A 56,192-nucleotide genomic window follows, 5' to 3' on the forward strand; every position below is an offset into this window, starting at 1 on the left:
GACAGGGTGTGCGGCTTCTCGGCGATCTTTTCCTTGCAGACCGCAACCAGGTCCTCGGCGCCGCAGATCATGCAGGACGTGGTGCCGCAGATCTGAACATTGGCAACAGAACCGGTCGGTTGCATCTGGAACATGAAGTAGAAGGAACAAACCTCCAGCACCCGGATATAGGCCATGCCAAGCATGTCGGCGATGTGCTCAATCGCGGGTTTGGTGACCCAGCCTTCCTGCTCCTGCGCACGCCACAAAAGCGGAATGACCGCGGAGGCCTGGCGGCCCTCAGGGTATTTAGTGATTTGCGCCTCAGCCCAGGCCTGGTTGGCCGGGGTGAAGGCAAAGCTGTCGGGTTGTTCAGAGTGCAAACGACGGAGCATTACTTCACCTTCACCCAAGTGCATTCAGAGTTGCTTTTGTACATCAGAGCACGTTTCTGGCGGCCGCTGCCCAAGGTAAAGAGCGGCTCGAAACCGTCCAATTCAACCTTGTCTTTACGCTTACAACCTTGACGCGCCGTTTTCTGCAGGCCCTCAAACGTCGAAAAAATGACCGAATGGGAGGCCGCATCCACGGAATTTTTGGGCGGCGATTGCAGCAATCTGACAAGATTGGCATTTTTTGCGCTGCGCAGGTCGGAGCATGCATCCTGCTTGATCAAGCAGTGTTTGCCCGCTGCAGCAGCCGAGCCTGCCGCAAAAACGAGACCAAGTGCGCAAACGGAGAGAATTGTCTTCAACGGTCAATCTCCCCGAACACGACGTCCATGGTGCCGATGATGGCGGCGACGTCGGCCAGCTGGTGGCCCTTGGCAACGTGGTCCATCGCCTGCAGGTGCAGGAAGCCCGGCGCGCGGATCTTGGAGCGGTAGGGTTTGTTGGACCCGTCTGCCACCAGATAGACGCCGAACTCACCCTTGGGCGCCTCGACGGCGGCGTAAACCTCGCCAGCAGGGACGTGGAAGCCTTCGGTGTAAAGCTTGAAATGGTGGATCAGGCTTTCCATCGAGGTCTTCATGTCGCCGCGCTTGGGCGGGGTCAGCTTGCCGCGGGCCAGCACGTCGCCGGTGGCTTCGCGCAGCTTGTGGATCGACTGGCGGATGATCGACAGCGACTGGCGCATCTCTTCCATGCGGCAGAGGTAGCGGTCATAGCAGTCGCCGTTCTTGCCAACCGGGATCTGGAAGTCGAATTCATCGTAGCATTCATAGGGCTGCGCGCGGCGCAGGTCCCAGGCGAGGCCGGAGCCGCGCACCATGACGCCCGAGAAGCCGTATTTCTGAATGTCGTCCTCGGTCACCACACCGATGTCGCAGTTGCGCTGCTTGAAGATGCGGTTTTCGGTCAGAAGGCCGTCGATATCGTCGAGAACGCGGGGGAATTCGATCGCCCATTCCTCGATATCGTCGATCAGCTGGTCCGGCAGGTCCTGATGCACGCCGCCAGGGCGGAAGTAGGCCGCGTGCAGGCGTGCGCCGCAGGCCCGCTCGTAGAAAATCATCAGCTTTTCGCGCTCTTCAAAGCCCCAGAGCGGCGGGGTCAGCGCGCCGACGTCCATCGCCTGCGTGGTGACGTTCAGCAAGTGGTTCAGGATGCGGCCGATTTCCGAATAGAGCACCCGGATCAGCTGGCCGCGGCGCGGCACCTCGGTGCCGGTCAGCTTTTCGATGGCCAGGCACCAGGCGTGTTCCTGGTTCATCGGCGCCACGTAATCGAGGCGGTCGAAATACGGAAGGTTCTGCAGGTAGGTGCGGCTTTCCATCAGCTTTTCGGTGCCGCGGTGCAACAGGCCGATATGCGGGTCGCAGCGCTCGACGATCTCGCCGTCAAGCTCCAGCACCAGACGCAGAACGCCGTGTGCCGCAGGGTGCTGCGGGCCGAAGTTGATGTTGAAGTTGCGGATCTTCTGCTCGCCGTTCAGCGCGTCAACGCTGCCGTCGTCAAATTTGGAGCCGTCCATCATTTTGAACCTCCATGCGCCTTTTGGCGCGCCGGCACGCGGATACGCACACCTTCAGATTTCTTGAAAAAGGGCACAGCCGCGCCCAGCAGCGCCGCGCAGCCCGCCAGCAAAGCACCCGCTTCGGCCAGAGGTTCAAACCACATCAGCTTGCCTCCTCTTTCTTCTCGTCGCCCGGCAGGATGTATTCGGCACCTTCCCAGGGGCTCATGAAGTCGAATTGGCGGTATTCCTGCACCAGTTTCACCGGTTCATAGACCACGCGCTTCTGCGCCTCGTCATAGCGGACCTCGGTATAGCCGGTGGTCGGGAAGTCCTTGCGCAGCGGATAGCCGCGGAAGCCGTAGTCGGTGAGGATCCGGCGCAAGTCCGGATGGCCTGTGAACAGGATGCCGAACATGTCGTAGACTTCGCGTTCGAACCAGTTGGCCGAGGGGTGCACAGCGACAATCGAGGGCACCATCTCATCCTCGCGGATCGAGGCGCGCAGGCGGATCCGCTGGTTCCGGTACATCGACAGGAAATGGTAGACCACGTCGAACCGTTTGCCGCGCTCGGGGTAGTCGACCGCGGTGATGTCGACCAGGGTCGAAAACTTGCAGTTCGGGTCGGCCTTCAGGAACTCCGCCAGGCCGGCGATATTCGCAGGGGCGACATCGATGTTGAGTTCGTCAAAGGCAACATCCCAGGCCACCACGCAATCGGGACGCTTGGCTTCGATTTGGGCGCCGAGTTCTTTCAGTGCTTCGCTCATCTCTCTCCCGCCCCTCTTAGCGCACCAAAGTGCCGGTGCGGCGGATTTTGCGCTGCAGCTGCATCAGGCCGTACAGCAGCGCCTCCGCGGTCGGCGGGCAGCCGGGCACGTAGACGTCAACCGGCACAACCCGGTCGCAGCCGCGCACCACGGAATAGCTGTAGTGATAATAGCCGCCGCCGTTGGCGCAGGAACCCATCGAGATCACGTAGCGCGGCTCGGGCATCTGGTCATAGACCTTGCGCAGAGCTGGTGCCATCTTGTTGGTGAGCGTGCCCGCAACGATCATCACATCCGACTGGCGCGGCGAGGCGCGCGGGGCGATGCCGAAACGTTCAGCGTCATAGCGCGGCATCGAGGTGTGCATCATCTCAACCGCGCAGCATGCCAGGCCAAAAGTCATCCAGTGCAGTGAGCCGGTGCGGGCCCAGTTAATGATGTCTTCGGCCGAAGTCAGCAGGAAACCTTTATCCTGCAGCTCAGCATTGAGGGCCTGGGTGACAACTTCCTTGTCCACACCGGCAGTGTTGGGTCCGGTCATCACTGCCATTCCAGCGCCCCTTTCTTCCACTCATAGGCGAATCCGATGGTCAGCACGCCGAGGAAAACCATCATCGACCAGAAGCCGGTGTCGCTGATGTCCTTGAAACCGACGGCCCAGGGAAACAGGAAGGCGATTTCCAAGTCAAAAATGATGAAGAGAATCGACACCAGGTAGAACCGGACATCGAATTTCATACGGGCGTCATCGAAGGCGTTGAAACCGCATTCATAGGCGCTGACCTTTTCCGGGTCCGGGTTGCGGACCGCCAGCACAACGGCTGCCAGGATCAGGACGGTCCCCAAACCTGCCGCGACGGCCAGAAAGACCAGGATCGGCAGGTATTCCCTCAACATCTCTTCCAAGAGCAGCTCCTTTCCCCGGCGGTTCCCCGCGCGACGTCAATTGGCGTGTTGATTTGTCCCGTGCATACCCCCCCGCCCCCACAGCGTCAACTAAGGCAAGGTTAATCAACAAGGGTTTGTGACAGTAAAAAGCACAGCCGCAACATGCATGTAATTCCCTAGCAAATTCATAAGAAAAGCGGCCGCACCGCAAAGTGCAGCCGCCGTCGAAAGGCGAGTCAAAAATGCCGGTTTTCAGCCTTGCCAAACGGGTTTGCGTTTTTCGAAGAACGCGCTGATCCCCTCTTGCGCCTCTTCGCCCTCCCAGCGCTCCACAAGCGCCTTGATTGTATGGTCAATCACTGTGCCGTCCAGGCGCGGCCCCAGATCGCGCGCCAGCTTCTTGGCTGCCGCGACCGCGCCGGGCGCACAGGCTAAGTAAGGCGCGACTTCTGCCTCTACCGCATCTGCAAGCTGATCCGCCGGCACTGTTTTCGCCAGCAAGCCCAGTTCCACTGCCTCTGCCGCGTCGAACAGCCGGGCGGACATAAACACCCTTCGCGCCTTGGCCTCGCCCATCCGGGCAATCACATAGGGGCCGATGGTGGCGGGAATCAGCCCCAGCCTGGTCTCCGTCAGTCCCATCTTCAGATGATCGGCGCCGATCGCCACGTCGCACACAGACGCCATACCAACTCCGCCGCCAAAGGCGTTGCCCTGCAACGCCCCGATCAGCGGTTTCGGCAGTGTGTTGAGCGCCATCAGCATCTCGGCCAGAACCCGCGCCTCACGGGCCCGGGTTTCTGCATCCGCATCCATCTGCGCCCGCATCCAGCCCAGATCGCCGCCCGCGCAGAAGCTCTTGCCCGCGCCATTGAGCACCACCACCCGGACGGAGCTGTCACCGGCCAGCTGCCCGGCCGCTTGCGTCAGCTCCTGCAGCATCTGGCCCGACATCGCGTTGTGCTTCTCCGGGCGGTTCAGGGTCAGGGTGCAAACGCCACGGGCATCGGTTTCCAGCGTGATTGTCTCAAACATCCTATTTCTCCGATTAACTCATACTACGCATGGCGCGGGCCATCGCGGCAGCCTGCTCCAGCATCTCCAGGTCCAAGCCCGTCTCATAGCCTAGCCCGGTCAGGCGCTTGTGAACCGCCTCGGTTGCCACATTGCCTGCCGCCCCGGGCGCATAGGGGCAGCCGCCGAGCCCGCCGGCAGCGGCATCAAACACCCGAACGCCCTGCGCCAGCGAGGCCTCGATATTATCCAGCGCCCGGCCTGCGGTGTCATGAAAGTGGCCCGCCAGGCTGGCCGCCGGCACCCGCCCCGTGACTGCCTTCAGCATAGCTGTGACCGCCTCCGGTGTGCCCTGGCCGATAGTGTCGCCCAGCGAGACCTCATAGCAGCCCAAAGAAAACAACCGTTCTGCGACCTCTGCCACCTTCTCTGGTGCAGTCGGCCCGTCGTAGGGGCAATCCGTCACGCAAGACACATAGCCCCGCACCGGCAGCCCGATCTCTTTGGCGGCATCAAGAATGGGCAGGAAGCGGGCGATACTCTCCTCGATGCTGGCGTTGATATTGGCCCTGGAGAAACCTTCCGAAGCCGAGGCGAATACCGCGATCTCATCCGCCTTGGCGGCAACTGCATCCTCGTAGCCGCGCATATTGGGAGTCAGAGCCGCATAACGCACGCCAGGTGCGCGGGAAATGCCCGCCAGCACCTCGGCGCTGCCTGCCATCTGCGGCACCCATTTGGGCGAAACAAAGCTGGCCACCTCGATGCGCTTGAATCCGGCGCGGCTCAGGCAGTCGGTCAGCGCCACCTTTTCAGCAACCGGTATTTCGCGCTTTTCATTCTGCAGCCCGTCGCGCGGGCCAACCTCGAAGATTTCGGCAAATTCGCCCATGGAATGCCCTCCGGCTTCATCTTTCCAAAAATACTCAATCCGCAGCGGGGACGGCAGGCGAGCCGCCCCGGATCCGGGTCAGCCGCCTTCGTCTTCCAGCCGCACCAGCGCTGCGCCGGCCTCAACCTGGTCGCCAGCAGCGGCCAGGACCTCGGCCACCACGCCGTCGCGGGCCGCCAGAAGCGAATGCTCCATTTTCATCGCTTCCAGAATGGCGAGCCGGTCACCTTCTTTCACCGCCTGGCCGGCCTCTGCAAAGACCGCCTTGACCAGACCGGGCATCGGCGCCTCGATCACATTGCTGTCGCCGCCTGCAGCCGCATCACGGTCCAGCGGATCAATGGCTGTGAACTCCAGCCCATAAGCATCATGCACGGTGATCAATGGCCCCGACTGCGAAACAGCCGGCATCCGGCGCTCGTCAATGCGCCACTGGCCCTGGCTGCGCTCCGCCACGACGGTTTCGCCATCAACGGTCCAAAGCTGCCGGTCCGGCCCGTCCACCTGCACGTCAGCGGTGAACTCCTCGCCCGCATGGGAAAGAGTGACAGCCCGGTGCAAAGGCGCCCAGAGGGTGAAACCAGTGTCAGGCGCAGCCTCCACCAGATCCAGCGCCACCATGCCAGCCGCCGCCTTGTGGCGCAGCTCCACCACCGGCGCCGCGGTCAGCGCGTCCAGATCACGGGCAATCAGGCCGGTGTCCACCTCGCCGTTGGCAAAGCCCTCATGCGCAGCCAGCGCGCCAAGGAAGGCCAGGTTAGTGACGGTGCCGCCAACTTGCGTTTCCTCCAGCGCGCGTGCCAGCCGCGACAGCGCCACCTTGCGGGTAGAGCCATGCACGATCACCTTGGCGATCATCGGGTCGTACCAAGGGCTGATGGTATCCCCTGCCCGTACGCCGCTGTCGGCGCGGGCCTCTGCCGGGAAGGACAGATGCGTCAGCGTGCCGGTTGCAGGCAGGAAGCCTTTGGGCACGTCCTCCGCATAAAGCCGTGCCTCAAACGCGTGGCCGGTGATCGAGAGGTCTTCCTGTTTTGCCGGGAGCTTCTCGCCGGAAGCAACGCGCAGCTGCCAATCCACCAGGTCGACACCGGTGATCAGCTCCGTGACCGGGTGCTCGACCTGCAGGCGGGTGTTCATTTCCATGAACCAGAATCCGTCGGGGCGCAGCCCGCCGGAGCCATCGACGATGAATTCCACCGTGCCTGCGCCCTTGTAGCCGATGGCTTCGGCCGCGCGCACGCCGGCCTGCCCCATTGCCTCGCGCATCTCCGCAGTCATGCCCGGCGCCGGGGCCTCCTCGATCACCTTCTGATGGCGCCGCTGCAGGGAGCAGTCGCGCTCGAACAAATGCACCGCGGTTTCGCCGTCGCCAAAGACTTGAACTTCGATATGCCGCGGCTGCTGGATGTATTTCTCGATCAATACATCCGGGTTGCCAAAGGCCGTGGTCGCTTCTCCTTGCGCGCTTTGCAGCGCGTCAGAGAAATCCTCCGGCTGCTCTACCAGGCGCATCCCCTTGCCGCCGCCGCCCGCAACCGCCTTGATCAGCACCGGATAGCCGATTTCCTCTGCTTGCGCAGCCAGGAACGCCGCATCCTGATTGGCACCGTGATAGCCCGGCACCACCGGCACCCCGGCCTCTTCCATCAGCGCTTTGGCCGCATCTTTCAGACCCATCTTGCGGATCGCCCCGGCCGAGGGTCCAATAAAAGTGAGGCCTGCAGCTTCCACCGCTTCCACAAACTCTGGGTTCTCGGACAGGAAGCCATAGCCCGGGTGGATGGCCTGCGCACCGGTGGCCCGCGCGGCCCCGATGATACGCTCGCCCAGCAGATAAGACGCCGCCGGGGCCGCGCCGCCGATATGCACCGCTTCATCCGCCAGCGCCACATGCTTTGAGGCAGCATCGGCATCGGAGTAAACCGCGACGGTCCGCACCCCCATGGCACGGGCGGTTTCTATCACGCGGCAGGCGATCTCGCCGCGGTTGGCAATCAGGATTTTGTCAAACATGGGGTTGGTCCTTTGTCTGAAACACCGGACCGGGGGCGCTGCCCCCGGACCCCCGGGATATTTTGGGCAAGAGGAAGATCACATCCGGAACACGCCAAAGCGGGTGTCCTCGATCGGAGCATTCAGCGCGGCGCTGAGCGACAGCGCCAGCACGTCGCGGCTTTTGCGCGGGTCGATGATGCCGTCATCCCAAAGGCGCGCAGAGGCATAAAGCGGGTGGCTTTGCTCCTCGAACATATCGATGGTGGGCTGCTTGAAGGCCGCCTCCTCTTCAGCATTCCAGCTGCCGCCCTGGCGCTCGATGGCGTCGCGTTTGACGGTGGCCAGCACGCCCGCCGCCTGCTCGCCGCCCATCACCGAGATGCGGGAGTTGGGCCAGGTCCACAAAAACCTAGGCTGATAGGCACGGCCCGACATGCCATAGTTGCCCGCGCCAAAGGAGCCGCCGACCAGCATAGTGATCTTGGGGACATTGGTGGTCGCCACGGCGGTCACCATCTTGGCGCCGTGGCGGGCGATGCCCTCGTTTTCGTACTTCCGCCCTACCATGAAGCCGGTGATATTCTGCAAAAACACCAGCGGGATCTTGCGCTGCGAGCACAGTTCGACGAAATGCGCGCCCTTCTGGGCAGCCTCCGAGAACAGCACGCCATTGTTGGCAATGATGCCGATGGGGCAGCCCTTCAGATGCGCAAAACCGGTCACCAGGGTTTCGCCAAAGCGCGGCTTGAACTCGTCAAAGCGCGAGCCGTCCACCAGCCGCGCGATCACTTCGCGAATATCATAAGGCGTGCGCAGATCGCCCGGCACCACGCCGAGGATCTCCTCCGGGTCATAGGCGGGCTCTTCCGGAGTTGCCCAGTTCACCGTTTGCGGCCTGGTGATGTTCAGCGACTGCACCGCGCGCCGCGCCAACGCCAGCGCATGGGCGTCATCCTCCGCCAGGTAATCCGCCACGCCGGAAAGGCGGGTGTGCACGTCTCCGCCGCCCAGGTCCTCGGCGCTGACCACTTCACCCGTAGCGGCTTTCACCAGCGGCGGGCCGGCCAGGAAGATCGTGCCCTGCTCCTTCACGATGATAGTCACATCCGACATCGCAGGCACATAGGCGCCGCCCGCGGTGCAGGAGCCCATGACCACAGCAATCTGCGGGATGCCTTTGGCCGACATCCGCGCCTGGTTGTAGAAGATGCGCCCGAAGTGGTCGCGGTCCGGAAAGACCTCATCCTGGTTCGGCAGGTTGGCGCCGCCCGAGTCCACCAGATAGATGCAAGGAAGGCGGTTTTCCTCGGCAATTTCCTGCGCCCGCAGGTGTTTCTTCACGGTCATCGGGTAATAGGTTCCGCCCTTCACGGTGGCGTCGTTGCAGACCACCATGACCTCTTGCCCCTGCACCCGGCCGATGCCCGCAATAACACCCGCAGACGGCGCGGCGCCGTCATACATGGCGTGCGCCGCGGTGGCGCCGATTTCCAGGAACGGCGAGCCCGGATCCAAGAGGTTGGCCACCCGTCGGCGCGGCAGCATCTTGCCGCGGGACTCATGCCGGGCGCGGGATTTCTCTCCGCCGCCCATGCGCGCAGCCTCTGCCACCTCGCTGATCTGCGCCAGCGCCGCCAGGTGCGCCTCACGGTTCTGCTTGAAGCCGTCCGAGGAGGGCATCGCCTTGGATGTGAGTTTCATCTTAGCTGGTCACCTTCACTACTACACGTTGCGGTTTTTGAGAACTCTTCACGACACGTGGAAGAAAAACATCTAATTCCATCGAACCATTGAGCAATTGGAGGCGCATTTTTCGGATCAAATCCATTACATGCGCAACCTGCACAACGGCCTTCAAATCGGATCGAAAGTCCGTTTCCTCAAAGCCATGCTCCAGAAGCTTCTTCTCTTCCTGCTTGCGCCCTTTGGGCATGTGAATCCATTGAACTGCAGAAGTCATGGGCTGCATAATACTCTCATCACTTCCCAGGCGCGTAATTTTCCAAGCATCGCCAACGACAGGCTGAAGTGCCCTTCCATGTTTAAATGAGCTCACTACCTGTCTGTTGGCTAGTAAATTTGCTTCGGCCACAAAAAGCTCTCTGTATTCGCTCAATTCTGGAAACTGAGCCCCTAAAGCAATGTTCAAAGCGAACCATTCTTCGAAACCAGTCGGAAGCTTCTTACCTTTGAAAAAAGGCGTTTCCGGAACTTTTGCCAGCGCGAGTTGTTGAAACACAGTTTCTAGCTCGGCGGGATACAAATGAGACAGCGCCTTTGGCGTCGGCCCAGTTGGATGCCCAGAGCAAACTAGAACAACAAATGTCTCACTGTTCAGATACCTAAAATACCTCGCAGCTGCACTTCTTGTGGCCTCGAAACGTTCAACGTGATCTGTAAGATAATCCCGATACTCTGCGTCGTCGTCTTGCTCAAAGAGCTCATCCAAGAACTCTGTCCCCAATGGGGTTTGAAATTGAAGCAGTGCCCGCACAAAGAAGTAAGGATCAAAAAACTGAAGAAATCGCCGCTCTGCTTCGATTTCAAGCTCTGAGTATTGGTTAAAAAGTGTTGTCATCTCAATGAACCTCCCCCGCAGCCCGCGCCTTCAGCGACTTGCGGATCACCTTGCCGGTTACTGTCATCGGCAGCGCCTCCAGAAATTCCACTTCGCGCGGGTAGGAATAATGCGCAAGCCGCTCCTTGACGTAGTCCTGCAGCTCCGTCTCTGAGGCCGCGGCCTCCGGTTTCAGCACCACATATGCCTTGACGATCTCGGTCCTGAGCGGGTCCGGCTTACCAACCACGCCCACGGTTGCCACCGCCGGGTGGGTCAGCAGGCAATCCTCGATCTCCGCCGGGCCGATACGGTAGCCGCCCGAGGTGATGACATCATCTTCGCGGCCCACGAACCTCAGGTAATCGCCCTCCCAGATCCCCCGGTCACCGGTCACCAGCCAGTCGCCGCGGAACTTGGCGGCGGTTTCTTCGGGCCGGTTCCAATACTTCAGCAGCATCGAAGCCGAGCCGCGGCGTACAGCGACATCACCCTCGCCGTCCGCCGGATTGCCCGCCTCATCAATCACCGCCAGCTCATGCCCCGGCACCGCTTTGCCGATACAGCCCGGACGCGGCTCGAAATCCGCGGCGCAGGAGGAGGCCACCATATTGCATTCGGTCTGGCCATAGAACTCGTTGATGGTCACCCCCAGCTCCCGCCGGCCCCAGGCGAGCATCTCGGCGCCCAGGGGCTCGCCGCCAGAGGCAACAGAGCGCAAGGACCGAAGCCCCTGCCCCGCTGCCTTCAGCATCCTGAGCGCGGTTGGCGGGAAGAAGATATTGCGCACCCCGGCCTGATCGATCAGGTCGGCACAGGCTTCGGGCGTGAACTTGTCCAGCCGCGCGGCAACCACCGGCACGCCCAGCGCCAGGCCCGGCATCAGCACGTCGAACAGCCCGCCGATCCAGGCCCAGTCGGCCGGGGTCCACAAGACATCCCCCTCCTGGCCAAGATGGCCGTGGCTGATGGAGACTCCTGGCAAATGGCCGGTCAGCACCCGGTGGCCGTGCAGCGCGCCCTTGGGGCTGCCGGTGGTGCCGGAGGTATAGATCAGCACCGCAGGCGTCTCCGGCCCGGTTTCGGCAAAAGGCACCGGGCCGCCTTCGATCCCGGCACTGTCAGCCATAACGGCTTCGGCAAGATCGCCGAGCAGGTCCGCGCCTTCGGCATCCGTGAAGACAAAGCGCACGCCGGCATCACCGGCGCGGGAGGCCAAGGCATCGCGTTTGAACAGCTTGAACAGGGGCACTGAGATGCCGCCCGCCTTCCACACCGCCAGATGCGCTGCGGCGCACCAGGGCGACTGGCTGAGCAGCACGCCCACACGATCTCCCGGCTGGATCCGCTGCAGAAGATAGCGGGCTAGCCCGTCTGCCATCTCCGCCAGCGCGCCATAGGTGATGTCCCGCCGCTGGGATCCGGTCATGTCGATCAGGGCAAGCGCATCCGCTGGATGCGACAGACATTGCGCCGCCATGTTCAGCCGCTCTGGCAGGTCCCAGCTGCCATCGGCCAACAGCCCCGGAATGTTACGATTTTCATGCATGTTTAGCCATTCCTGAAACGCATATCAGCCATGCGCTTTTCCGCTGCATTTTCAATAGGTAGACGGCTGCGATCTTGATCCAGATCAGGGTTTCCGGACGCCTGCGAGTGCACCACTGCCGGGCAAACATAAGAAAAGGGACGCTCCCCATGAAACGCATGGTTTCCGCTCTGGCACTGACTTCGGCCCTCGCTGCCCTGGCCGCCCCCGCGCTGGCGCAGCAGCAAGGCGACTGGACTGTTGGCGTCGGCATCGCCAATGTGAACCCCAAGTCGGACAACGGCACCCTTGCCGGCGCCGCAGCGACGATCGATGACGGCACCGCGCTGTCGCTGACGCTTGAGTACTTCTTCCGCGACAACTGGGGGGTCGAGCTGCTGGCTGCTTCGCCGTTTTCCCACGACGTCAAACTGAACGGCGCTTTTGCCGCCAAGGCCAAGCAGCTGCCGCCGACCCTCTCGGTCAACTACCACTTCCCGACCCAGGGCAAGATCAAGCCGTTCCTTGGCCTTGGCCTGAACTACACCACTTTCTTCGAAGAAGAGACCGCGCTTGGCACCCTCGAGCTGGACGACAGCTTCGGCATCGCCGTTAACGCCGGCGCCGACTACCAGATCTCCGACCGCGGCGCGCTTCGTTTCAACGTCCGCTGGATGGACATCGACACCGACGCCACCCTGAACGGGGCCGGCATCGGCACTGCCGAGATCGATCCGGTTGTCGTGAACGTCGCTTACGTGCACCGCTTCTGATCCTTCTGTTCAAACACGCTGGCAGGCCGCTTGGTGCCTGCCGGCACATCCAATTCCGTTATTCGCCAAGCCAGGCGGATTCCAGGTAGAGCGCCTGCTCCCCTGTCAGCCGCATCAGGCAGCTCAGCACTGCCGGCCCGCCGCCGCTGCCGCCGCCCCACTGCGCCCTCTCGAACTCGCAGGTGGTATCACGGTAGGCAATCCAGGCCCGCTGCATCTGTTTCAACGCAGGTTCGGTTCTGGGCGCCGACGAACCCCATTCCGCCAAATCCGCGTCCGATGCCTTCGCCTTGGCCCGCAGAACCTTGTAGGCGGCATTCAGACGGGCATCCCAGTAATCGCGTTCCTGATCCAGGCAGTCCATCATCCCGATGGTAGTAGACCCGCCGGAAGTCGCGCCCATGCACTGCTGCGCAGCCAGTCCCAAGCAGCCACGCTTGGCTTCCGGCGCGGCCGCCTGCGCAACACAGGCGTCTGTTGCAGCAGGAGAAAACCGGACCTCCTGTGCCGCCGCTGGTCCTGCCAGCAACACCGCTGCAAGCAGGGCCATACGCATCACATGGTTCCCATCAACTCGCGGCCGATCAGCATGCGGCGGATTTCGCTAGTGCCGGCACCGATTTCCATCAGTTTGGCATCGCGGAAGATGCGCCCCACCGGGTTGTCGGAGAGGTAGCCCGCACCGCCAAAGGCCTGCACCGCCTGGTGCGCCTGGGTCATCGCGACTTCGGATGCGTAGAGACAGCAGGCCGCGGCGTCCTGGCGGGTCACGGTGCCTTTGTCGCAGGATTTGGCGACTTCATAGACATAGGCCCGGGCCGAATTCATCGCCGTGTACATATCGGCGATCTTGGCCTGCATCAGCTGGAAGTTTCCGATCGGCTGTCCGAACTGCTTGCGCTCCGCCATGTAGGGCATCATCTCATCCATGCAGGAGGCCATGATGCCGGTGCCAATGCCTGCCAGCACCACACGTTCATAGTCCAGGCCGGACATCAGCACGCGCACGCCCTTGCCCTCCTCCCCTAGCACGTTCTCAAACGGCACTTCGACGTCTTCAAAGATCAGCTCAGCGGTGTTGGAGCCGCGCATGCCCAGCTTGTCGAAATGCTTGGAGGTGGAGAAACCCGCCATCTCTTTTTCGATCAGGAAAGCGGTGATGCCTTTGGAGCCCGCCTCCGGATCGGTCTTTGCATAGACCACCAGTGTGTCGGCGTCAGGACCATTGGTGATCCAGTACTTGTTGCCGTTCAGCCGGTAGTGATCGTTGCGCTTCTCCGCGCGCAGCGACATTGACACCACATCCGATCCCGCGCCCGCTTCGGACATCGCCAGCGCGCCGACATGCTCGCCGGAGAGCAGCCGCGGCAAGTACTTCTTCTTCTGCTCCGCGTTGCCGTTCAGCTTGATCTGATTGACGCAGAGGTTCGAATGCGCGCCATAGGACAGCGAGACAGAGGCGCTGGCGCGGGCGATTTCCTCAATGGCGACGGTATGGGCCAGGTAGGACATGCCGGCACCGCCGAACTCTTCTGGCACGGTGATGCCCAAGAGGCCCAGCTCCCCCATCTCCTGCCACAGCTCAGCCGGGAATTCATTGTTCTGGTCGATCTCCTGCGCCATCGGCTTTACGCGCTCCTGCGCCCAGCGGTGCACCGCGTCGCGCAGGGCGTTGACGTCTTCGCCCAGATCAAAAGTCATGCTTGCATTGAACATCCCGCAAATCCTCCCGGGAACAGCGATTATATGAACACTTGTTCAATTCAATAGACGAGCCCACGATTCGCGTCAACTGCAGCACGCATGCAGCAGCCGTGACGTGAGGTTCATCCCCGCACGCGGACACAAAGAAGCCCGCCTCCCTCCTGGGAGACGAGCCAAATCTTTTTTCCGAAGAACGGACAAGCAGCCGCGGATTAAGCGCCCTGATACACAGCACTCACTTCGGCCCGGATGATCCGGGCGATCTGGGCGCAATCTTCCAGGCTGAAGGTCAGCGGCACCCGCATGTCGATGATGCCCGCCAGCACCCGGTCGCTTTTCGGCAGGCGCGGCGTGTCGGCATAGCGCCAGCTGTCATAGCGGGAGGTAAAGGCCACAGGCTCCGGCGTGCCGAACCATTTGAGCTCCACCCCGCGGGCGGCGCAGCGGCGAACAGCCTCCTGAACAGCCTCCTCGCTCCAGTCCAGCAGCAGAAACTGGATGGAAGAGCCGACATAAACCTCTTGTTCCGGGCGTTCCACAACGGTGAGACCCGGCGTGCCCCGCAGGCCCTCTTCCACCGTGCGGTAGCGCTCGTTCCACCGCTCCACTTGGGTATCCAGATCACGCAGCTGCGGCCGCAGGATAGCGGCGCGCAGGTTGTCCATGCGGCCTGAGATATTCGGGGTCTCGTATTTCACCCGCTCGAACACCTCCGGGCCAGGCCCAGCCAAGTGGCGGCCATACAGCATGTAAGAGCCGGACATCATGATCGCGCGGGCGGCGATCTCCTCGTCATCGGTGATCAACAGCCCGCCCTCGCCCGAATTCACGTGCTTGTAGGTCTGGCAGGAATAGCAGCCCACCGCGCCGTGCTTGCCCGAGAGCACGCCGTTCCAGGACGCCCCCATGGTATGGGCGCAGTCTTCGATCACGGTGATACCGGCGCCGTCGCAGATCTCCATCAGCCGGTCCATGTCGCACAGATGACCGCGCATGTGGGACAGCATCAGCACCTTGGCCTGATCCGCCTTGGCCGCCAGATCGTCCAGATCGATGGTCAGATCCTCGGTTACCTCAACAAACACCGGTTCTGCCCCAACCGAGGCAATCGACCCCGGCACCGGTGCCAGTGTGAAGGCGTTGGTCAGAACCTTGTCGCCGGGTTTCACCCCGACCGCGCGCAGAGATATGGCCAGCGCATAGCCGCCGGAGGCCACCGCCAGGCAGTATTTCGCCCCCATCTGGTCCGCGAACTCCTGCTCCAGCAGCGCAGTTTCACCTTCTTCGCCATCGGCAACATTGTAGCGGTGCAGCCGCCCGTGGCGGAGCACCGCCAGTGCGGCCTCAATGGCGTCTTCGGGAATGGGTTCCTGCTGGGTGAATGACCCGGTAAATGTCTCGCTCATGCGCCGTTTGTGAGCCGCCGCCCGGCAAGGGTCAAGAGGCAAGCGGCAAGGCTGGAAATCTCGAAGCTTAGTTGCGAAATCACGCAATCAGGCGGTCAGCAACCCCCAGCAAGTCCTCGAACCGGTCGAGCAGCGCCTCAGGCTTCAGCGCTGCCATGTCAGCCCCCGACGGGCCAAAGGTCACCAGTACCGACGGCACACCGGCAGCCGCCGAGGTGTTGCGGTCGGTGTCGCTGTCGCCCACCAGCAGCGTGCGTGCCGGGTCGCCGCCCGCGCGCCGCGCTGCCTCAAACAGCGGTTCCGGATCGGGTTTGCGCACCGGCAGCGTGTCGGCGCCGACCAGCGAAGCAAAGGCATCCCGCACACCAAGGCTTTGCATCAGCTGCTCGGCCAGCGCCTCGGGCTTGTTGGTGCAGATGCCGACACCGAAGCCTGCGGATTTCAAGGCCTCTACTGCCTCCATCGCACCGGGGTACATCACGGTATGGTGGTCGATGGCATCGCGGTAGGCCTCCAGCAGCACCGGATAGAATTCATCAACCACGGCCGGATCAAACTGCCCTTTCCGCTTCAGGCCCGCCGTCAGCATACTGCGGCCGCCGCGCAGGGCCACACCTGCATCCTCGGGATAGGTCAGCACATCGCCCAGCCCCATCTGGCGGAAACAGGCATTGGCCGCTGCCAGCAGGTCACCGGATGTATCGGCCAAAGTTCCGTCCAGATCGAAGATCACTGTTCGCATTTGCGCCCCTTCCCGGCGATTTTCCGCCGCCGCTTGTTGCAGCCCGCAACCTTGTTTGATGGCGCTATCTCTTGCGCCCCGCCCCTCAGCGGATAAAACGGGAGCGCTAAAAAGACAAAGAGAAAAGCGATTATGAGTATTGCCCTTGTCATCCTGGCAGCCGGAAAAGGCACGCGGATGAATTCCGATATTCCCAAGGTATTGCACCCGATTGCCCAGGCTCCGATGCTGGAGCATGCGCTTGCCGCGGGCCGCGCGCTCGACCCCGAACGCACAATTATCGTCGCAGGCCATGGCGCCGAGGCTGTGCAGACAGCTGTTGCCAAAATCGAAGACGGCGCCGAGGTGGTTCTGCAGGAGGAGCAGCTGGGCACCGCCCATGCCGTTGACCAGGCCCGGGCGGCGCTGGAAGGATTTTCCGGCGATGCCGTGGTGCTTTACGGCGACACGCCCTTTGTCAGCGCGGACACGCTGGAGCGCATGGTCGAGGCCCGCCAGCGGGCCGACCTGGTGATCCTGGGCTTTGAGGCCGCTGATCCGGGCCGTTATGGCCGCCTGGTGATGGACGGCGACAGCCTGGAGCGGATCGTCGAATTCAAGGACGCCAGCGAAGCCGAGCGCGCCATCACCTTTTGCAACTCCGGCCTGATGGCCTGTGATGCATCGGTGATGTTCGATCTGATCGCCAAGGTCGGCAACGAGAACGCTTCGGGCGAATACTATCTGACCGACCTGGTGGCACTGGCACGGCGCGAGGGCAAATCCGTCACCGCCGTTTCCTGCGACGAGGCCGAGACGCTGGGCATCAACTCGCGCGCCGAGCTGGCGCAGGCGGATGCGCTGTTTCAGAAACGCGCCCGGGCTGAGCTGTTGGAGCTGGGCGTCACCCTGATGGCGCCGGACACGGTCTATTTGGCCTTTGACACCCATATCGGCCGCGACACGGTGATCGAACCCAATGTGGTTTTCGGCCCCGGCGTCACGGTGGAAAGCGGCGCACTGATCCGGGCGTTCTCGCATCTGGAAGGCTGCCACGTCAGCCAAGGCGCCAAAGTGGGGCCTTACGCCCGCCTGCGCCCAGGGGCGGAACTGGCCGAAAACACCCACATCGGCAACTTCGTCGAGATCAAGAACGCTGAGATCGCCGAAGGCGCCAAGGTCAACCACCTCAGCTATATCGGCGATGCCTCTATCGGCGAGGCCAGCAATATTGGCGCCGGCACAATTACCTGCAACTATGACGGTGTAATGAAGCACCGGACCGAAATCGGCGCCCGCACATTCATCGGGTCGAACACCATGCTGGTTGCCCCGGTCAAGGTGGGCAACGAAGCAATGACCGCCACCGGCGCTGTTGTAACAAAAGATGTTGAAGACGGCGCGCTGGCCATTGCCCGCGCCGAACAAACCAATAAACCGGGCCGCGCGCGCAAGCTGATGGACATGCTGCGTGCCAAGAAAGCCCGTCTTCAAAAGGGAGCCAAGTGATGTGCGGGATTGTAGGTGTACTGGGTAATCACGAAGCCGCTCCGATCTTGGTCGAAGCGCTGAAGCGGCTGGAATACCGCGGCTATGACAGCGCGGGCATCGCCACCGTGAACAACGGCGAACTGCGCCGCCGCCGCGCGGTGGGCAAGCTGGTGAACCTCTCCGACCTTTTGGTGCATGAGCCGCTGGCCGGCAAATCCGGCATCGGCCACACCCGCTGGGCCACCCATGGCGCGCCTTCGGTCAGCAACGCCCACCCCCACCGCGCAGGCGCCGTGGCGGTCGTGCACAACGGCATCATCGAGAACTACAAGGAGCTGCGCGCCGAGCTGCTGGACTGCGGCATGGAGTTCCGTACCGAGACAGACACCGAAACTGTCGCCCTGATGACCGAGCGCTACCTGCAGGAAGGTCTGTCGCCGGCTGAGGCAGCTTTCAAGACTCTCGATCAGCTGGAAGGCGCCTTTGCGCTGGCGTTCCTTTTTGACGGCCATGAGGACCTGATCGTCGCCGCCCGCAAGGGCTCGCCGCTGGCCATCGGCCATGGCGACGGCGAGATGTTCGTCGGCTCGGACGCTATTGCCCTGGCACCGCTCACGGACCGGATCACCTATCTGGAGGAAGGCGACCGCGCTGTCGTCACCCGCGAAGGTGCCGAAATCCGCAACGCCGAAGGCGCTTTGGTCAACCGCGAAACCAAGACCATCCAGATCGACGCCACCCAGGTCGACAAGGGCGGCCACAAGCATTTCATGGCCAAGGAAATCGCTGAGCAGCCGCATGTGATCGCCGAAGCCATCCGCCATTACCTGCCGGTCGAGGAAGATTCGGTGCGACTGCCTGGCGACGGCGTGGATTTCTCGGGCGTTGAACGCCTGACCATGGTCGCCTGCGGCACAGCCTATTATGCCTGTGTCACCGCCAAATACTGGTTCGAGCAGATCGCGCGGCTGCCGGTTGAGGTCGATATCGCCTCCGAGTTCCGCTACCGCGAGCCGCCGATCCCCGGCAAGACGCTGGCCCTGTTCGTCTCCCAATCGGGCGAGACCGCCGACACGCTCGCCGCGCTGCGCTACTGCCATGAAAAGGCGGACAAGATCCTCTCGGTGGTCAACGTCCCCGAAAGCTCGATTGCGCGGGAAAGCGATCTGGCGCTGCCAATCTTCGCCGGGCCGGAAATCGGCGTCGCCTCGACCAAGGCCTTCACCTGCCAGCTGACAGTGCTTTTGTCCCTTGCGCTTAAGGCCGCCTGCGACCGCGGCCACCTGAGCCCGGAAGAGATGGCAGACTACGCCACTGCGATCCGCGGCCTTCCCAATGTTCTGTCCGCTGCGCTGGAGCAGAACGAGCCGATCCGCCAGGCCGCCCAGAAGGTGAGCGAAGCCCGCGACGTCTTATTCCTGGGCCGTGGCCTGATGTTTCCGCTGGCGCTGGAAGGCGCGCTGAAGCTCAAGGAAATCAGCTATATCCACGCCGAAGCCTATGCGAGCGGAGAGCTGAAGCACGGCCCCATCGCGCTGATCGATAAGCACATGCCGGTGGTGGTGATGTCGCCCCGGGACTCGCTGTTCGACAAGTCGGTCTCCAACATGCAGGAGGTGCTGGCGCGCAAGGGCAAGGTGCTGATGATCTCAGATCAAGACGGCATCGACGAGGCCGGCGACGACGTCTGGTGCGCCATCCGCATGCCGCGGGTGAAGGAAGCGCTGACCCCGATCATTTACGCAATTCCGGCGCAGCTTCTGGCCTATCATACCGCGGTGGCCAAAGGCACCGATGTAGACCAGCCCCGAAATTTGGCGAAATCCGTTACAGTGGAGTGATTGATGGCAAAGCAGTTTCCGCAGCTCGAGGAGCCGCACCGGAAGTTCATTGAAGAGCAGCACATGTTCTTCACCGGCTCGGCTGGCCCCGAAGGCCGGGTGAATATCTCGCCCAAGGGGATGGATTCGCTGCGGGTACTGGGCCCCAGCCGGATTGCCTGGATGAACCTCACCGGCAGCGGCAATGAAACCGCGGGCCACTTGCTGCAGGTGAACCGGATCACCCTGATGTGGAGCTCCTTCACCACCCGTCCGATGATCCTGCGCACCTACGGCACCGCCAGGGTACTACATGTGGGCGACACGGGCTGGGATGAGCTGGCTGCCCTGTTCCCGGCGCACCGCAGCGCACGGCAGATCTTTGACGTCTCAGTGGACATGGTGCAGACCTCTTGCGGCTACGCGGTGCCTTTCATGGATTACCAATCCGACCGCGACACCATGCAGAAATGGGTCGACGGCAAGTCGGACGATGACATCCGCGCCTATTGGGAAGAGAAGAACCAGGCCACCATCGACGGCAAACCCACCGGCGTGCCGGTGTAGCGGCCTGCAAGGACAGACATGCTGGATCCCTATCTTGATAAATTGAAGGCCCAGGCCGAACCCGGCCGGGCCGAGGGCATGGCAGCCTATCACAAACAAAGCCGCGAAGTTCTGGGTGTGCCCAATCCGGCCACCAACGACCTGACCAAGTCCTGGCGCCAGTCGCTGGATGTGGAGCAGCGCGTGGCACTGGCCCGCGCTTTGTGGGAGACGGACATCTTCGAGGCCCGCATCGCCGCCGCGAAACTGCTCACCCAGGCCCGCATCAAGGACGACGCACCGGTCTGGGAACTGCTGCAATCCTGGGTACCGGACTTCGACAGCTGGGCGATTGCCGACCACGCCTGCTCGGCCATCTCAAAACGGCTGCTGGCGGCGCCTGAAAGGCTGGACACGGTTGAGGCCTGGACCCATTCGGACCACATGTGGTCCCGCCGTGCGGCACTTGTCGCCACCCTGCCCTGGGCTAAGATGAACAATCAGAAACCGGCGGATCAGGCGTGCCGCGAACGCATCCTGGGCTGGGCGGCGTCTTATGTGCCGGACCGGGACTGGTTCATCCAGAAAGCCGTTGCCTGGTGGCTGCGCGACCTCAGCAAGCATGACGCAGACCGCACCCGCGCGTTTCTGGCCGGGCATGGGGCGGCCATGAAGGGGTTCGCCCGCAAAGAAGCCGCCAAATACCTGAAAGACACCTAAGACAGCCACCGGCCCGCCCGGCGAAGCCGGGCAGCGCCTTCCCCGCTTAAGCAGGCAGGCGCTTCGCCTGTTTCAGAAATCATCAGCCCGCGGGCAGTACCTGCACCTCGGCCAGCTCCGTCAGCGGCAGGCCCAGCGCCCGCATGGCGCTGATCGAAAGGCGGCTGCCGCCCGTCTCTGCCCCGGGAACCGGCTTCAGGGTCACCACGGCCTGGGTGTTGCGGCTGGTGCGGATCAGCGCCTGCTGCTCGGCCGCCACCAGCGGCGTCTCCATCCACATGCCCGGCAGCGACGGGTCGCCCAGCGACGCCACTGTGGTTGCCGAGCCGCGGAAAGACGGCAGCGACGGTGATACCGGCGCCAGCGGCTCCGCCTCAACCGTGTCCACGCCGGGAACTGGTTCCAGCACCGGTTCCTGCGGCGCGCCGCCGCCAGTGCTTGGGCCGCCCAGAATTGCGGAATTAAGCTGGATGCCATTGCAGGCCGCCAGCAGGGAAATCGAAGCAAGGGAAAGGACTGTCATACGCATGGGTGCGACCCTAGCCGTGCCGGATGTGCTTTGCCAGACGTAAAAGCCCCGCCCCCCTTGCCGTAGGCGGCGGCCGGCTTTACCTAGGAGGCATGACGGCTCCTCTTATCGATCCATTCGCCCGCGCGATCACCTATCTGCGCCTCTCGGTCACCGACCGCTGCGACTTCCGCTGCGTCTATTGCATGTCGGAAAACATGACCTTTTTGCCAAAGAAGGACCTCCTGACGCTGGAGGAGCTGGACCGGCTGTGTTCGACCTTCATCCGGCTGGGCGTGGAGAAGCTGCGCATTACCGGCGGCGAGCCGCTGGTCCGCCGCGGCATTATCAGCTTCTTCCAAGCGATGAGCCGCCATCTGGAAAGCGGCGCCCTGAAAGAACTCACGCTGACCACCAATGGCTCGCAACTGGTGAAATTTGCGGACGACCTATATGCCGCCGGGGTGCGCCGGGTGAATATCTCGCTCGATACGCTGGACGAGCAGAAATTCGCGGACGTCACCCGCTGGGGCCGCCTGCCGCAGGTGCTGAAAGGCATAGATGCAGCGCAGAAGGCCGGCCTGCGCGTCAAGATCAACGCCGTGGCCCTGAAAGGCTTCAACGAGGAAGAGCTTCCGGCCATCACCGCCTGGTGCGCCGAACGCGGCCTTGACCTCACCTGGATCGAAGTGATGCCGATGGGCGACGACTTTGATGCGATGCAGCGTATTGGCCAGTACTGGTCCCTGGAGGAGGTGCGGGCCGAGTATGAAAACCACTACACCGTCACTGACCTGGCCGAGCGCACTGGCGGCCCTGCCCGCTATGTTCGGCTCGAGGAAACCGGCCAGAAAGTCGGCTTCATCACGCCCCTGTCCCATAACTTCTGCGAAAGCTGCAACCGGGTGCGTGTCACCTGCACCGGCGAGATTTACACCTGCCTCGGCCAGGAGGGCAAAGCCGACCTGCGCGCGCCGCTGCGCGCCAACGAGGAAGGCACCGGCGTGCTGGAGGCCGCCATCCGCGCCGCCATCGGCGACAAGCCGCGCGGCCATGACTTCGATTACTCCCGGCAGCAGGTGTCGGGCACCATGACCCGCCACATGAGCCACACCGGCGGTTGATCATGTCCAGCGGCACGCCTGCGCAGCCGACGCTGCTCTATTCCCTCTACTGCGGGGCCAGCAAATTGCTTGCCCCTCTTGCCTGGCGCAAAGTTGCCGCCAAACTGCGCGATTACGGCCTGCCCGAAGACCGCGTGCGCGAACGCCTTGGCCATGCCTCGCTGCCCCGCCCTGCAGGGCGGCTGATCTGGTTCCATGCGGCCTCGGTCGGCGAGAGCCTCTCGGTCCTGACCCTGATCCAGCGAATGGGCGAACAGGCGCCGGACGCAGAGTTCCTGATCACCTCCGGCACTCCGACCTCCGCCGAGCTGATCGCCAAACGCATGCCGCCGCGCTGCCGCCACCAGTTCCCGCCGCTGGACACTGCCGCGGCGGTGGACCGGTTTCTGAAACACTGGCAGCCCGATTTGGGCGTGTTTGTGGAAAGCGAGCTGTGGCCGCAAATGCTGGTGCGCGCCCGCAAATCTGGGTGCCCGCTGGCGCTGCTGAACGCCCGGCTGTCGGACCGTTCGGTCGAAGGCTGGAAAAAGCGCCCGGGAACGGCACGCTATATTCTTGATCAATTCGACCTGCTGGTGACCCAGAACCAAAAGACGGCGGCAAACCTGCAAGCCATGGGTGCCGCCCCCGGCCGCATCCGCCCCGGCAGCAACCTCAAGGCAGCGTCAGCGCCGCTGCCAGTGGATCAGACCACACTGTCCAAGGTCCGCGACGACATCGGCAGCCGCGCCATTTGGATTGCCTCCTCGACCCACGAAGGCGAGGAGGAGATTGTACTGGACGCGCACAAAGAGCTGCTGCAGCGGCACCCGGACCTCTGCCTGCTGCTCGCCCCCCGCCACCCGGAGCGCGGCGATGCGGTAGAGGCCCTGATCAAAAGAGCCGGCCTCAGCTGCGCCCGCCGCAGCAAGGGCGTGATGCCCGGCACAACCACGCAGGTCTACCTGGCCGATACGCTGGGCGAGGTTGGCACCTGGTACGCTCTCAGCCCGCTGGTGTTCCTGGGCGGGTCGCTGCGCGAAATCGGCGGCCACAACCCGTTTGAGCCGATGCAGGCCGGCGCCGCCGTCATCAGCGGTACAGGACACTACAATTTCGCAGAAACCTACGCCGAGCTGACCGCGCTTGGCGCCGCCGCAGAGGTGCACTCCACCGCAGACATAGCAGCGCAGGTTGCAAAATGGCTGGACCAGCCGCAGGCCTGCAAAGCGGCCCGCAAGGCTGCCGGGCAATTCATCTCCCGCCAGTCGGATCAACTGGACAAGACGGTGGACGCCCTTCTGGCCCTTCAGCCCGCAAAAGGAGGCCGTGATGGCCAAGGTTGACGCCAACACAATCGAAGTCGTCGCCCCGAACTTCAAGCGCCGGCTCTCGGGCGTGACCTCCACCATCGTGCGGCTGGTGCCATTGCAGCGAAAGCAGATCGCCATTGCCACCGCAGGCAGCGGCCTGCCCGGGGACATGCCGCATCTGTCCGCGTCGCAGCTCATCGTCATGAACCGCAACGGCCCCGCCGGCGTCCGGGTCTGGCACGCCCGGCGCAATGTGGAAATGCTGGGCGGGCTGGCTCTGAAATACCTCTTGGGCAAGCGGCTGAAACTGCTGTTCACCTCCGCGTCGCAACGCCATCACTCCGGCTATACCAAATGGCTGATCTCCAAGATGGACCGGGTGATCGCCACCTCCGCCAAAGGCGCGGCCTACCTCGATAAGCCGGTGCAAGTGGTGCATCACGGCATCAACACCGAAGAGTTCGCCCCGCCCGCCGACAAAACCGCCCTGCGCCGCGAACTGGGTCTGCCAGAGGACGCCATCCTGATCGGCTGCTATGGCCGCATCCGGGCGCAGAAGGGCACGGATGTCTTTGTCGATGCCATGCTGGAAGTGCTGAAGGCGCACCCCAAAGCTGTGGGCCTCGTCATGGGCCGCGCCACCGAAAAACACGTGGCCTTCGAAAAGCAGCTGCGCGCCAAGGTGGAAGCCGCAGGCCTCAAGGACCGGCTGCTGTTCCCGCCCGAAGTGCCGGTCTGGGAGGTCGCCCGCTGGTACCAGGCGCTGGACCTCTATGTGGCGCCGCAGCGCTGGGAGGGCTTTGGCCTCACCCCGCTGGAAGCCATGTCCTGCGGCGTGCCCGCCGTCGCCACCCGCGTCGGCGCCTTTGAAGAGCTGATCGCGCCGAATGAGACCGGCCTGCTGATCGACCCGGGCGAAACCGCCCAGATGGCAGAGGCCATCAACCAGGTGCTCTCTACGGAAGGCCGCCTGCAGGACTGGTCAGCCGCCGCGCGAAAACACGCAGTGACCAATTTTGCGCTTGAAAAAGAGGCGAACACCCTGGTCGCCATCTATCGCGAGCTGCTGGAGCACTAAGGCTCCCGCAAACGGAACCCGATCCCTCTTCATCTGGCCCCAAATATCCTCGGGGGTGAATTGGCCCAAGGGGTCAAGAGGGGGCAGACAGCCCCCTCCCCCGCCGTCATTCAAGCTGCAGGCATCCGCTGCTCGACAATCTCCGCCCACCAGCTGCAGCCCGCAGGAATGGCGTCATCGTTAAAGTTGTACTCCGGGTGGTGCACCATCGCGGTGTCGCCGTTGCCCATCAGAATATAGGCGCCAGGGCGCTCCTCCAGCATGAAGGCAAAATCCTCGCCGCCCATCACCAGCGGCGCATCCGCGCAGGAGCCCGAGACGCTGGCTGCAACCTTGGCGGCAAACTCGGTCTGCTCCTCGTGGTTTGCCATCACCGGATAGCCGCGGTGATAGGTGACATCCGCCGTACCGCCGAAAGTGGCCGCGATGCCGTTGCAGATCTCCTTGATCCGGGTCTCGGCCAGGTCGCGCATTTCCTTGGACATGGTGCGCACGGTGCCCTTGATCTGCACCTTCTGCGGAATCACGTTGAACGCTTTCGACGATGTCTCAAACGACGTCACCGAGACCACCACCTGATGCACCGGGTCCGCGTTGCGCGACGCGATGGTCTGCAGCGCCAGCACCGCTTGCGCCGCCAGCACCGTGGTATCGACGGTCTCATGCGGCTTGGCGGCATGGCCGCCGCGGCCCTCGAAAGTGATGTCGAACTGGTCGGTCGCGGCAAAGAACGAGCCCGGGCGGATTGAAAACGCCCCCACCGGCTGGCCCGGCCAGTTGTGCAGCCCGTAGACCTCCTGCACCCCCCAGCGGTCCATCAAGCCATCGTCGCACATCACCTTGGCGCCGCCGCCGCCCTCTTCGGCGGGCTGAAAGATCACCACCACGGTGCCGTCGAAATTGCGGGTCTCGGAGAGGTACTTGGCGGCGCCCAATAGCATCGCGGTGTGGCCGTCATGGCCGCAGGCATGCATTGCGCCGGGGGTCTTGGAGGCATAGTCCAGCCCGGTCTGCTCATGGATCGGCAGCGCGTCCATGTCCGCACGCAGGCCGATCACCTTGCCGGAGCTGTCCGCCTTGCCCTTGATCACCCCCACGACGCCGGTGCGGCCGATGCCGGTCACCACCTCGTCGCAGCCGAAGGCCTGCAGTTTCTCGGCGACCAATGCGCTGGTGCGGTGGGTTTCGAACAGGATTTCCGGGTTTTCGTGGATATCCCGGCGCCAGGCGGTAATTTCATCCTGCAGTTCGGCAAAGCGGTTCTTGACCGGCATCTTTCACTCCTTGGTTTGTCTTTCCCGCGCCCTCAGGCCGCGGGCATTCTTCGTTCCACCAGCTCGGCAAACCAGCTGCATCCCAGCGGGATCGCATCGTCATCAAAGACATAGGCCGGGTGGTGGCACATCTCGGTGTCGCCGTTGCCAAGGAAGATATAGGCGCCCGGACGCTCTTCGAGCATATAGGCAAAGTCCTCGGACGGCATGATCGGCGGGGTGTCGGCGGTGACCTTGGCGGCGACGGCCTGGGCCGCCTCCACCGCATGGGCCGTGCCGGCCTCGTCATTGATGGTTGCGGGATAGCCCGGCAGCCATTCAACCTCGGCCTTGGCGCCAAAGGCCGAGGCGGTGTCTTCGGCCACCCGGCGCACCCAGCTTTCGGCCAGTTCCCGGTATTCCGGGTCCAGGGTGCGGACGGTGCCTTGCAGGCGTGCGGTATGCGCAATCACATTCGACGCGGTGCTGTCGGTTTCAAAAGTGCCAACGGTCAGCACCACCCGCTTCACCGGGTCCACATTGCGCGACACGATCGAGTGCAGCGACACCACGATCTGCGACGCCACCAGCGTGGTATCAATCGCATCATGCGGTGCGGCGGCATGGCCGCCCTTGCCGGTGACCTTGATGATGAACTCATCGGACGAGGCCATCAGCGCGCCGGGGCGGATGGCAAATTCACCCACCGGCAGGCCCGGCATATTGTGCAGGCCATAGACCTCCTGGATGCCCCAGCGGTCCATCAGCCCGTCGTCGCACATCGCCTTGCCGCCTGCGCCGCCTTCTTCCGCCGGCTGGAAGATCAGCACTGCCTTGCCATCGAAATTGCGGGTCTCGGAAAGGTACTTGGCCGCCCCCAGCAGCATCGAGGTATGGCCGTCATGGCCGCAGGCGTGCATCACGCCGGGGGTCTTGGAGGCATAGTCCACGCCCGAAGCTTCCGGGATCGGCAGCGCATCCATGTCGGCGCGCAACCCGATGGCGCGGCCCGAGGTGTTTGTCTTGCCCTCAATCACCGCCACCACCCCGGTCTTGCCGATGCCGGTGGTGATATCGGTGATGCCGAAGCCCTTCAGCCGTTCCACCACAAAGGCAGCGGTTTCATGCACCTCGTACATCAGCTCAGGGTTCTCGTGCAGATGGCGGCGCCAAGTGGTGATTTCGCCGTGCATCTCGGCCAGACGGTTCTTGATCGGCATGGTGCCCTCCCCGGCAGGTTCCGTTACGGCAGACTGTCGATGATAAAACTTGCTTTCGCAAGTATCCCCGGGCTGCCCGGACGCCGCGGAACTTGGCGGCGCCCCTATGTGTTAGCATCTGATCATGAAACCGCAGGTTTCAAGGCGGCGTGTCAGGCCTGCAGCCTCTCCACCAGGCGGCGCATGAAATCATGGCCCGCGTTGAACTGCGCAACCGTGATGTATTCATTCGGCTGATGCGCCTGAGCGATGTCGCCAGGGCCGCAGATAACTGCCGAGTAGCCCGCCTGCTGGAACTGCCCGGCCTCGGTGCCATAGCTGACCACATGGCTGCCGTTGTCACCGGTCAGCAGCCGCACCAGCGCCTCGGCCTCGCCGTCCTGTTCCGGCACCAGGCCGGGGACGTCAAAGCTCTTCTCGATATGAATGCGGGCCTCGGTATGCACGGCCTGCATTTCCGCCTCAACCTCGCGGACCTTCGCCAGGTAGGCCGCTTCCCAGTCCGCTGCGTCTTCGCCGGGCACCACCCTGAAATCCATCACAAAGCGGCAGTCCTTGGCGGTGATGTTGTGGGCGGTGCCGCCTTCGATCATGCCAACGTGGCAGGTGGTCCAGGGCGGAGTGAACATCGCCTGCACCTCACCGGGCTCCTGCGCCATGTTTTCGGCATTACGCTGGTTCGCCCAATCGATCAGCTTGGCCCCTTGCATGATCGCACTGACGCCAGTGTGCATGATCGAGGAGTGCACTTCAAAACCCACCACATGAGTGGCGTAGCCGGTGCCGCCCTTGTGGCCGGTGACCGCCTTCATCATCGAAGGCTCGCCCACGATCACTGCCGAGCCCTTGGGCAGCACCGGCTGCATCGCCCCGATCATCGGCGGCGCACCGGTGCAGCCGGTTTCCTCGTCAAAACTCAGCGCCAGCTGCAGCGGCCGTTTGACACCCTGCGTATGTGCCTCCACCAGCGCCCAGATGGCCAGCGCGTCATAGCCCTTCATGTCGCAGGTGCCGCGGCCGAAGTATTTGCCGTCTTTCTCGACCACCGTGAAGGGATCGCTGTCCCAGGGCTGGCCGTCCACCGGCACCACATCGGTATGGCCCGACAGCACCACGGCACCTTCTTCCCAAGGCCCAACATGCGCAAAAACCGCGGCCTTGTGGGGCTGTTCCGGATCCACCCAGCGGTGGCTTTCGATGCCATGGGAGGACAGGTATTCCTGCACCCAGTCCACCAGCGGCAGGTTGGTGTCCCGGCTCACGGTCGGGAAGGAGACCAGCTTTTGCATAATCTCCAGCGGGGTGAGTTTTGCGGCCATAGTCAGTACCCGCTGTCGGTGGTCAGGACAAAATGGCCGGGCTCCAGCTCCAGGTATTCGGACGGTTCCGGCTCGTACCCGACCTCATGGATCGGCGACGGAATCGGCTTGAAGTTCAGTTCCTTCTCGGATTTGCGCTGGCGCGGGTCGGCAATCGGCACCGCTTTCATCAGCGCCTGCGTATAGGCGTGCAGCGGGTTCTCAAAGACACGCTCGCGCGGACCGATTTCAACAATTCGGCCCAGGTACATCACACCGACCTGATGCGAGACGCGCTCCACCACCGCCATATCGTGGCTGATGAAAAGGAAGGAGAGGCCAAGCTCGGCTTGCAGCTCCATCATCAGGTTCAGAACCTGCGCCTGCACTGAAACATCCAGCGCCGAGACCGCTTCGTCCGCCACAATCAGCTTGGGATTCAGGGCAAGCGCACGGGCAATGGCGATCCGCTGGCGCTGGCCGCCGGACATCTCGTGCGGGTAGCGGCGCATAAAGCTGCGCGGCAGGTGCACGCGGTCAAACAGGCTGGCGACCCGGTCCTGCAGCTCGGAGCCAGAGGCAAGGCCGTAGTTGCGCAAGGGTTCGGCCACCTGGTCGATCAGCTGCATCTGCGGGTTCAGCGACGCAAAAGGATCCTGGAAGATCATTTGCATATCCTGGCGCGCCTTGTGCATCTCGGACGCGCTGAATTGCAGCACATCGCGGCCCTCGAAATTCACTTGGCCGGATTGCGGCTCCACGAGCCGCAGAATTGAGCGGCCCGCTGAAGACTTGCCGCAACCGGATTCGCCGACCAAGGACAGGGTCTGCCCCTTGAACACCTTGAAGGACACATCTTCGACCGCATGCACATTGGAAATCGTGCGGCGCAGCAATCCGCCTTTGACCGGAAAGCGGGTGGTCAGGTTCTTCACGTCCAGCAGCACCTCGTCGGTGCCTTGGATTGGCTCAATCTTTTGATCTTCGACACCCATCAGCTTCATCGGTTCGGGGTAATGCTTGCCGCGCATCTCGCCCAGCTTCGGCACCGCTGCCAGCAACGCCTTGGTATAGTCGTGCTGCGGGTTCTCGAAGATCTCCTCGACGGTGCCTTCCTCAACCTTGTTGCCGCGGAACATGACCACCACGCGGTCGGCCATCTGCGCCACCACCGCCATGTCATGGGTGATGAACATCACCGCGGTGCCGGTTTCGCGCTTCAGCCGGTCCATCAGGGCCAGGATCTCCGCCTGGATGGTGACATCGAGCGCGGTGGTCGGCTCATCCGCGATCAGCAGACGCGGTTCGCAGGCCATTGCCATGGCAATCACCACCCGCTGGCGCATGCCGCCCGACAGCTCGTGCGGGTACTGCTTCAGCCGCCTTTCGGGCTCGGGGATGCGGACCTGGCGTAGCAGCTCCAGCGCGCGTTCCTCGGCCTGGGACTGGGACATCTTCTTGTGGATGCGCAGGCCTTCGGTCAGCTGGCGGCCGACGGTGAACACCGGGTTCAGCGCAGTCATTGGCTCCTGGAAGATCATGCCGATCTCATTGCCGCGGATCTGCTTCATCAGCTCCTGTTCGGAGGTGGCCAGGTTCGTTTCGCCGCCTTGGCGCCGGTTGAACAGCAGCTCGCCGCCCGCGATCTCGCCGCCGCCGAATTCCACTAGCCGCATCAGCGACAGCGACGACACCGACTTACCGGAACCGGATTCGCCGACGATGCATACAGTCTCCCCGGGGCTCACCTCGAACGAGACATCTTCGACGCCGACAACCGGACCATCCTTGGTCTGAAACTCGACGCGCAAATTTCTGATGGATGCAATTGCGGTGTCCAGCATGGCGGTCTTCCTATCTGTCTTTCCTCAAGGCAGCACAGGGCTGTGGCCCCGGCCCTGCGGAGTAAACTCTACTTCGTTCCAAAAAGCTCATGCAAATAATGCATAAGGATTCCAAAATTGGAATTTGCAATTTCTAAGGAACTAGTTTTCGATGACTTCAGTGGCTGTCTGCAGCGCGCCGTGCGCCGGTGCGTCCGGCAATATGTTAAGACCGCTTAGTTTTTTACGTTGCCCGTGCTGCCTGCAGGCGCAAATGCTACCGATCCGCAGCGATGCGGCAAATTTCCGGGCCACGCAGCCCGGCCAACAAAAAGACACGAAATGTGTCCGACAAGGAGAGTGTGATGAAACTCAAATCCCTTTTGATGGGTGCCGTTGCCGCGGCCTCCCTGGCGCCGGCTGCTTTCGCCGAGCGGGGATCCGATGGCCAGGTCAACATCATCTACTGGCAGGCGCCGTCGATCCTGAACCCGTTCCTGTCCGGCGGCACCAAGGACATTGATGCCTCTGCGCTGGTGATCGAACCGCTGGCCCGCTACGACCCGAACGGCAACATGCTGCCCTACCTGGCGACCGAAATCCCAACTGTCGAAAACGGCGGCGTGTCCGAGGATCTGACCTCGATCACCTGGAAAATCACCCCAGGCCTCAAATGGTCCGACGGCAGCGCCTTCACCGCGCATGATGTGAAATTCACCGCCGACTACTGCATGCACCCCGAAGGCGGCTGCGCGCAGGTTACCAAATTCGAAGGCGTGACCAATGTCGAAGCTGTTGACGATCTGACCGTCAAGGTCACTTTCGACAAGCCGACCCCCTTCCCCTACGGCCCGTTTGTGGGCGGCGAAAGCCCGATCATCCAGAAGGCCCAGTTCGAGAACTGCATGGGTGCCAAAGCACCGGAATGCACCGAGGCCAACTTTGGCCCGATCGGCACCGGCCCGTTCACCGTGGATGAGTTCAAGCCGAACGACGTGATCACCATGTCGGCGAACCCGAACTACCGCGACCCGGCCAAGCCTGCCTTTGCCAAGGTGCTGTTCAAAGGCGGCGGTGACGCAACCGCAGCCGGCCGTGCTGTGATGGAAACCGGCGAGTTCGACTATGCCTGGAACCTGCAGCTGGCGCCGGAAGTGATCGCCCAGATGGAAGCAGGCGGCAAAGGCACCCCGGTAGCAGGCTTCGGCCCGCTGGTTGAGCGCATCATGCTGAACCAGACCGACCCGAGCCCGGAGCTGGGCCCGGACGAGCGCTCCGTGAAGCGCGGCCACCCCTTCCTGAACGATCCGGCCGTCTACAAGGCGATGTCGCTGGCCATTGACCGCCCGCTGCTGGTGGAAATCGGCTATGGCAAGGCCGGCAAGGTTGGCTGTAACTGGGTTCCGGCCCCGGCGGCCTTCAACTCGGACACCTTCGACTGCTCGGTTCAGGACATCGACGCCGCCAAGGCGATGCTGGAAGAAGCGGGCTATAAGGACACCAATGGCGACGGCGTGCGGGAGACCCCGGACGGCAAGCCGATGAAGATCCTGTACCAGACCTCGACAAACGCCGTGCGTCAGGACTTCCAGGCGCTGATCAAGGAATGGTGGAGCCAGATCGGTATCGAGACCGAGCTGCGCAACATCAACGCATCCGTGTTCTTCGGCGGTGACCCGGGCTCGCCCGACACCTTCCAGAAGTTCTATGCCGACGTTGAAATGTACGCCAACACCTTCAACGGCACCGACCCGCAGTCCTACCTGGCCAACGGTCTGTGCGACAAGGCTCCGACCCCGGCCTCCCAGTGGCAGGGTGAGAACATCTCGCGCTTCTGCGATGCAGAGTTCGACGAGCTGCATGCCGAGCTGACCAAGACCGCAGGCCTGGAAGCCCGCGCCGAGATCGGCAAACGCCTGAATGACATCATGGTCGAAAAAGGCGGCATGATCCCGCTGGTCCACCGCGGCCGTCTGTCGGCACACTCCAACACCCTGGGCGGCGTCAACCTGAACGTCTGGGACAGCGAGATGTGGAACGCAGCTGACTGGCACCGCATCAAGTAAGCTGAGCTTGCCTCATAGAGGCCCTGGCGTTACGCTGGGGCCTCTTGCCATTCAGCAACGGTTACGTTTTACCGCCCCCGCAAGAAATGGATCTGAGGCTCCCTCGCCCGCTCCGAACTCACTACAAGTTGCAAAGGCGCTAACCCGATGCTGACCTTTACAATCCGGCGGCTGGTGCTGGCAGTTCCGACACTGCTGTTCATCAGCCTCGTGATCTTCCTGCTGCTGGAGCTCGCCCCCGGCGACCCGATGGCGCAGGTTCCCCTGACCGTTCCCCCTGAAGTCAAAGAGAAAATGCGCGAGGCGCTTGGCCTCGGCCAGCCCATGCATATCCGCTTCTGGAAGTGGATCGTGCAGTTCTTCTGGATCGAGCCGCAGGTCCTGATCGACCATTACCTGGGCACCTCCTTCTCCGCAGGCGACCTGCGGGTGATCTCCTGGCAGACCCGTTCGCCGGTGATGGACATCGTGATTCAGCGAATCCCCCAGACCCTGTGGGTGGTCGGCACCGCCTATGTGGTCGCCATCCTGATCGCCCTGCCGATCGGCATCTACTCCGCCTACCGCCAGTACAGCTGGTTCGACCAGCTTGGCACTTTCGTGTCGATGGTGGGTTTCTCGGTGCCGCCGTTCTTCTCGGGCGTGCTGGTGATCGTGATCTTCTCGGTGCAGCTCGGCTGGTTCCCCTCGATCTATGACACCACCCATGTGGTCGACAGCTGGGACGCCTTTGTCTACCAGCTGAAGCAGATGATCATGCCGGTGATGGTGCTGGCGCTGCAGATCACCGCACAGCTGAGCCGCTTCATGCGTGCCTCGATGCTGGACAACCTCAATCAGGATTACGTCCGCACCGCCCGCGCCAAGGGCCTCAGCGAATATGTGGTGGTCATGGTCCACGTGCTGCGCAACTCGATGATCCCGGTGGTCACGGTGATTGCACTTGGCATCCCGTCGATCTTCGGCGGCGCCATCATCACCGAACAGGTGTTCAAGGTGAACGGCATCGGCCAATTGCTGATCGGCGCTATCCAAGCCAACGACCTGCCTATGGTGCAGACGCTGACCTTCATCTTCGCGGTGCTGATCGTGCTGTTCAACCTGATCGCCGACGTTCTGTACGGCATTCTTGACCCGAGGATCCGCTATGACTGAGCTTAGCAATCCGCAACCCGCCAAGCCGCCGCGCAGCCAGTGGCTGGACGTCTGGGACCAGTTCAAGTCGCACCGAGGCGCGCTGATGGGCGGGGCGCTGTTCCTATTCATCATCCTGGCGGTCTACCTGGGTCCGTTCTTCTGGGAGCTGGAAGCCACCCAGATCAACATCCGCCACCGCAACCAGGGCCCCAGCTGGGAGCATCCTTTCGGCACCGACCAGTTGGGCCGCGACATGCTGGCCCGGATGATGGCCGGCGGTGCGACCTCGGTGTCCGTGGGTCTGACCGCGATGCTGCTGGCGCTGTTCCTGGGGTCTTTCATCGGGGTGATGGCCGGCTTCTTCAAAAAGCTCGACGGCCCGCTGATGCGCCTCACCGACCTGTTCCTGGCGCTGCCGCTGCTTCCGCTTTTGCTGGTGATGATGCTGCTGTTCCGCGAACCGCTGAACGCAACCTTCGGCCCGGAACAAGGGATATTCATCCTGATCGTGATCTCCATCGGCGTGACCAGCTGGATGCCCACTGCCCGCATCGTGCGCGGCGATGTACTGGCGCTGAAGGAGCGCGAGTTCGTCATGGCCGCCCGCTCCATCGGCACCACCAACAGCAGCCTGATCACCCGGCATATCCTGCCCAACGTGCTGTCTCCGATCATGGTCTCAGCCACCCTGGGCATCGCCACCGCGATCATCACCGAGTCGTCCCTGTCGTTCCTCGGCCTCGGCTTCCCGCCGGACTTCCCGACCTGGGGACGCCTGCTGTTTGATGCCACCGACTACCTCCAGCAGCACCCAGAGCGGGTGTTCTGGCCCGGCATGGCAATCTCGCTGACGGTGCTGAGCGTGAACTACCTGGGCGATGGCTTGCGCGACGCGCTGGACCCGCGGATCCGGGGGCGCTGAGGCGGAACACACGCACACATTCAAATAAAAACATGACTTTTGGCCGCCCCGCCCTGGGCGGCCAATTTGTTTTACAATACGTCAAGTCGAAAAACAAAACCCCTGCCACAGACAGCAAAATCGGAACTCTGTCCCACACCCTTAGCGCAACCCGCAGCCGAACAGGCTTGCCCAAAGCGCCGGCAGACGTCATTTCGGGAAAATATTCCGCTTTACTCCCTGGTGACTGCAATGTTCGAAACATTTGGCTTTGAAGAGACCACGCCGCAGGACGTTTCCGTCTGGTTCGCCCTGGGCATTGGCATCCTGTTCGGTGTGCTGGCGCAGCTCACCCGCTTCTGCTTCCGCCGCGCCCTTGTTGGCGACGACCGCCGCCAGGCCGCCGGAGTCTGGGCCATGGCCCTGGCCGTTGCCGTCATTGGCACCCAGGCGGCTGTGGCCATGGGCTGGATCAGCTTTGAAGACCACCGCCTGCTGGCTGGCGATCTCCCTGTTCTCGCCATCGTTCTGGGAGGGCTGATGTTCGGTGCAGGCATGATCCTGACCCGCGGCTGCGCCTCGCGGCTCTTGGTTCTCAGCGGCAGCGGCAACCTGCGCGCCCTTCTGGTCATCGCGGTCTTTGCCGTTGTGGCCCACGCCACGCTCAAAGGCGTGCTGGCGCCTGTCCGCACCACGCTTGGCTCGGTCACTTTGCCGATGGCAGAGCAGGTCTCTCTCGCAGCCCTGCCCGGAGGAGCCCTGCTGTGGAGTACCGTGATCGCCGCGGCAGCGCTGCTCCTTGCCCTGCGCTCCGGCAATGGCCTGACGAAGCTGGCAGGCGGCGCGCTGATCGGTGCGCTGGTACCGCTCGCCTGGGTTGGCACCGGCTATGTGCTGTATGACGAGTTTGACGTGATCCCGATGCAGAGCCTCTCCTTCACAGCCCCTGCAGCCGATACGCTGTTCTTCGCCATCGCCTCCACCTCCATACCGGCCGGCTTTGGCCCCGGACTGTTCGGCGGCGTGCTGCTCGGCGCGCTGGTGGCGGCGCTGCCCAGCGGCGGTTTTCAGTGGCAGAGCTTTGAGTCCCCGCGCCAGACCGGCCGTTACCTGACCGGTGCCGTGCTGATGGGCGTTGGCGGCGTGCTGGCCGGAGGCTGCACTGTCGGCGCGGGCCTGGCGGGCATTCCTACACTCAGCGTCGCCGCTTTGCTCGCCTTAGCAGCCATTGCGCTAGGCGGGCTTGGCATGAATGCCGCGCTTAGTGCAGCTTCTTCCGGATCCGCCGCACACCCAGCCAAACCAGGCCAACAACCGGCAGAGTGATCAGCGCCGTCAGCGTGCCTTTGCTGATGCCCAAAGCCGCAGTCAGCGGATAGAGCGCATACCCCGCCAGCGACACCGCGTAATAGCTGATCGCCACCACCGACAGCCCCTCGACCGTGTGCTGCAGGCGGAGTGCTAGATCGGCGCGGCGGTCCATGCTGGCCAACAGCGCTTGGTTCTGCGCCGAGCGTTCCACATCCACCCGGGTCCGCAATAGCTCCCCGGCCCGGCGCGCCCGGTTTGCCAGAGCATCCAGCCGCTTCTCAGTGGATTTGACTGTGCGCATGGCCGGCTCAAACCGGCGCAGCATGAACTCCTCCAGCGTCTGAAACCCCTTGTGCCGCTCCTCCCGCAGCAGGCTGACACGCTGATTGACCAAAGCATCATAGGCGCCGGTGGCGCTGAAGCGGAAGGCGGAGCGCGCCGCCATCGCCTCCAGCTCCGCCGAGACGGTCAGCAGCTGCGACAGGGTCTGCTCAGCCGGGGCAGAGCCGCCGGTCATCTCTGCCATCATCTCGCTCAGATGGGTGTCCAGCGCGCTGATCGTGGGTGTGAGGCCGCGGGCGCGGGAAAACCCCAGCATCGCCATCGCCCTGTAGGTCTCAATCTCGCACAGCCGCTGCACAATCCGGCCGATGCGGTTGTGGCCGGTGCCCGGCGCGGTGAAGACGGCAAAGCGCATGTGCCCCGCCGGGTCGATACGGAAGTCGCCGCCAACCACCGCGCTGCCGCTCAGCACCTGGCTCACGGCCAGGCTTTCGGGCACCAGCCAGTCATGCAGAATGGGCTTCAGGCTCTCGCCTTCCGGACGGGGCTGAACCCGGATCATTGCCGAGGTGATCCGCTGGCCCGGTGCCTGCTCCAGCCAATCGGCAGGGAACACCTCGAAATCCGCCGGATCAAAGGCGCGGGCGCCGAGGGTGTTGCAATAGGCGGTGTAGCTGACGAACTCGCTGTGCTGTTCCCATTTCAGCATATGGCGGCCGATCTGCGCCATATGGTGGGTGGCGCCGGGTTTGGGATGCGGCGCGCCGTGGCGGTCCAGCAGGTCCGTCAGGTGCAGCAGATCCTGCATCCGATCGCGGTGCTCGGCCTCGTTAGGCTGTTTCACCGCGAGATAAACCACAGTGCAGGGGCTGGACATGGCCGGAAAGGGGCGCGCGTGCAGCTCATTGGTGAGCTGATAGCGCAGCGGATGGTCCTGGATCGGGGGCATGACGGTCTCCGGGGCAATGGCGGCAACCATAGAGAGTCGATCAAAACATGTACAGAAATGTTTTATTTCAATGCGTTAACTGGATGCGATGGTATGCAGAGGCGAGGTTGGAGGGGGCTCTGCCCCCGGCCTGCGGCCTCCCCCGGGGATATTTTTGGCAAGAGGAAAGCAGCAAAGAAAAAGGCGCCCCGGATGGAGCGCCTTCTTTAAGTAAGCCCAGACCGCTTAGCTGATCATAGTGAGCAGGGTGTCAAGGCTGGCCTTGGCGTCGCCGTAGAACATGCGGGTGTTGTCCTTGAAGAACAGCGGGTTCTCGATGCCGGAATAGCCAGTGCCCTGGCCGCGCTTGGAGACGAAGACCTGTTTCGCCTTCCAGCACTCCAGCACCGGCATGCCGGCGATCGGCGAGTTGGGGTCTTCCTGGGCGGCCGGGTTGACGATGTCGTTGGAGCCGATAACGATCGCCACATCCGTCTCCGGGAAGTCCTCGTTGATCTCATCCATTTCCAGCACGATGTCATAGGGCACCTTGGCCTCCGCCAGCAGCACGTTCATGTGGCCCGGCAGGCGGCCCGCCACCGGGTGGATGGCAAAGCGCACGTCCTTGCCCTTTGCCCGCAGGCGGCGGGTGAGCTCGGCCACATTCTGCTGCGCCTGGGCCACCGCCATGCCGTAGCCAGGGATGATGATGACGCTGTCGGCCTCGTCCAGGGCCGTGGACACACCGTCGGCGTCGATGGCGATCTGCTCGCCTTCCACTTCCATCGCGGGACCGGTGGTGCCGCCGAAGCCGCCCAGGATCACCGAGACGAAGGAGCGGTTCATCGCCTTGCACATGATGTAGCTGAGGATCGCACCCGAAGAGCCCACCAATGCGCCGACCACGATCAGCAGGTCATTGCCCAAGCTGAAGCCAATCGCTGCCGCGGCCCAGCCCGAGTAGCTGTTCAGCATCGAAACCACCACCGGCATGTCGGCGCCGCCGATGCCCATGATCAGGTGATAGCCGATGAACAGCGCCGCCAGGGTCATCAGCATCAGCGGCAGGAAGCCGCCGGTGTTGAAGTACCAGATCAGGCAGAGGAAAGAGAGGCCCGCCGCCCCTGCGTTCAGCATATGGCCGCCCGGCAGTTTGGTCGCCGCAGAGGTCACTTTGCCCGCCAGCTTGCCAAAGGCAATCACGGAACCGGTGAAGGTGATCGCGCCGATGAAGATGCCGAGGAACAACTCGACCCGCAGGAAAGCGATCTCGGCTGGGCTTTTCTTGGCGATCAGCTTGGCGAAGGAGCCGAGATCATCGGTGCTGGCAGCCGCCGCCACATTGCCGATCTCGAAATGGGCGATGAAGCCCACGAAGACCGCCGCGAGGCCAACCAGCGAGTGCATCGCTGCAACCAGCTGCGGCATCTCGGTCATCTGGACCTTCTTGGCGACATAGGTACCAATGATGCCGCCACCCGCAATCAGGATCAGCGACAACAGCCACAGGCCGGAGCCGGGGCCGATCAGGGTGGCAAAAACCGCCAGCCCCATGCCGGCAATGCCGTACCAGACTGCGCGTTTGGCGCTTTCCTGGTTGGACAGCCCGCCGAGGGACAGGATGAAGAGAACAGCCGCAACAACATAGGCGGCGGTGGTGAAACCAATCATAAGTCCGTCCCCCAATTCAAGATTTCTGGAACATGGCGAGCATGCGCCGGGTGACGAGGAAGCCGCCGAAGATGTTGATCCCGGCCATAAAGACCGAAAGCGCCGCCAAGAGGATCACCAGGAAGGAGCCGGAGCCGATCTGCATCAGCGCGCCCAGGATGATGATCGAGGAGATCGCATTAGTGACCGCCATCAGCGGCGTGTGCAGCGAGTGCGCAACGCCCCAGATCACCTGGAAGCCGACAAAGCACGACAGCGCAAAGACGATGAAATGCTGCATGAAGCTGGCCGGCGCAAACAGGCCCACCAGCAGCAAGAGCGCACCGCCGCCGACCAGCATCGAGACCTGGCTCTTGGTCTGCGCCTTGAAGGCTTCGATTTCCTGCGCCCGTTTCTCTTCCGGGGTCAGCTCCGGCACTGTTTCCTTCGGCTTGGCCGCAATCGCCTGCACCTTGGGCGGCGGCGGCGGGAAGGTGATCTCGCCCTCAAACGCCACGGTGGCGCCGCGGATCACGTCGTCCTCCATGTCGTGGTTGACCTGGCCGTCTTTCTCCGGCGTGAGGTCAGCCATCATGTGGCGGATGTTGGTCGCATAAAGGCTCGAAGACTGCGCCGCCATGCGGGACGGGAAGTCGGTGTAGCCGATGATGGTGACGCCGTTCTCAGTCACCACTTTCTCATCCGCCACGGTGCCTTCGGCATTGCCGCCGCGCTCGGCCGCGAGGTCGACAATGACCGAACCCGGCTTCATCGCCGCGATCATGTCGGCGAGCCACAGCTTGGGCGCGTCGCGGTTAGGGATCAGCGCGGTGGTGATGACGATGTCCATCTCCGGCGCAAGCTCGCGGAACTTGGCCAGCTGCGCTTCGCGGAATTCCGGCGAGGAAACAGAGGCGTAGCCGCCGGTGGCGGCACCGTCCTGCTGTTCTTCCTCGAAGTCCAGATAGACAAATTCGGCGCCCATCGACTCGACCTGCTCAGCCACTTCCGGGCGGACGTCGAAGGCATAGGTGACCGCCCCCAAGGAGGTCGAAGTGCCGATGGCAGCCAGACCTGCCACACCAGCGCCAACCACCAGAACCTTGGCCGGAGGCACTTTGCCCGCGGCGGTGATCTGGCCGGTAAAGAAGCGGCCGAAGTTGTTGCCCGCCTCGATGACCGCGCGGTAGCCCGCGATATTTGCCATCGACGAAAGCGCGTCCATCTTCTGGGCGCGGGAGATCCGCGGCACCATTTCCATGGCGATCACATTGGCGCCCTTGGATTTGGCCAGCTCCATGCCTTCTTCATTCCCTGCAGGGTTGAAGAAGGAGATCAGCGTCTTGCCCTTGGTCAGCCGCTTCAGCTCGGTCGCATCCGGCTGGCGCACCTTGGCGACAATGTCGGAGGCTTTCCACAGCGCTGCCGGGGTCTTGATGACCTCGACGCCTGCCGCCTCATAGGCCGCATCGGAAAAGCCCGCAGCTGCCCCTGCCCCGGATTCGATCGCGCAATCGTAGCCGAGTTTTTGAAGCTGCTTGGCGGAATCCGGCGTCATCCCGACCCGGTTTTCCCCTGCAAATGTTTCTTTTGGTGTTCCTATTTTCACCCTTTTGGTCCCCCTCGTCTTGCCCGTGCCAGCAGTGCCCAGGTACGGATCGCAATGATTTCTATTACATCGCGCAATATTATTGCGCAAGGATTTTGCTGCATTGCCGCAAATTCATGCTGCATTGCCGCGTTTCGCTCAGATCCAGCGGCGCACTTTCTTCTCGTAGCGGGCCCAATCGGCCCGGAATACCCGCCGCAAACGGTCCTCCTCGGGAATCACAAACCGCTTCTCCAGCACCCAGAGGAAGACCGGGATCAGCGGCAGCGACAGTACGGCGTCGAACCACAGGATAAGGCCCGCGAGGATCAGCACGTCGCCCAGATAGATCGGGTTGCGCGAGCGGCTGAAGATCCCCGACTGCACCAGGCGGCTGGGTGTCTGATGCGGGATCACTGTGGTCTTTTGGCGCCGCATCTCGGTGATGGCGAGCAGCGCCAGCAGCAAGCCGCCGCCCAGCAGGATACCGCCCAGGAAATCCGCCCAGGCGCCGCCGAAGGACAGCCTGAATGTGGCATGTTTGGACTGAAGCCAGGCCGCCAGAACAAAACCCGCCAGCCACGCGGGCGGCACATCCAGCCACTTCATCATGCCCTGCCCATTTGCAGATTATGTCCTGAAATCACGCACATTGCGGGCAGTCTTTCCTCATCCAGCCAGGCCGTCCAGACCTCTTCAGCCAGGACTGGAAATTAAGGACAAATTGCCCTTGATGCCGCATTTACGGCGAATCTGTCCCGGCTTGCGGCATGATCCTGCACAAAATCCCCCGAAAGCCTAAGTATATTTATGTGTACTGAGGCCGCAGAGCCTTATTCCCACTCCATTTCCTCAAAAACGCGGCCTGCGTTTTTGGTCGCCAGCTCCTCGAATGTGTCGAGGTTTTTCCAGCGCTCCTGGTCAACATAGTATGCGCTTGCGAGGTCCCCGCCTGCTTCGATATGGGCACCGACCTTGCCCCTGAGGTCGGTCAGATAGTCAAGCGTATAGCGGCGCACCTGCGGCAAATTGGTCGGGTGGCCGTGGCCGGGGATTACATAAGCAGGCGCCAGCGGTTCCAGCTTCTCCTGCCAGGTCTCAATCCAGCATTTGGTGCAGGTGTGCGGGAAGACCGGCAGCATCCGCTCGTGAAAGGCAATGTCACCGGCGATCAGCAAATCCCACGCTGGGATCCAGACCTGGATGTCGCCAGGGTCATGCGCTGGCCCAAGATGCAGCACCTGCATCTCCACCCCGCCCAGCGTCAGATCATAGCGGTCGTCAAAGGACATGTTTGCATGCTCGACACGCGTCTCACCGGCGCGGTCCTTGTTGTAGCCGCGCATGCGCTGCAGGATCATGTCGCTGTTTTCCTGCGTCTCGGCAATGGCCTCGGCATGAGCCAGTACATCCACCCCCTGGTCGCGCCAATAGCCATTGCCCAGCATCGCGTGGCCCTGGCCGTTTTCGTTGATCACCAGCACCACCGGCTGATCGGTCACCTGCTTGATCTCCTCATGCAAGGCTTTCGCCAGTGCATCCGAGGCGCCGGAGTTCACCACCACCACGCCCTCGGAGGTCACAACGAAGGACAAGTTGTTGTTATGGCCTGCGTTTTCATAGGTTGGCGGCGCCGTGGCTCCAATGGCCGAGAAAACATTCGGAATAACCTCAACCGGCTTGGAGTAGAGCTCGGATTGCGGGTACTGGTCGGCAATGTCCTCGCTTGCGAAGGCGGTGAATGGCAGCAGCAAGGCAAAGGCGGCAAGGGTTTTCATTGGATCTCTCCCTGATCAATTGCCGCTACATTCACACATGCGAATATAACTGTAAACGCCTTCAATGTGCGGCGTGACGGCACGGCGGGGTTGCCAGAGGCCTCTGCCCGGATAGGCTGACCCGCAAACAGGGAGGCGAGGTCATGAGCTTGCAAGGCAAACACGCATTGATCACTGGCGGCGGCACCGGCATCGGGCTGGCGGTTGCTCAGGCCCTGACTGCTGAAGGCGCCCAAGTCACCATCACCGGACGCAGGCAGGAGGTGCTGGAGGAAGCTGCAACAGGCGGCTTGCACCCGCTGGTCATGGATGTGCGCGTCGAAGAGGATGTGGCCGCCAAGGTGAACGCTGCCGTGGAAGCCCGTGGGCCCATCCAGATCTGTGTTGCCAATGCAGGCATCGCCGAGGGAGCAGCGCTGCACACGACCACGATGGCGTTCTGGCGGGACATGATGGCGACCAACCTGGACGGCGCCTTTCTGACCATCCGCGAGTGTTTCAAGTCGATGCGGCAGACCGATTGGGGCCGGGTGATCACGGTGTCCTCGATTGCCGGGCTGCGGGGCCTCAAAGGGGGCGCCTGCTACACCGCCAGCAAACACGGGCTGGTCGGCCTGACCCGCGCACTCAGCGAGGACTACCTGGGCACGCCGTTCACCTTCAATGCGCTCTGCCCCGGTTATGTGGACACGCCGATTGTCGAGCGCAACATTACCTCGATTGCCCAGCGCGCCGGGCTCAGCGCGGTGGAGGCGCTGGATGTGATGGTCAACGCAAACCGGCACAAGCGGCTGATCGAGCCAGCCGAGGTCGCCGCCGCAGCCCTATGGCTTTGCGGTCCAGGATCCGGTTCCGTAAACGGCCAATGCATTGAAATCGCGGGAGGGCAAACTTGATGAACCGCAAGGAATTCAACAGCTTCTGCGGCACCTTCCCGGCGGCGGAACATGTGGTGCAATGGGGCAATTCCGACGTCTGGAAGGCAGGCGGCAAGCTCTTTGCGGTCTGCGGCTGGGCCGATGGCCGGGACGCCTTTACCTTTAAGGCAGGCGAAATCGCCTATGAGGTCCTGCAGGAACGCCCCGGCGTCCGCCCCGCGCCCTATCTGGCCTCACGCGGCATGAAGTGGCTGCAGCAGTTTGATGACAACGGCCTGTCGGACGCCGAACTGAAGGCACAGATCACTCTCTCTTACCAGATGGTGACTGCGAAGCTGTCCAAGAAGAAGCGCGCCGAGTTCGGCATCCCCGATCCTCAGCCCGCGTCCCGGCAGAACTGAACCCGGCCGCCACTGGACAGAACGGTTCAGATCATATAGCACACCAGAAAGCTTTAAGCTTGAAATACCCATCAGACGCGAGGCTCCGATGACCGATTTTGCCGCAACCAAGGCGATGTTCGACCTGCCCGAAGGGGTGATCTATCTGGACGGCAACTCGCTGGGCCCCCTGCCCCGTGCTGCCACCGAACGCGTCGGGAAGATGATGCGGGACGAATGGGGGCAGATGCTGATCACCGGCTGGAACAAGGCCGGCTGGATGCAGAAGTCCAAGGACCTGGGCGACCGCGTCGGCCGCCTGATCGGCGCTGAGCCCGGCCATGTGATCATGGGCGACACGCTGTCGATCAAGGTCTACCAGGCCGTCGCCTCGGCATTGGAGCTGAACCCGGGCCGCAAGGTGGTCTTGTCGGACAACGGCAACTTCCCGTCCGACCTCTATATCGCGGACGGGCTGCTGAAATCGCTGGGGCCGGATTACGAGCTGCGGGTGGTGGACCCGGAAGCGGTGGAAGAACACATCACCGACGAGATCGCGGTACTGATGATCACCGAGGTGGACTACCGCTCGGGCCGCAAGCACGACATGAAGGCGCTGACCGCCAAGGCCCATGCTATGGGTGTGCTGACGGTCTGGGATCTGGCGCATTCCGCCGGCGCGGTGCCGGTGGATCTGGCGGGCTGCGAAGCCGATTTTGCAGTCGGCTGCAGCTACAAGTACCTCAATGGCGGCCCCGGTGCGCCGGCCTTTATCTATGTCGCGCCGCGCCATGCGGAGACAGCCCGCCCGGCGCTGTCCGGCTGGCTGGGTCACGAGGCACCCTTTGCCTTCGACCTCGACTACCGCCCCGGCCACGGCATCGACCGGATGCGGGTCGGCACCCCGCCGGTGATCCAGCTCACCTCGCTGGAGGCCGCGATGGACATCTGGGACATGGCGGATATGGATGCCGTGCGCACCAAGTCCATGGAGCTGTGCGACCTGTTCATCGCCGAGGTGGAAGACCGCTGCGTCGGCTTGGAACTGGCCTCCCCGCGCGACGCCGCCCAGCGCGGCAGCCAAGTGTCGTTCAAGTTCCGTGAAGGCTATGCCGCCATGCAGGCTCTAATCGACCGCGGCGTGATCGGCGACTTCCGTGCCCCGGACATCATGCGGTTCGGCTTCACACCTCTCTACATCGATGAGGATGATGTGCGCGCCGCCGTGGCGATCATGGAAGATGTTATGGCCAATGCTCTGTGGGACCGCGCCGAATACAAGACGCGCCACGCCGTCACCTGATGCGCCTGCGCTCCTCATACCATGTGCCGCTCTGCCGCCCGGCGGGCTGGGTTGCGCTGTGGCGCCGCCTGGCCCAATGCGGCACCCTGAACCGGAGAAACCATTCCTTTCCCTAAGCCGTGATATACTCAGGAAAAGGAATGATCCGATGACCCAACCCTATGATCCCGCCGATGAAGGCGCCCAGATGTCCTTTGACGGGCGCATGTCCTATGGCGACTACCTGTCACTCGACATGTTGCTGAATGCGCAGAAGACCTGGACCAACACCCATGACGAGATGCTGTTCATCATCCAGCATCAGACCTCCGAGCTGTGGATGCGGCTGGCCATTCATGAGCTGACCGCAGCCCGCGAGCGGCTGCAGAGCGGCAAGGCGCATCAGGCGTTCAAGATGCTGGCACGCGTCGCGCGGATTTTCGAGCAGCTGAACTCCGCCTGGGACGTGCTGCGCACGATGACGCCGTCGGACTACACCGCCTTCCGCGATGAATTGGGGCAGAGCTCTGGTTTTCAGTCGCATCAGTACCGGCAGATTGAGTTCATGCTTGGCAACCGCAACAAGGCGATGCTGCGGCCCCATGCCCACCGGCCGGATATCCTCGCGCTCTTGGAGGCAGAACTGGCGCAGCCTTCGCTGTATGACGTGGCGCTGAAGGTGCTGTCGCAAAGAATTTCGCTGCCGGATGACGTCCTGAACCGGGATGTGAGCGATGCCTACCAGCCGCACCCCGCGGTGACCGAGGCCTGGACCCAAGTCTACCGGGACACGGAAGCCTATTGGGACCTCTACGAGCTGGCCGAGAAACTGGTGGATTTCGAAGACTACTTCCGCCGCTGGCGCTTCAACCACGTGACCACGGTGGAGCGCGTCATCGGCTTCAAGCGCGGCACCGGCGGCACCGGCGGCGTCAGCTATCTGAAACGGATGCTGGAAGTGGAGCTGTTTCCCGAGCTTTGGCATTTGCGCACCGAGCTCTAAGGCTGCAGCAGGAGAAGCAAAGGCTCCCGCCCGTCATCAAGGGGCGGAGCCCCTTTCTTCCCGTTGGGCCCAGCGCCGCGCCTTTGGCGCGGCGTGCCTGCGTGGCGCCCTGGCACGCTGTTTTGATCTCAGGCTTCCAGCGCCTGTGCACATAGAGCGGCGTAGCTGGAGACATCCGCCCGGTAAGCCGCATATCCGGCAGCCGACTTCTTGATCCCTTTGAGACAGGCGCAGATCACCCGCGCCATGTCCTGCGGTGCGGCAGGCAGCTTCACTCGGCCAGCGTCTGCTTCGGCCTGCAGCCAGGCGGCATAGAGCGCGCTCAAGGCGGCCTCCCCTTCCACGATGGTCTCACCCGCCACGCTCATCGAGGTCTCAAGCAGCTCCATCCCATGCGGAGAGGACATCATGCTTTCCATCGCCGCGCCGCCGTGGCCTGCGAAGGCAGCTGCAAGCTTGGCACCAAGACTTCCGTCCGCTGCCAATGCCGCTGCAATATCCGCCTGCGCCCGGGCATAATAGCCCTGCACCAAGGTGCGGAAGATTGCCTCCTTGTTCTTGAAATGCAGATAGACCGCGGGCCGCGACATGCCCGCCCCCTTGGCAATGTCATCCATCGAGGTCTTGCGGAATCCATAAGTGGAAAACGCCGTCCAGGCGGCGGTGAGGACCGCCTGCTGCTTTGGGTCTATGCCTGCCATGTTCATGAAGCCGCTTCTGACACTTGTCGCAAATAATGTCAATTGACACCCTGACATATTTTCTTATTTTTGTCACAACGACACAGCCCAGGAAGGCAGACCCATGTCCACCACGCTACGCATCAACGGAAAGCGCCATCAGGTAGAGCTGCCCGGCGAGGTGCCCCTCTTGTGGGTGCTGCGCGATGAAGTCGGACTGACCGGCACCAAGTTCGGCTGCGGCGTCGCGGCCTGCGGCGCTTGCACCGTGCATATCGACGGCGAAGCGGTGCGCTCTTGCCAGGTGGCGCTGTCGGATGTCTGGGGAGACGTGACCACCATTGAAGGCCTCGGCACGCCGCAGGCCATGGCCGCAATCCAAAAGGCCTGGGTCGATCATCAAGTGGCGCAATGCGGCTATTGCCAGTCCGGCCAGATCATGCAGGCGGCAAGCCTGCTGGCGGAAAACCCCGCTCCTTCCGACGCCGAGATTGACGAGGCGATGCAGGGCAACCTCTGCCGCTGCGGAACTTATCCCCGAATCCGCGCGGCCATCCATGCCGCGGCCAAAGCCCTGCAGGAGGCGTAACCCATGGCCAGTATCGCAAAAATTGCCCGCCGCAGTTTCCTGATCGGCTCTGCCGCCATCATCGGCGGCGTAGCCTTCGGCGCTTATTACGTCAGCCGCCCCGCCCCCAATCCATTAAAGCCCGGTGATGGCGAGGCTGCGCTCAACCCGTTTGTGCTGATTGACCAGAACGGCGTCACTCTTTTCGCTCCGCGCGCCGAGATGGGCCAAGGGGTGAAAACCAGCTGGGCAGCGCTGATCGCGGAAGAGCTGGACGCAGAGCTGGATCAGGTGCGCGTCCTGCATGGCCCCGCTGCCAAGGCTTATTACAACTCCGCCTTCATGGCGGATGCCCTGCCGGGCAAGGGCTATGACACCAGCAATTTCAAGCATTCGATCGGCGAGGCGCTGGGGCATTTCGGCAAAGTGCTGAGCCTGCATGGCACCGGCGGCTCAACCTCGATGAAGGACGGGTTCAAGCGGATGCGGCTGGCGGGCGCCTCGGCCCGCGAGACGCTGAAACAGGCGGCGGCAGAGCGGCTGGGCCTTAGCCGCAGCCAATTCAGCACCGCCAAGGGCGCGGTAATCACGCCGGACGGCACCGCAATCCCATACGCCGACTTGGCGATAGAAGCGGCAAAGCTGGAGCCGGTGGAAGCGGTCCTGCGCCCCAGGACCGAGTGGCGGCTGATCGGCAAATCCCAGCCGCGCATCGACATGGTGGAGAAAGCCACCGGCACCGCCGAATTCGGCATTGACGTGCGGCTGAAGGGGATGAAGTTTGCCTCGCTGCGGATGAACCCGCGCCAGGGCGGCGGAATGAAAAGCTATGACGCCACCGCTGCCAGCGCCATGCCCGGCGTAGAAAAAGTGATCGACATGGGCGCAGGCGTCGCTGTGGTGGCCAGCAACACCTGGCTGGCCATGCGGGCGGTTGAGGCAATTGAGGTTGAATGGGAAGACGCCCCCTACCCGCGTGAAACCCATCAGATTTTCGCCCGCATCGCCAAAGCCTTTGAGGAAGACCCCAACTCGGTCATGCGTGACGATGGTGATGCCGGTCAGCTGCCTTCAGGCGCAACTGAGCTGAAAGCAGATTATCAGGTCCCCTATCTGGCTCATGCCACCATGGAGCCGATGAACGCCACGGCGCTCTTGGAACGGGACAAGCTGACCGTCTGGTGCGGCAACCAGATGCCAACCTTCACCCAGTCGAAATGCGCCGCCGAGGCCGGGCTGGACGGCGAACAGGTGGACATTCGCACCACCTACCTGGGCGGCGGCTTCGGACGGCGGGTGGAGTTCGACTATGCGGTTCTTGCCACCCGCGTTGCCAAGGAGATGCCCGGGGTGCCGGTGCAGCTCACCTGGAGCCGCGAGGAGGACATGCGCCACGACATGTACCGCCCCGGCGCCATGGCCCGGATGCGCGGCGCGGTTAAGGATGGCCAGGCGGTACTGCTGGACGGCAAGGTGGCCGCGGCCTCGCCCACCCATCAGGCCATGCAGCGGCTGGCGGGCTTTACACCCTCCGGCCCTGACAAGGTGCAGGTGGAGGGGTTCTTCAATCCGCCCTATGCGATCCCGAACTTCCGCATGGCCGGCCACCTGTCGGACATAGAAATCCCGGTCGGATTCTGGCGCTCGGTCGGCAACAGTTTCAATGGATTTTTTGTCGAAAGCTTCATTGATGAGATGGCCCATGCGGCCGGCACCGACCCTATGGCGTTCCGCCTGGACCTTGCCCGCCGCGAATGGGCACCGGCAGCGGGCGTGCTGGAGGCCGTGAAGGCGATGTCCGGCTGGACTGGCTCAACGCCTGAAGGCACGGGCCGCGGCGTCGCCATGTGCTACAGTTTCGGCACCCCGGTGGCGGAGGTGATCGAAGTGGTGGAGGAAGACGGCACGATCCGCATCGCCAAAGCCTGGATCGCCTGCGACATGGGCCAGGCAATCGACCCGGCAATCGTCAAGGCACAGATGTTCAGCGGCATGGCCTATGGGCTGTCGGCGGCCTGTTTCGGCGAGATCACATTTGCAGACGGCGCGGCCGAGCAAGGCAACTTCCCCGATTACGACGCCCTGCGCATGCACACGATGCCGCAAACCGAAGTGCAAGTGCTGGAGACCCAGACCCATATGGGCGGTGCAGGCGAGCCCGGCACCCCGCCGGCCGCCCCGGCCCTGGCCAATGCGCTTTTCGACCTCACCGGCAGGCGCGCACGGCAGCTGCCGCTAATGCATGAATTCGACTTGCTGGTCTGAGCTGATCTGGACCGGTCTGCGGCCTGCTTTCGGGCAGGCCGCTTGCCGTCACTCCAGTATCTTGACCATGCGGTAGTTGTGAATCTTCACCCCGCGGCGTTCAAAGTCGCGCCGCTTGTCCAGCGCAAAGCCCATCCGTTCAAAAAAGCCGCGGGCAGCCTCGCTTGCCTCCACATAAAGCAACCCGATCCCCTGGCGCTGAGCGGCAGCCTCCAGCCGGCGGTACAATGCCGCTGCCACCCCTTGCCCGGCCGCGATTGGGTCGCAGAACAGCATGTCGATATGCCCGTCCGCCTCCAAATCAATGAAGGCCACTGGAATGTCTGCGGCGTCCGCCGCCACCCAGACCGCCCGCCCGTCGGACATCTTCTGCCGAAAGGCCTCCTCTGGCGGCGCCTCCGGGCACCAGGCCGCAATCTGCTCGGGTGAATAGAACTGGCTGGCAATGCCATGCACGGCGGATTTGAACACATTAGCCAGCGCCGCGGCATCCCCTGCCTGAAACTGCCGGATGCTGTAAGAGGCTGGCCCGGTGTCCGGGCTGGCTGCAGTATCAAATGTCACAAGTAACCTCTAACAAAAACCTCTAGGCTGATTTCTGCAGCCCGGCCTGCGGGCTGCCCTGCGCCCAGGCCCGCACCGCTGCGCCAAAACGCTCAAACAACGGCCTAGAGACCGGATCCGCCGCCGCCTCCCACTCGGGATGCCATTGAACCGACAGGGTAAAGCCCGGCGCATCCTTGATATAGATTGCTTCCGGCGTGCCATCGGGTGCGTGGCCGTCCACCACCACCCGCGCGCCCGGGCGCTTGATGCCCTGGCCGTGCAGCGTGTTGGTCATCACCTCTTCGGCACCGAACAAGCGGTGGAATACGCCGCCGGGATTGAACTTGACCGTATGGCGCAGGGCGAATTTCTCCTCCAGCGTGCCGTCCGGCGGCATCCGGTGGTTCATCCGCCCCGGCAGGTCGCGGATTTCAGGGTACAAAGACCCGCCCATCGCCACATTCACTTCCTGAAAACCGCGGCAGATGCCCAGAAAAGGCTGGCCGCGCTCCACACAGGCGCGGATCAGCGGCAGAGTGATGGCATCGCGGGCGCGGTCGAAAGCCCCATGCGCCTCGGTCTCGGCCTCTCCGTATTCATGCGGATGCACATTCGGCCGCCCGCCGGTCAGCAGAAACCCGTCAAAGGTCTCCAGCAGTTCGCCGACAGTGACAAAGCGCGGGTCCGAGGGGATCATCAGCGGCATGCAGCCAGCAACCTCGGCAACCGCCTCCGAATTCATCGTGCCGCCCGCATGCACGGGGTACTGATCGTTGATCAGATAGGAATTGCCGATAATGCCAACTTTGGGACGCGCCATGAACCACTCGTAAATCCATTTCCTGAAGAAAAACCTAGCCCTGCCCCGGGCCGGGTTCAACAGCGGAAGCAGCGCAACAAACTGTTCACGGGTGCACATGATGCACAATCCCCGCTGGCGCCGCGGGGATTGCAGACTTGCAGCCCGGCCGCAAACAAGGGCCAAGGCGGTTTCCGTTTCGGGCGGATCAGATCTCGCCTGCCAGCCCCACGGCGTCGATACCGGCCATGGCGGCCACTGCATCATTGTCCGAGGTATCACCGGTGACGCCAACCGCGCCGATCACGGCGCCCTTCTTGTCCCGGACCAGTACGCCGCCAGGCACCGGCACCACCTGACCGCCGTAGACACCGTTGACGGCCGCCATGAAATAGGCCTGTCCCTCCGCCCGCGCCATCTGCGCAGTGCCGGCCATGCCCAGCATCACCGCGCCGTAAGCCTTGCCGTGGGCAATGGCAAACCGCCCCGGCGCCGCACCGTCCTCGCGCTCAAATGCCTGCACGTGGCCGCCGGCATCCAGCACCACCACTGACAGCGGCTTCAGCTCCATCTCGCGGCCCTTTTCCAGCGCCTTGCGGATAATCGTGCGCGCCCGGCGCAAAGAAATACTCATGTCCCGTCCCTTTCATCTTTCCGGAAATACTCCGGGGAGCGCGAGGGGCCGGCCCCTCGCCCCCTCTCTATGTCATCCGGCCGCCTTCAATTCCAGACGCCGCGCATGCAGCACCGGCTCGGTATAGCCCGAAGGCTGCACCCGCCCCTTGAACACCAGGTCGCAAGCCGCCTGGAACGCAATGGTGTCAAACCCCGGCGCCATCATGCGGTAACTGTTGTCGCCGCGGTTCTGCTCGTCCACCACTTTGGCCATCTTGCGCAGCGACCCCATCACTTCCTCTTCGCTGACAACCCCGTGGTGCAGCCAGTTGGCGATATGCTGGGCCGAGATCCGGCAGGTCGCGCGGTCCTCCATCAGCCCCACATCATTGATGTCCGGCACTTTCGAGCAGCCAACGCCCTGATCCACCCAGCGCACAACGTAGCCCAGGATGCCTTGCGCATTGTTGTCCACCTCCCGCGCGATCTGGCGCGGCGACCACTTGCGGTAGGTGGCCAGCGGAATTTCCAGAATGCCGTCGACATGGGCACGCCGCCCGCCCGCTTTCAGCCGCTCCTGCACCGCCAGCACATCCACCTTGTGGTAATGCAGCGCATGCAGGGTCGCTGCGGTCGGGCTTGGCACCCAGGCGCAGTTGGCGCCGGACTTCGGATGCTCGATCTTCTGTTCGATCATCGCCGCCATCATGTCCGGCATCGCCCACATGCCCTTGCCGATCTGCGCCTTCCCTGACAGACCGCATTCCAGCCCGATATCCACGTTCAGGTTCTCATAGGCGCCGATCCAGGCCTTGCGCTTGATGAAGTCCTTGCGGCTGAACGGCCCAGCCTCCATCGAGGTGTGGATCTCATCGCCGGTGCGGTCAAGGAAACCAGTGTTGATAAAGGCCACCCGATGCTTGGCAGCGCGGATGCATTCCTTGAGATTCACCGAGGTGCGGCGCTCCTCATCCATGATGCCGATCTTCACGGTGTGGCGCGGCAGGCCCAGGATATCTTCGACCTTGCCAAAGATCCGGTCAGCAAACGCCACTTCTTCCGGCCCGTGCATCTTGGGTTTCACCACATAGACCGAGCCATGGGCCGAGTTGCCGCTGTCGCGCTTCAAGTCGTGCATGGCGATCATCACGGTGATCAGCGCATCCAGCAGGCCTTCATAGGCCTCATGGCCGTCGCCATCCAGCACCGCCGGGTTGGTCATCAGGTGCCCCACATTGCGCACCCACAGAACCGCGCGGCCTTTGACCGTCAGCTGCGTGCCATTGGGCGCGGTAAAGCCGAAGTCCGGGTTCAGGCGGCGGGTTATGGTCTTGCCGCCCTTCTCCAGAACCGCCTCCAGATCGCCCTTCATCAGGCCCAGCCAGTTGGAGTAGGCCAGCACCTTGTCCTCGGCATCAACGCAAGCGACCGAATCCTCGCAATCCATGATCGCCGACATCGCGCTTTCCAGCCGCACATCCGCCAGCCCGGCCTGGTCGCGGGCACCGATTGCATGGGCGCGGTCGAACACCAGCTCCACATGCAAGCCATTGTTGCGCAGCAGCACCGAGTCCGGCGCCTTCGGGTTGCCCCGGTAGCCTGCGAATTTCTCCGGCTGCGCCAGCGGCAGGTCATCAACCAGCAGCTGGCCGTCCTGCACATGATAGCGGCGCACATCGGCATGGCTGGTGCCCTCAATCGGAAAGGCCTCGTCCAGGAACACCCGCGCCCGCGCAACTACCCGCGCGCCGCGGCCCCGGTCATAGCCGCCCTTGGGTGCTGCGGAACCCATCGCATCAGTCCCGTAAAACCCGTCATACAGACTGCCCCAGCGAGCGTTCGCCGCGTTCAGCGCGTACCGCGCATTGGTGATCGGCACCACCAGCTGCGGCCCCGGCACCTTGGCAATTTCAGGGTCGACATTCTGCGTCTCAATCTCGAAATCCGCTCCCTCAGGCAGCAGATAGCCAATCTCAGCCAAAAACGCCTTATAGCCCTCGTGGTCATGCGGCTTGCCGCGGTTGGCAATATGCCAGGCGTCGATCTTGGCCTGGATCTCTTCCCGCTTGGCAATCAGCGCCCGGTTCTCCGGCCCGAACCCGTTCACCAGCTCCGCCAGCCCCTTCCAGAACACCTCGGCATCCACTCCGGTGCCCGGCAGTGCCTGCTTCTCGACAAACTCCGCCAGCTCCGACGCAACCTGAATTCCCTGTTTCTCGACCCGGCTCATGCTCTGCTCCTTCCGGCGGTACACCACTGTATGCCGATCCATCTAGAACAAAAGTTTCCGATCGGCAACAAACCAGCCATCCATGTAATCCTAACTCAATTTCTTGTTTTCCAAGAAAGTGCTGCGGATTTTTCCAACTATTCCCTTTCCACCCCCAATCCGCTTGCAGTCGCGCCCGCATCCTCTACACCTGAAAGAAGCAGTGCAGAGGAGAACGAGAATGGCCAAAGACACGCCCCAGACCTTCTACCTGAAAGACTACACGCCTTTTGGTTTTGACGTTGACAGCGTTCACCTGACCTTCCGCCTGACGCCGGAAACCACCCGGGTGCTGAGCAAGATCCGCTTTGCGCCTAAGTCGGATGCCGCGGACAAGACCTTCTTTCTGCACGGCGAGGAGCTGCAGCTGATCTCGGCCAAGATAGACGGCCAGGAGGTCTCGCCCGAGCTGACCGAAAAAGGCCTCACCTGCGAGGTGCCCAGCGCCCCCTTCACCTGGGAAGCCGAGGTCGAGATCAACCCGGCCGGCAATACCGCGCTGGAAGGGCTCTACATGTCCAACCGCATGTACTGCACCCAATGCGAGGCCGAGGGCTTCCGCAAGATCACCTATTACCCGGACCGCCCCGACGTGATGTCCACCTTCACCGTCCGCATCGAAGGCGACGAGCCGGTGATGCTCTCAAACGGCAACCCGATGGGCGCGGGCGAAGGCTGGGCTGAATGGCACGATCCCTGGCCGAAGCCGGCCTATCTGTTTGCGCTGGTAGCCGGCGATCTGGTGAACCATCCGGGCAGCTTCACCACCAAGTCCGGCAAGGAGGTGGAGCTGAACATCTGGGTCCGCCCCGGCGACGAGAATAAATGCGCCTTCGGCATGGAAGCGCTGAAGAAGTCGATGAAATGGGACGAGGACGTCTATGGCCTCGAATACGACCTCGAGCTGTTCAACATCGTTGCCGTGGACGACTTCAACATGGGCGCGATGGAGAACAAGGGGCTGAACATTTTCAACTCCTCCTGCGTTCTGGCCTCACCCGAAACTTCGACGGACGCCAATTTTGAGCGCATCGAGGCGATTATCGCCCATGAGTACTTCCACAACTGGACCGGCAACCGCATCACCTGCCGCGACTGGTTCCAGCTCTGCCTGAAGGAGGGGCTGACGGTCTTCCGTGACGCCCAGTTCACCTCTGACATGCGCTCGGAGCCGGTTAAGCGGATCGACGACGTGATTACGCTCCGCGCCCGCCAGTTCCCCGAGGACAACGGCCCCCTCGCTCATCCGCCGCGCCCGGAGCAGTTCCAGGAGATCAACAACTTCTACACCGCCACCGTCTATGAAAAGGGCGCCGAGGTGATCGGCATGCTGAAGCGGCTGGTGGGCGATGAGAACTACTACAAGGCGCTAAAGCTCTATTTTGAGCGCCACGACGGCCAGGCCTGCACCATCGAGGACTGGCTGAAGGTGTTTGAGGATGCCACAGGCCGCGACCTGCAGCAGTTCAAGCTCTGGTACAGCCAGGCCGGCACCCCGCGGGTGAAGGTCACGGAAGACTACGCCGATGGCACCTATACCCTGACCTTTGAGCAATCGACTCCGCCCACTCCCGGCCAGCCGGACAAGGCCCCGCGGGTGATCCCGATGGCGGTGGGCCTGTTGTCGCCCAACGGCGGCGAGGTCCGCGCCACGCAAGTGCTGGAACTGACCGAAGCCAAACAAAGCTTCTTCTTCGAGGGCCTGGGTGCCAAACCGGTGCCGTCGATCCTGCGCGAGTTCTCCGCCCCGGTGATCCTGGAGCGTGACACCACCAACGCCGAGCGCGCCTTCCTGCTGGCCCATGACACCGACCCGTTCAACCGCTGGGAGGCCGGCAACGCCCTGGCCAAGGAAACCCGTGTGGCGATGGTGCTGGACGGCGCCGCGCCGGATGCGGCCTATCTGGACGCGCTGGAGAAGCTGGTGCGCGACGATGATCAGGACCCGGCCTTCCGCGCCCTGGTGCTGTCGCCGCCCAGCCAGGCCGACATCGCCCAGACCCTGCATGAGCGCGGCTATACCCCCGATCCGCAAAAGATCTACGACGCGGCCGAAACCTTCACCCAGACCCTCGCCCAGCAACTGGAGACCAGCCTGCCCCGGCTCTACGCGGCGACCACTGTCGATGGCCCCTACGCGCCAGACGCTGAAGGGGCAGGCAAACGCGCCCTGAATGGCCGCATCCTGTCTCTGCTGACCCGTCTCGACGGCGGCGAGCAGGCGGCGCGCCAATACGCCGCCGCCGACAACATGACCCAGCAGTACGCTGCGCTGGCTGCGCTGATGAAGGCTGAAAAAGGCGATACCCAGTCCCAGGCCTTCTTTGATCAATGGCAGGACGACCGGCTGGTGATGGACAAGTGGTTCGCCCTGCAGATCGCCTGCGCCGCACCGGAGAAGACCGCCGCCGCTGCAACCGCCCTCACCCAGCACGCGCTGTTCGATATGAGGAACCCGAACCGCTTCCGCGCGGTGATGGGGGCACTGGCAGGCAACCACGCAGGCTTCCACCACGCCAGCGGCGAAGGCTATCAGCTGCTGGCGGATAACCTCATCGCGCTGGATAAGCTGAACCCGCAAACCACCGCCCGCATGTGTGCCGCCTTCCAAACCTGGAAGCGCTACGGCACCGACCGGCAGGCGCTGATCCGTGCGCAGCTGACCCGGATCGCCGGTACCGAGAACCTCAGCCGCGACACGAACGAGATGGTCACCCGGATCCTTGATGCCTGAGACACCTGAAACCCTGCCGCCGGCGGAAGACTACAGCTTCTCCCGCCGCGGCCGCACTCCCGCCGCTATGCTGGCCACCGGCGGCTGGCTGGCGGCGCTCTTGGTCTTGTGGCTGGTCCTGCAAGCCGCCTGGTGGGCGGGGCTTCTGCTGGCCCCGCCGGGGGGCCCCCC

Annotated in this window: 51 protein-coding genes (1 of these 51 only partly in view); 19 read left to right on the plus strand and 32 right to left on the minus strand. The window is 63.0% G+C overall.

Annotated features, from left to right (window positions below; all coding sequences use genetic code 11):
* The 13 genes from nuoE to RA19_RS13255 all read right to left on the minus strand — a co-directional run.
* Positions 1 to 374, minus strand: partial view of an NADH-quinone oxidoreductase subunit NuoE gene (gene nuoE / locus RA19_RS13200; protein ID WP_039163251.1) — the beginning only. The gene continues 748 nt to the left of window position 1, outside the view; only the first 374 of its 1,122 coding nucleotides appear in the window; its start codon is at positions 372 to 374; the stop codon falls past the left edge of the window.
* On the minus strand, positions 374 to 733 hold the full coding sequence (locus RA19_RS13205) for a hypothetical protein (protein ID WP_152615761.1): 360 nt from the start codon (positions 731 to 733) through the stop codon (positions 374 to 376). Before RA19_RS13205 ends, nuoE begins: the two co-directional genes overlap by 1 nt.
* Positions 730 to 1,953, minus strand: coding sequence for an NADH-quinone oxidoreductase subunit D (locus RA19_RS13210; protein WP_193748270.1), 1,224 nt, complete (start codon positions 1,951 to 1,953; stop codon positions 730 to 732). The genes RA19_RS13205 and RA19_RS13210 overlap by 4 nt, the downstream gene beginning before the upstream one ends.
* A complete protein-coding gene (locus tag RA19_RS27000; protein ID WP_193748271.1) occupies positions 1,953 to 2,099 on the minus strand; it encodes a hypothetical protein in 147 nt (48 codons plus the stop codon). The genes RA19_RS13210 and RA19_RS27000 overlap by 1 nt, the downstream gene beginning before the upstream one ends.
* Entirely contained in the window at positions 2,099 to 2,707 is a 609-nt protein-coding gene (locus RA19_RS13215; protein ID WP_039163262.1) for an NADH-quinone oxidoreductase subunit C, read from the minus strand. The genes RA19_RS27000 and RA19_RS13215 overlap by 1 nt, the downstream gene beginning before the upstream one ends.
* 16 nt (positions 2,708 to 2,723) lie before the next feature.
* Positions 2,724 to 3,257, minus strand: coding sequence for a NuoB/complex I 20 kDa subunit family protein (locus tag RA19_RS13220; RefSeq protein WP_275041731.1), 534 nt, complete (start codon positions 3,255 to 3,257; stop codon positions 2,724 to 2,726).
* Positions 3,248 to 3,613, minus strand: a complete 366-nt coding sequence (locus RA19_RS13225) for an NADH-quinone oxidoreductase subunit A (protein ID WP_039125930.1) — start codon at positions 3,611 to 3,613, stop codon at positions 3,248 to 3,250. The genes RA19_RS13220 and RA19_RS13225 overlap by 10 nt, the downstream gene beginning before the upstream one ends.
* A gap of 234 nt (positions 3,614 to 3,847) precedes the next feature.
* On the minus strand, positions 3,848 to 4,630 hold the full coding sequence (locus tag RA19_RS13230) for a crotonase/enoyl-CoA hydratase family protein (RefSeq protein WP_039163264.1): 783 nt from the start codon (positions 4,628 to 4,630) through the stop codon (positions 3,848 to 3,850).
* 13 nt (positions 4,631 to 4,643) lie between these two features.
* Complete coding sequence (locus tag RA19_RS13235) at positions 4,644 to 5,501, minus strand: hydroxymethylglutaryl-CoA lyase (RefSeq protein WP_039163270.1); 858 nt, start codon at positions 5,499 to 5,501, stop codon at positions 4,644 to 4,646.
* Between the two features lie 78 nt (positions 5,502 to 5,579).
* The gene (locus RA19_RS13240; protein WP_039163273.1) at positions 5,580 to 7,517 is read right to left on the minus strand and encodes an acetyl-CoA carboxylase biotin carboxylase subunit; all 1,938 of its coding nucleotides are present in this window, start codon (positions 7,515 to 7,517) and stop codon (positions 5,580 to 5,582) included.
* Positions 7,518 to 7,595: 78 nt separating this feature from the next.
* A complete protein-coding gene (locus tag RA19_RS13245) occupies positions 7,596 to 9,200 on the minus strand; it encodes a carboxyl transferase domain-containing protein (RefSeq protein ID WP_039163280.1) in 1,605 nt (534 codons plus the stop codon).
* Position 9,201: 1 nt separating this feature from the next.
* Positions 9,202 to 10,077 carry a hypothetical protein gene (locus tag RA19_RS13250; RefSeq protein WP_039163282.1) on the minus strand — a complete coding sequence of 292 codons (876 nt, stop codon included), beginning with the start codon at positions 10,075 to 10,077 and terminating at the stop codon, positions 9,202 to 9,204.
* A 1-nt stretch (position 10,078) separates the two neighbouring features.
* A complete protein-coding gene (locus RA19_RS13255) occupies positions 10,079 to 11,605 on the minus strand; it encodes an AMP-binding protein (RefSeq protein ID WP_039163284.1) in 1,527 nt (508 codons plus the stop codon).
* Positions 11,606 to 11,754: 149 nt separating this feature from the next.
* Here RA19_RS13255 and RA19_RS13260 point away from each other — a divergent pair, with 149 nt between their 5' ends.
* Positions 11,755 to 12,357 (plus strand): OmpW/AlkL family protein, encoded by a 603-nt coding sequence (locus RA19_RS13260; RefSeq protein ID WP_039163289.1) that lies wholly within the window; start codon positions 11,755 to 11,757, stop codon positions 12,355 to 12,357.
* 58 nt (positions 12,358 to 12,415) lie between these two features.
* Here RA19_RS13260 and RA19_RS13265 read toward each other — a convergent pair whose 3' ends face one another.
* The 4 genes from RA19_RS13265 to RA19_RS13280 all read right to left on the minus strand — a co-directional run bounded on the left by RA19_RS13265 (position 12,416) and on the right by RA19_RS13280 (position 16,209).
* Positions 12,416 to 12,913: a lysozyme inhibitor LprI family protein gene (locus tag RA19_RS13265; protein ID WP_039163298.1), complete on the minus strand. Its 498-nt coding sequence runs from the start codon at positions 12,911 to 12,913 to the stop codon at positions 12,416 to 12,418.
* A complete protein-coding gene (locus RA19_RS13270) occupies positions 12,913 to 14,073 on the minus strand; it encodes an isovaleryl-CoA dehydrogenase (protein WP_039163299.1) in 1,161 nt (386 codons plus the stop codon). Before RA19_RS13270 ends, RA19_RS13265 begins: the two co-directional genes overlap by 1 nt.
* A gap of 200 nt (positions 14,074 to 14,273) precedes the next feature.
* The gene (locus RA19_RS13275; RefSeq protein WP_039163301.1) at positions 14,274 to 15,467 is read right to left on the minus strand and encodes a DegT/DnrJ/EryC1/StrS family aminotransferase; all 1,194 of its coding nucleotides are present in this window, start codon (positions 15,465 to 15,467) and stop codon (positions 14,274 to 14,276) included.
* Between the two features lie 79 nt (positions 15,468 to 15,546).
* On the minus strand, positions 15,547 to 16,209 hold the full coding sequence (locus tag RA19_RS13280) for an HAD-IA family hydrolase (protein ID WP_039163303.1): 663 nt from the start codon (positions 16,207 to 16,209) through the stop codon (positions 15,547 to 15,549).
* A 132-nt stretch (positions 16,210 to 16,341) separates the two neighbouring features.
* Here RA19_RS13280 and glmU point away from each other — a divergent pair, with 132 nt between their 5' ends.
* The 4 genes from glmU to RA19_RS13300 are packed head-to-tail and all read left to right on the plus strand — an operon-like array spanning position 16,342 to position 20,765.
* Complete coding sequence (glmU, locus tag RA19_RS13285; protein WP_039163306.1) at positions 16,342 to 17,697, plus strand: bifunctional UDP-N-acetylglucosamine diphosphorylase/glucosamine-1-phosphate N-acetyltransferase GlmU; 1,356 nt, start codon at positions 16,342 to 16,344, stop codon at positions 17,695 to 17,697.
* Complete coding sequence (glmS, locus tag RA19_RS13290; RefSeq protein WP_039163315.1) at positions 17,697 to 19,520, plus strand: glutamine--fructose-6-phosphate transaminase (isomerizing); 1,824 nt, start codon at positions 17,697 to 17,699, stop codon at positions 19,518 to 19,520. The genes glmU and glmS overlap by 1 nt, the downstream gene beginning before the upstream one ends.
* Positions 19,521 to 19,523: 3 nt before the next feature.
* Entirely contained in the window at positions 19,524 to 20,066 is a 543-nt protein-coding gene (locus RA19_RS13295; RefSeq protein WP_039163318.1) for a pyridoxamine 5'-phosphate oxidase family protein, read from the plus strand.
* An 18-nt stretch (positions 20,067 to 20,084) separates the two neighbouring features.
* A complete protein-coding gene (locus RA19_RS13300) occupies positions 20,085 to 20,765 on the plus strand; it encodes a DNA alkylation repair protein (protein WP_039163321.1) in 681 nt (226 codons plus the stop codon).
* Positions 20,766 to 20,847: 82 nt separating this feature from the next.
* Here the strand turns inward: RA19_RS13300 and RA19_RS13305 are convergent, their stop codons facing one another.
* A complete protein-coding gene (locus tag RA19_RS13305; RefSeq protein WP_039163323.1) occupies positions 20,848 to 21,294 on the minus strand; it encodes a hypothetical protein in 447 nt (148 codons plus the stop codon).
* A 92-nt stretch (positions 21,295 to 21,386) separates the two neighbouring features.
* On the opposite strand from RA19_RS13305, the gene moaA reads away from it, so the two are divergent.
* The 3 genes from moaA to RA19_RS13320 are packed head-to-tail and all read left to right on the plus strand — an operon-like array spanning position 21,387 to position 24,767.
* Positions 21,387 to 22,397, plus strand: a complete 1,011-nt coding sequence (moaA, locus tag RA19_RS13310; RefSeq protein WP_039163325.1) for a GTP 3',8-cyclase MoaA — start codon at positions 21,387 to 21,389, stop codon at positions 22,395 to 22,397.
* A gap of 2 nt (positions 22,398 to 22,399) precedes the next feature.
* Positions 22,400 to 23,722, plus strand: a complete 1,323-nt coding sequence (locus RA19_RS13315) for a 3-deoxy-D-manno-octulosonic acid transferase (protein WP_039163327.1) — start codon at positions 22,400 to 22,402, stop codon at positions 23,720 to 23,722.
* A complete protein-coding gene (locus RA19_RS13320) occupies positions 23,709 to 24,767 on the plus strand; it encodes a glycosyltransferase family 4 protein (protein WP_039163329.1) in 1,059 nt (352 codons plus the stop codon). The genes RA19_RS13315 and RA19_RS13320 overlap by 14 nt, the downstream gene beginning before the upstream one ends.
* A 110-nt stretch (positions 24,768 to 24,877) precedes the next feature.
* Here the strand turns inward: RA19_RS13320 and RA19_RS13325 are convergent, their stop codons facing one another.
* The 4 genes from RA19_RS13325 to RA19_RS13340 form a co-directional block, all read right to left on the minus strand.
* Positions 24,878 to 26,041, minus strand: coding sequence for a M20 aminoacylase family protein (locus RA19_RS13325; RefSeq protein WP_039163330.1), 1,164 nt, complete (start codon positions 26,039 to 26,041; stop codon positions 24,878 to 24,880).
* A gap of 32 nt (positions 26,042 to 26,073) precedes the next feature.
* The gene (locus RA19_RS13330) at positions 26,074 to 27,240 is read right to left on the minus strand and encodes a M20 aminoacylase family protein (RefSeq protein ID WP_039163331.1); all 1,167 of its coding nucleotides are present in this window, start codon (positions 27,238 to 27,240) and stop codon (positions 26,074 to 26,076) included.
* Positions 27,241 to 27,392: 152 nt separating this feature from the next.
* On the minus strand, positions 27,393 to 28,559 hold the full coding sequence (argE, locus tag RA19_RS13335; RefSeq protein WP_039163334.1) for an acetylornithine deacetylase: 1,167 nt from the start codon (positions 28,557 to 28,559) through the stop codon (positions 27,393 to 27,395).
* A gap of 2 nt (positions 28,560 to 28,561) precedes the next feature.
* Entirely contained in the window at positions 28,562 to 30,382 is a 1,821-nt protein-coding gene (locus RA19_RS13340) for an ABC transporter ATP-binding protein (protein ID WP_039163337.1), read from the minus strand.
* Positions 30,383 to 30,726: 344 nt separating this feature from the next.
* Here RA19_RS13340 and RA19_RS13345 point away from each other — a divergent pair, with 344 nt between their 5' ends.
* From RA19_RS13345 to RA19_RS13360, 4 genes are all read left to right on the plus strand, one after another.
* Positions 30,727 to 32,427 carry a peptide ABC transporter substrate-binding protein gene (locus RA19_RS13345; RefSeq protein ID WP_039163339.1) on the plus strand — a complete coding sequence of 567 codons (1,701 nt, stop codon included), beginning with the start codon at positions 30,727 to 30,729 and terminating at the stop codon, positions 32,425 to 32,427.
* Positions 32,428 to 32,574: 147 nt separating this feature from the next.
* Positions 32,575 to 33,582: an ABC transporter permease gene (locus RA19_RS13350; protein ID WP_039129736.1), complete on the plus strand. Its 1,008-nt coding sequence runs from the start codon at positions 32,575 to 32,577 to the stop codon at positions 33,580 to 33,582.
* A complete protein-coding gene (locus RA19_RS13355) occupies positions 33,575 to 34,486 on the plus strand; it encodes an ABC transporter permease (RefSeq protein ID WP_039163341.1) in 912 nt (303 codons plus the stop codon). Before RA19_RS13350 ends, RA19_RS13355 begins: the two co-directional genes overlap by 8 nt.
* A 231-nt stretch (positions 34,487 to 34,717) precedes the next feature.
* Positions 34,718 to 35,791, plus strand: coding sequence for a YeeE/YedE family protein (locus RA19_RS13360; RefSeq protein ID WP_039163343.1), 1,074 nt, complete (start codon positions 34,718 to 34,720; stop codon positions 35,789 to 35,791).
* Here RA19_RS13360 and RA19_RS13365 read toward each other — a convergent pair.
* The 5 genes from RA19_RS13365 to RA19_RS13385 form a co-directional block, all read right to left on the minus strand.
* Complete coding sequence (locus tag RA19_RS13365) at positions 35,727 to 37,007, minus strand: DUF3422 family protein (RefSeq protein WP_039163428.1); 1,281 nt, start codon at positions 37,005 to 37,007, stop codon at positions 35,727 to 35,729. The two genes, RA19_RS13360 and RA19_RS13365, sit on opposite strands and share 65 nt — an antisense overlap.
* Before the next feature lie 225 nt (positions 37,008 to 37,232).
* Positions 37,233 to 38,657 (minus strand): NAD(P)(+) transhydrogenase (Re/Si-specific) subunit beta, encoded by a 1,425-nt coding sequence (locus tag RA19_RS13370; RefSeq protein WP_039163344.1) that lies wholly within the window; start codon positions 38,655 to 38,657, stop codon positions 37,233 to 37,235.
* Positions 38,658 to 38,673: 16 nt separating this feature from the next.
* A complete protein-coding gene (locus RA19_RS13375; protein ID WP_039163346.1) occupies positions 38,674 to 40,245 on the minus strand; it encodes a Re/Si-specific NAD(P)(+) transhydrogenase subunit alpha in 1,572 nt (523 codons plus the stop codon).
* Positions 40,246 to 40,383: 138 nt separating this feature from the next.
* Positions 40,384 to 40,833, minus strand: a complete 450-nt coding sequence (locus tag RA19_RS13380; RefSeq protein WP_039163430.1) for a methyltransferase family protein — start codon at positions 40,831 to 40,833, stop codon at positions 40,384 to 40,386.
* 224 nt (positions 40,834 to 41,057) lie between these two features.
* On the minus strand, positions 41,058 to 42,002 hold the full coding sequence (locus RA19_RS13385; RefSeq protein WP_039163349.1) for an MBL fold metallo-hydrolase: 945 nt from the start codon (positions 42,000 to 42,002) through the stop codon (positions 41,058 to 41,060).
* Between the two features lie 143 nt (positions 42,003 to 42,145).
* On the opposite strand from RA19_RS13385, the gene RA19_RS13390 reads away from it, so the two are divergent.
* The 4 genes from RA19_RS13390 (at position 42,146) to kynA (ending at position 45,545) form a co-directional block, all read left to right on the plus strand.
* Positions 42,146 to 42,898, plus strand: coding sequence for an SDR family NAD(P)-dependent oxidoreductase (locus RA19_RS13390; protein WP_039163351.1), 753 nt, complete (start codon positions 42,146 to 42,148; stop codon positions 42,896 to 42,898).
* Positions 42,898 to 43,281 carry an MmcQ/YjbR family DNA-binding protein gene (locus RA19_RS13395; RefSeq protein ID WP_039163353.1) on the plus strand — a complete coding sequence of 128 codons (384 nt, stop codon included), beginning with the start codon at positions 42,898 to 42,900 and terminating at the stop codon, positions 43,279 to 43,281. The genes RA19_RS13390 and RA19_RS13395 overlap by 1 nt, the downstream gene beginning before the upstream one ends.
* An 88-nt stretch (positions 43,282 to 43,369) precedes the next feature.
* Positions 43,370 to 44,563, plus strand: a complete 1,194-nt coding sequence (kynU, locus tag RA19_RS13400; protein WP_039163356.1) for a kynureninase — start codon at positions 43,370 to 43,372, stop codon at positions 44,561 to 44,563.
* Positions 44,564 to 44,711: 148 nt separating this feature from the next.
* Positions 44,712 to 45,545: a tryptophan 2,3-dioxygenase gene (gene kynA / locus RA19_RS13405; RefSeq protein WP_039163357.1), complete on the plus strand. Its 834-nt coding sequence runs from the start codon at positions 44,712 to 44,714 to the stop codon at positions 45,543 to 45,545.
* 128 nt (positions 45,546 to 45,673) lie between these two features.
* On the opposite strand, the gene RA19_RS13410 is transcribed toward kynA, so the two are convergent.
* Positions 45,674 to 46,252, minus strand: coding sequence for a TetR/AcrR family transcriptional regulator (locus tag RA19_RS13410; protein ID WP_039163358.1), 579 nt, complete (start codon positions 46,250 to 46,252; stop codon positions 45,674 to 45,676).
* Between the two features lie 97 nt (positions 46,253 to 46,349).
* On the opposite strand from RA19_RS13410, the gene RA19_RS13415 reads away from it, so the two are divergent.
* On the plus strand, positions 46,350 to 46,814 hold the full coding sequence (locus tag RA19_RS13415) for a (2Fe-2S)-binding protein (RefSeq protein WP_039163365.1): 465 nt from the start codon (positions 46,350 to 46,352) through the stop codon (positions 46,812 to 46,814).
* A gap of 3 nt (positions 46,815 to 46,817) precedes the next feature.
* Positions 46,818 to 49,058 carry a xanthine dehydrogenase family protein molybdopterin-binding subunit gene (locus tag RA19_RS13420; protein WP_039163366.1) on the plus strand — a complete coding sequence of 747 codons (2,241 nt, stop codon included), beginning with the start codon at positions 46,818 to 46,820 and terminating at the stop codon, positions 49,056 to 49,058.
* Positions 49,059 to 49,106: 48 nt separating this feature from the next.
* On the opposite strand, the gene RA19_RS13425 is transcribed toward RA19_RS13420, so the two are convergent.
* From RA19_RS13425 to RA19_RS13440, 4 genes are all read right to left on the minus strand, one after another.
* Positions 49,107 to 49,622: a GNAT family N-acetyltransferase gene (locus tag RA19_RS13425; protein ID WP_052261785.1), complete on the minus strand. Its 516-nt coding sequence runs from the start codon at positions 49,620 to 49,622 to the stop codon at positions 49,107 to 49,109.
* A gap of 22 nt (positions 49,623 to 49,644) precedes the next feature.
* Positions 49,645 to 50,424, minus strand: coding sequence for a gamma-glutamyl-gamma-aminobutyrate hydrolase family protein (locus RA19_RS13430; RefSeq protein ID WP_039163367.1), 780 nt, complete (start codon positions 50,422 to 50,424; stop codon positions 49,645 to 49,647).
* A 187-nt stretch (positions 50,425 to 50,611) separates the two neighbouring features.
* Positions 50,612 to 51,037 carry a GlcG/HbpS family heme-binding protein gene (locus tag RA19_RS13435; RefSeq protein WP_039163369.1) on the minus strand — a complete coding sequence of 142 codons (426 nt, stop codon included), beginning with the start codon at positions 51,035 to 51,037 and terminating at the stop codon, positions 50,612 to 50,614.
* A gap of 72 nt (positions 51,038 to 51,109) precedes the next feature.
* On the minus strand, positions 51,110 to 53,248 hold the full coding sequence (locus RA19_RS13440) for a malate synthase G (RefSeq protein ID WP_039163372.1): 2,139 nt from the start codon (positions 53,246 to 53,248) through the stop codon (positions 51,110 to 51,112).
* Between the two features lie 220 nt (positions 53,249 to 53,468).
* On the opposite strand from RA19_RS13440, the gene pepN reads away from it, so the two are divergent.
* Positions 53,469 to 56,021, plus strand: coding sequence for an aminopeptidase N (pepN, locus tag RA19_RS13445; protein ID WP_039163374.1), 2,553 nt, complete (start codon positions 53,469 to 53,471; stop codon positions 56,019 to 56,021).
* Positions 56,022 to 56,192: the final 171 nt, after the last annotated feature.

The sequence above is a fragment of the Leisingera sp. ANG-M1 genome, from assembly GCF_000813745.1.
Classification (GTDB): Bacteria; Pseudomonadota; Alphaproteobacteria; order Rhodobacterales; family Rhodobacteraceae; genus Leisingera.

What these genes read in the sequence shown, in the direction of transcription:
- RA19_RS13245 (WP_039163280.1), bottom strand. Translation starts at nt 9,200, where the DNA reads ATGAAACTCACATCCAAGGCGATGCCCTCCTCGGACGGCTTCAAGCAG.
- RA19_RS13250 (WP_039163282.1), bottom strand. Translation starts at nt 10,077, where the DNA reads ATGACAACACTTTTTAACCAATACTCAGAGCTTGAAATCGAAGCAGAG.
- RA19_RS13420 (WP_039163366.1), top strand. Translation starts at nt 46,818, where the DNA reads ATGGCCAGTATCGCAAAAATTGCCCGCCGCAGTTTCCTGATCGGCTCT.
- RA19_RS13210 (WP_193748270.1), bottom strand. Translation starts at nt 1,953, where the DNA reads ATGGACGGCTCCAAATTTGACGACGGCAGCGTTGACGCGCTGAACGGC.
- RA19_RS13320 (WP_039163329.1), top strand. Translation starts at nt 23,709, where the DNA reads ATGGCCAAGGTTGACGCCAACACAATCGAAGTCGTCGCCCCGAACTTC.
- RA19_RS13300 (WP_039163321.1), top strand. Translation starts at nt 20,085, where the DNA reads ATGCTGGATCCCTATCTTGATAAATTGAAGGCCCAGGCCGAACCCGGC.
- RA19_RS13215 (WP_039163262.1), bottom strand. Translation starts at nt 2,707, where the DNA reads ATGAGCGAAGCACTGAAAGAACTCGGCGCCCAAATCGAAGCCAAGCGT.
- RA19_RS13435 (WP_039163369.1), bottom strand. Translation starts at nt 51,037, where the DNA reads ATGAGTATTTCTTTGCGCCGGGCGCGCACGATTATCCGCAAGGCGCTG.
- RA19_RS13325 (WP_039163330.1), bottom strand. Translation starts at nt 26,041, where the DNA reads ATGCCGGTCAAGAACCGCTTTGCCGAACTGCAGGATGAAATTACCGCC.
- RA19_RS13370 (WP_039163344.1), bottom strand. Translation starts at nt 38,657, where the DNA reads ATGATTGGTTTCACCACCGCCGCCTATGTTGTTGCGGCTGTTCTCTTC.
- RA19_RS13235 (WP_039163270.1), bottom strand. Translation starts at nt 5,501, where the DNA reads ATGGGCGAATTTGCCGAAATCTTCGAGGTTGGCCCGCGCGACGGGCTG.
- glmS (WP_039163315.1), top strand. Translation starts at nt 17,697, where the DNA reads ATGTGCGGGATTGTAGGTGTACTGGGTAATCACGAAGCCGCTCCGATC.
- kynU (WP_039163356.1), top strand. Translation starts at nt 43,370, where the DNA reads ATGACCGATTTTGCCGCAACCAAGGCGATGTTCGACCTGCCCGAAGGG.
- RA19_RS13275 (WP_039163301.1), bottom strand. Translation starts at nt 15,467, where the DNA reads ATGAGCGAGACATTTACCGGGTCATTCACCCAGCAGGAACCCATTCCC.
- moaA (WP_039163325.1), top strand. Translation starts at nt 21,387, where the DNA reads ATGACGGCTCCTCTTATCGATCCATTCGCCCGCGCGATCACCTATCTG.
- RA19_RS13220 (WP_275041731.1), bottom strand. Translation starts at nt 3,257, where the DNA reads ATGGCAGTGATGACCGGACCCAACACTGCCGGTGTGGACAAGGAAGTT.
- RA19_RS13295 (WP_039163318.1), top strand. Translation starts at nt 19,524, where the DNA reads ATGGCAAAGCAGTTTCCGCAGCTCGAGGAGCCGCACCGGAAGTTCATT.
- RA19_RS13390 (WP_039163351.1), top strand. Translation starts at nt 42,146, where the DNA reads ATGAGCTTGCAAGGCAAACACGCATTGATCACTGGCGGCGGCACCGGC.
- RA19_RS13280 (WP_039163303.1), bottom strand. Translation starts at nt 16,209, where the DNA reads ATGCGAACAGTGATCTTCGATCTGGACGGAACTTTGGCCGATACATCC.
- RA19_RS13270 (WP_039163299.1), bottom strand. Translation starts at nt 14,073, where the DNA reads ATGTTCAATGCAAGCATGACTTTTGATCTGGGCGAAGACGTCAACGCC.
- RA19_RS27000 (WP_193748271.1), bottom strand. Translation starts at nt 2,099, where the DNA reads ATGTGGTTTGAACCTCTGGCCGAAGCGGGTGCTTTGCTGGCGGGCTGC.
- RA19_RS13265 (WP_039163298.1), bottom strand. Translation starts at nt 12,913, where the DNA reads ATGCGTATGGCCCTGCTTGCAGCGGTGTTGCTGGCAGGACCAGCGGCG.
- RA19_RS13395 (WP_039163353.1), top strand. Translation starts at nt 42,898, where the DNA reads ATGAACCGCAAGGAATTCAACAGCTTCTGCGGCACCTTCCCGGCGGCG.
- argE (WP_039163334.1), bottom strand. Translation starts at nt 28,559, where the DNA reads ATGGCCGCAAAACTCACCCCGCTGGAGATTATGCAAAAGCTGGTCTCC.
- RA19_RS13255 (WP_039163284.1), bottom strand. Translation starts at nt 11,605, where the DNA reads ATGCATGAAAATCGTAACATTCCGGGGCTGTTGGCCGATGGCAGCTGG.
- RA19_RS13330 (WP_039163331.1), bottom strand. Translation starts at nt 27,240, where the DNA reads ATGCCGATCAAGAACCGTCTGGCCGAGATGCACGGCGAAATCACCACT.
- RA19_RS13360 (WP_039163343.1), top strand. Translation starts at nt 34,718, where the DNA reads ATGTTCGAAACATTTGGCTTTGAAGAGACCACGCCGCAGGACGTTTCC.
- RA19_RS13230 (WP_039163264.1), bottom strand. Translation starts at nt 4,630, where the DNA reads ATGTTTGAGACAATCACGCTGGAAACCGATGCCCGTGGCGTTTGCACC.
- RA19_RS13355 (WP_039163341.1), top strand. Translation starts at nt 33,575, where the DNA reads ATGACTGAGCTTAGCAATCCGCAACCCGCCAAGCCGCCGCGCAGCCAG.
- RA19_RS13240 (WP_039163273.1), bottom strand. Translation starts at nt 7,517, where the DNA reads ATGTTTGACAAAATCCTGATTGCCAACCGCGGCGAGATCGCCTGCCGC.
- RA19_RS13440 (WP_039163372.1), bottom strand. Translation starts at nt 53,248, where the DNA reads ATGAGCCGGGTCGAGAAACAGGGAATTCAGGTTGCGTCGGAGCTGGCG.
- RA19_RS13350 (WP_039129736.1), top strand. Translation starts at nt 32,575, where the DNA reads ATGCTGACCTTTACAATCCGGCGGCTGGTGCTGGCAGTTCCGACACTG.
- RA19_RS13345 (WP_039163339.1), top strand. Translation starts at nt 30,727, where the DNA reads ATGAAACTCAAATCCCTTTTGATGGGTGCCGTTGCCGCGGCCTCCCTG.
- glmU (WP_039163306.1), top strand. Translation starts at nt 16,342, where the DNA reads ATGAGTATTGCCCTTGTCATCCTGGCAGCCGGAAAAGGCACGCGGATG.
- RA19_RS13340 (WP_039163337.1), bottom strand. Translation starts at nt 30,382, where the DNA reads ATGCTGGACACCGCAATTGCATCCATCAGAAATTTGCGCGTCGAGTTT.
- pepN (WP_039163374.1), top strand. Translation starts at nt 53,469, where the DNA reads ATGGCCAAAGACACGCCCCAGACCTTCTACCTGAAAGACTACACGCCT.
- RA19_RS13305 (WP_039163323.1), bottom strand. Translation starts at nt 21,294, where the DNA reads ATGCGTATGACAGTCCTTTCCCTTGCTTCGATTTCCCTGCTGGCGGCC.
- RA19_RS13415 (WP_039163365.1), top strand. Translation starts at nt 46,350, where the DNA reads ATGTCCACCACGCTACGCATCAACGGAAAGCGCCATCAGGTAGAGCTG.
- RA19_RS13315 (WP_039163327.1), top strand. Translation starts at nt 22,400, where the DNA reads ATGTCCAGCGGCACGCCTGCGCAGCCGACGCTGCTCTATTCCCTCTAC.
- RA19_RS13385 (WP_039163349.1), bottom strand. Translation starts at nt 42,002, where the DNA reads ATGAAAACCCTTGCCGCCTTTGCCTTGCTGCTGCCATTCACCGCCTTC.
- RA19_RS13260 (WP_039163289.1), top strand. Translation starts at nt 11,755, where the DNA reads ATGAAACGCATGGTTTCCGCTCTGGCACTGACTTCGGCCCTCGCTGCC.
- RA19_RS13380 (WP_039163430.1), bottom strand. Translation starts at nt 40,833, where the DNA reads ATGAAGTGGCTGGATGTGCCGCCCGCGTGGCTGGCGGGTTTTGTTCTG.
- kynA (WP_039163357.1), top strand. Translation starts at nt 44,712, where the DNA reads ATGACCCAACCCTATGATCCCGCCGATGAAGGCGCCCAGATGTCCTTT.
- RA19_RS13430 (WP_039163367.1), bottom strand. Translation starts at nt 50,424, where the DNA reads ATGGCGCGTCCCAAAGTTGGCATTATCGGCAATTCCTATCTGATCAAC.
- RA19_RS13365 (WP_039163428.1), bottom strand. Translation starts at nt 37,007, where the DNA reads ATGCCCCCGATCCAGGACCATCCGCTGCGCTATCAGCTCACCAATGAG.
- RA19_RS13410 (WP_039163358.1), bottom strand. Translation starts at nt 46,252, where the DNA reads ATGAACATGGCAGGCATAGACCCAAAGCAGCAGGCGGTCCTCACCGCC.